General features: G+C 70.5%; 50 protein-coding genes. 25 read left to right on the top strand and 25 right to left on the bottom strand.

Annotated features, from left to right (window positions below):
- The 12 genes from DLJ58_RS20270 to DLJ58_RS20215 all read right to left on the bottom strand — a co-directional run.
- On the bottom strand, window positions 1-1,012 hold a 1,012-nt coding region (locus DLJ58_RS20270; protein ID WP_425271331.1), incomplete at its 3' end, for a replication initiator.
- A complete protein-coding gene (locus tag DLJ58_RS20265; protein ID WP_124858595.1) occupies window positions 1,012-1,275 on the bottom strand; it encodes a hypothetical protein in 264 nt (87 codons plus the stop codon). The genes DLJ58_RS20270 and DLJ58_RS20265, both read right to left, overlap by 1 nt.
- On the bottom strand, window positions 1,272-2,129 hold the full coding sequence (locus DLJ58_RS20260; protein WP_124858594.1) for a DUF2637 domain-containing protein: 858 nt from the start codon (window positions 2,127-2,129) through the stop codon (window positions 1,272-1,274). Before DLJ58_RS20260 ends, DLJ58_RS20265 begins: the two co-directional genes overlap by 4 nt.
- Complete coding sequence (locus tag DLJ58_RS20255) at window positions 2,116-2,406, bottom strand: hypothetical protein (RefSeq protein ID WP_124858593.1); 291 nt, start codon at window positions 2,404-2,406, stop codon at window positions 2,116-2,118. The genes DLJ58_RS20260 and DLJ58_RS20255 overlap by 14 nt, the downstream gene beginning before the upstream one ends.
- Window positions 2,403-2,813 carry an RRQRL motif-containing zinc-binding protein gene (locus DLJ58_RS20250; RefSeq protein WP_124858592.1) on the bottom strand — a complete coding sequence of 137 codons (411 nt, stop codon included), beginning with the start codon at window positions 2,811-2,813 and terminating at the stop codon, window positions 2,403-2,405. Before DLJ58_RS20250 ends, DLJ58_RS20255 begins: the two co-directional genes overlap by 4 nt.
- On the bottom strand, window positions 2,810-3,112 hold the full coding sequence (locus DLJ58_RS20245; RefSeq protein WP_124858591.1) for a hypothetical protein: 303 nt from the start codon (window positions 3,110-3,112) through the stop codon (window positions 2,810-2,812). The genes DLJ58_RS20250 and DLJ58_RS20245 overlap by 4 nt, the downstream gene beginning before the upstream one ends.
- Window positions 3,112-3,549 (bottom strand): DUF6197 family protein, encoded by a 438-nt coding sequence (locus tag DLJ58_RS20240; RefSeq protein ID WP_124858590.1) that lies wholly within the window; start codon window positions 3,547-3,549, stop codon window positions 3,112-3,114. The genes DLJ58_RS20245 and DLJ58_RS20240 overlap by 1 nt, the downstream gene beginning before the upstream one ends.
- Before the next feature lie 86 nt (window positions 3,550-3,635).
- A complete protein-coding gene (locus tag DLJ58_RS20235) occupies window positions 3,636-3,845 on the bottom strand; it encodes a hypothetical protein (protein ID WP_124858589.1) in 210 nt (69 codons plus the stop codon).
- Complete coding sequence (locus DLJ58_RS20230; protein WP_124858588.1) at window positions 3,842-4,717, bottom strand: FtsK/SpoIIIE domain-containing protein; 876 nt, start codon at window positions 4,715-4,717, stop codon at window positions 3,842-3,844. Before DLJ58_RS20230 ends, DLJ58_RS20235 begins: the two co-directional genes overlap by 4 nt.
- 62 nt (window positions 4,718-4,779) lie before the next feature.
- Window positions 4,780-4,968, bottom strand: a complete 189-nt coding sequence (locus DLJ58_RS20225) for a hypothetical protein (protein WP_124858587.1) — start codon at window positions 4,966-4,968, stop codon at window positions 4,780-4,782.
- Between the two features lie 31 nt (window positions 4,969-4,999).
- The gene (locus tag DLJ58_RS20220) at window positions 5,000-5,896 is read right to left on the bottom strand and encodes a hypothetical protein (protein ID WP_124858586.1); all 897 of its coding nucleotides are present in this window, start codon (window positions 5,894-5,896) and stop codon (window positions 5,000-5,002) included.
- Between the two features lie 293 nt (window positions 5,897-6,189).
- The gene (locus DLJ58_RS20215; RefSeq protein WP_088951025.1) at window positions 6,190-6,507 is read right to left on the bottom strand and encodes a hypothetical protein; all 318 of its coding nucleotides are present in this window, start codon (window positions 6,505-6,507) and stop codon (window positions 6,190-6,192) included.
- A gap of 198 nt (window positions 6,508-6,705) precedes the next feature.
- On the opposite strand from DLJ58_RS20215, the gene DLJ58_RS20210 reads away from it, so the two are divergent.
- Together DLJ58_RS20210 and DLJ58_RS20205 are read left to right on the top strand one after the other, a co-directional pair.
- Window positions 6,706-7,560: a GntR family transcriptional regulator gene (locus DLJ58_RS20210; RefSeq protein ID WP_124858585.1), complete on the top strand. Its 855-nt coding sequence runs from the start codon at window positions 6,706-6,708 to the stop codon at window positions 7,558-7,560.
- On the top strand, window positions 7,557-8,105 hold the full coding sequence (locus DLJ58_RS20205; protein ID WP_124858584.1) for a phosphotransferase-like protein: 549 nt from the start codon (window positions 7,557-7,559) through the stop codon (window positions 8,103-8,105). Before DLJ58_RS20210 ends, DLJ58_RS20205 begins: the two co-directional genes overlap by 4 nt.
- Window positions 8,106-8,672: 567 nt before the next feature.
- Here DLJ58_RS20205 and DLJ58_RS20200 read toward each other — a convergent pair.
- Window positions 8,673-9,962 (bottom strand): hypothetical protein, encoded by a 1,290-nt coding sequence (locus DLJ58_RS20200; RefSeq protein ID WP_124858583.1) that lies wholly within the window; start codon window positions 9,960-9,962, stop codon window positions 8,673-8,675.
- Window positions 9,963-11,059: 1,097 nt separating this feature from the next.
- On the opposite strand from DLJ58_RS20200, the gene DLJ58_RS20190 reads away from it, so the two are divergent.
- Window positions 11,060-11,992 carry a GNAT family N-acetyltransferase gene (locus DLJ58_RS20190; RefSeq protein ID WP_244219047.1) on the top strand — a complete coding sequence of 311 codons (933 nt, stop codon included), beginning with the start codon at window positions 11,060-11,062 and terminating at the stop codon, window positions 11,990-11,992.
- A gap of 112 nt (window positions 11,993-12,104) precedes the next feature.
- On the opposite strand, the gene DLJ58_RS20185 is transcribed toward DLJ58_RS20190, so the two are convergent.
- Window positions 12,105-12,374 (bottom strand): hypothetical protein, encoded by a 270-nt coding sequence (locus DLJ58_RS20185; protein WP_244219046.1) that lies wholly within the window; start codon window positions 12,372-12,374, stop codon window positions 12,105-12,107.
- A 460-nt stretch (window positions 12,375-12,834) separates the two neighbouring features.
- On the opposite strand from DLJ58_RS20185, the gene DLJ58_RS20180 reads away from it, so the two are divergent.
- Complete coding sequence (locus DLJ58_RS20180; protein WP_124858580.1) at window positions 12,835-13,161, top strand: zinc finger domain-containing protein; 327 nt, start codon at window positions 12,835-12,837, stop codon at window positions 13,159-13,161.
- A 78-nt stretch (window positions 13,162-13,239) separates the two neighbouring features.
- Here DLJ58_RS20180 and DLJ58_RS20175 read toward each other — a convergent pair whose 3' ends face one another.
- Window positions 13,240-17,706 (bottom strand): HAD-IC family P-type ATPase, encoded by a 4,467-nt coding sequence (locus DLJ58_RS20175; protein ID WP_124858579.1) that lies wholly within the window; start codon window positions 17,704-17,706, stop codon window positions 13,240-13,242.
- 218 nt (window positions 17,707-17,924) lie between these two features.
- Here DLJ58_RS20175 and DLJ58_RS20170 point away from each other — a divergent pair, with 218 nt between their 5' ends.
- The 5 genes from DLJ58_RS20170 (at window position 17,925) to DLJ58_RS20150 (ending at window position 21,266) form a co-directional block, all read left to right on the top strand.
- The gene (locus DLJ58_RS20170) at window positions 17,925-18,185 is read left to right on the top strand and encodes a hypothetical protein (RefSeq protein ID WP_124858578.1); all 261 of its coding nucleotides are present in this window, start codon (window positions 17,925-17,927) and stop codon (window positions 18,183-18,185) included.
- A gap of 59 nt (window positions 18,186-18,244) precedes the next feature.
- Window positions 18,245-19,633: an MFS transporter gene (locus DLJ58_RS20165; RefSeq protein WP_124858577.1), complete on the top strand. Its 1,389-nt coding sequence runs from the start codon at window positions 18,245-18,247 to the stop codon at window positions 19,631-19,633.
- 51 nt (window positions 19,634-19,684) lie between these two features.
- Window positions 19,685-20,338 carry a GAP family protein gene (locus DLJ58_RS20160; protein WP_124858576.1) on the top strand — a complete coding sequence of 218 codons (654 nt, stop codon included), beginning with the start codon at window positions 19,685-19,687 and terminating at the stop codon, window positions 20,336-20,338.
- Window positions 20,339-20,427: 89 nt separating this feature from the next.
- Window positions 20,428-20,622: a hypothetical protein gene (locus DLJ58_RS20155; RefSeq protein WP_091396465.1), complete on the top strand. Its 195-nt coding sequence runs from the start codon at window positions 20,428-20,430 to the stop codon at window positions 20,620-20,622.
- Between the two features lie 95 nt (window positions 20,623-20,717).
- A complete protein-coding gene (locus tag DLJ58_RS20150) occupies window positions 20,718-21,266 on the top strand; it encodes a YbaK/EbsC family protein (protein ID WP_091396461.1) in 549 nt (182 codons plus the stop codon).
- Between the two features lie 74 nt (window positions 21,267-21,340).
- Here the strand turns inward: DLJ58_RS20150 and DLJ58_RS20145 are convergent, their stop codons facing one another.
- The 4 genes from DLJ58_RS20145 to DLJ58_RS20130 are packed head-to-tail and all read right to left on the bottom strand — an operon-like array spanning window position 21,341 to window position 24,719.
- Window positions 21,341-21,982, bottom strand: coding sequence for a DsbA family oxidoreductase (locus DLJ58_RS20145; protein ID WP_124858575.1), 642 nt, complete (start codon window positions 21,980-21,982; stop codon window positions 21,341-21,343).
- A 20-nt stretch (window positions 21,983-22,002) separates the two neighbouring features.
- Window positions 22,003-22,431 (bottom strand): SufE family protein, encoded by a 429-nt coding sequence (locus DLJ58_RS20140; RefSeq protein WP_124858574.1) that lies wholly within the window; start codon window positions 22,429-22,431, stop codon window positions 22,003-22,005.
- 35 nt (window positions 22,432-22,466) lie between these two features.
- Window positions 22,467-22,892, bottom strand: coding sequence for a CBS domain-containing protein (locus DLJ58_RS20135; protein WP_124858573.1), 426 nt, complete (start codon window positions 22,890-22,892; stop codon window positions 22,467-22,469).
- Between the two features lie 57 nt (window positions 22,893-22,949).
- Window positions 22,950-24,719 (bottom strand): proline--tRNA ligase, encoded by a 1,770-nt coding sequence (locus DLJ58_RS20130; protein ID WP_124858572.1) that lies wholly within the window; start codon window positions 24,717-24,719, stop codon window positions 22,950-22,952.
- 163 nt (window positions 24,720-24,882) lie between these two features.
- On the opposite strand from DLJ58_RS20130, the gene DLJ58_RS20125 reads away from it, so the two are divergent.
- The 5 genes from DLJ58_RS20125 to DLJ58_RS20105 all read left to right on the top strand — a co-directional run bounded on the left by DLJ58_RS20125 (window position 24,883) and on the right by DLJ58_RS20105 (window position 28,830).
- On the top strand, window positions 24,883-25,410 hold the full coding sequence (locus DLJ58_RS20125; protein ID WP_124858571.1) for a SigE family RNA polymerase sigma factor: 528 nt from the start codon (window positions 24,883-24,885) through the stop codon (window positions 25,408-25,410).
- Window positions 25,407-26,534 (top strand): TolB-like translocation protein, encoded by a 1,128-nt coding sequence (locus DLJ58_RS20120; protein ID WP_124858570.1) that lies wholly within the window; start codon window positions 25,407-25,409, stop codon window positions 26,532-26,534. Before DLJ58_RS20125 ends, DLJ58_RS20120 begins: the two co-directional genes overlap by 4 nt.
- Window positions 26,535-26,691: 157 nt before the next feature.
- Window positions 26,692-27,459 carry an SGNH/GDSL hydrolase family protein gene (locus DLJ58_RS20115; protein ID WP_124858569.1) on the top strand — a complete coding sequence of 256 codons (768 nt, stop codon included), beginning with the start codon at window positions 26,692-26,694 and terminating at the stop codon, window positions 27,457-27,459.
- Between the two features lie 2 nt (window positions 27,460-27,461).
- Complete coding sequence (locus DLJ58_RS20110) at window positions 27,462-27,908, top strand: imidazolonepropionase-like domain-containing protein (protein ID WP_124858568.1); 447 nt, start codon at window positions 27,462-27,464, stop codon at window positions 27,906-27,908.
- Window positions 27,909-27,927: 19 nt separating this feature from the next.
- Complete coding sequence (locus tag DLJ58_RS20105; RefSeq protein ID WP_124858567.1) at window positions 27,928-28,830, top strand: sulfurtransferase; 903 nt, start codon at window positions 27,928-27,930, stop codon at window positions 28,828-28,830.
- Between the two features lie 113 nt (window positions 28,831-28,943).
- Here the strand turns inward: DLJ58_RS20105 and DLJ58_RS20100 are convergent, their stop codons facing one another.
- The 3 genes from DLJ58_RS20100 to DLJ58_RS20090 all read right to left on the bottom strand — a co-directional run bounded on the left by DLJ58_RS20100 (window position 28,944) and on the right by DLJ58_RS20090 (window position 31,334).
- A complete protein-coding gene (locus tag DLJ58_RS20100; RefSeq protein WP_124858566.1) occupies window positions 28,944-30,137 on the bottom strand; it encodes a hypothetical protein in 1,194 nt (397 codons plus the stop codon).
- On the bottom strand, window positions 30,134-30,682 hold the full coding sequence (locus DLJ58_RS20095; RefSeq protein ID WP_124858565.1) for a SigE family RNA polymerase sigma factor: 549 nt from the start codon (window positions 30,680-30,682) through the stop codon (window positions 30,134-30,136). Before DLJ58_RS20095 ends, DLJ58_RS20100 begins: the two co-directional genes overlap by 4 nt.
- A gap of 70 nt (window positions 30,683-30,752) precedes the next feature.
- Window positions 30,753-31,334, bottom strand: a complete 582-nt coding sequence (locus DLJ58_RS20090) for a TetR/AcrR family transcriptional regulator (RefSeq protein WP_124858564.1) — start codon at window positions 31,332-31,334, stop codon at window positions 30,753-30,755.
- Window positions 31,335-31,440: 106 nt separating this feature from the next.
- On the opposite strand from DLJ58_RS20090, the gene DLJ58_RS20085 reads away from it, so the two are divergent.
- Complete coding sequence (locus DLJ58_RS20085; protein WP_124858563.1) at window positions 31,441-32,598, top strand: FAD-dependent oxidoreductase; 1,158 nt, start codon at window positions 31,441-31,443, stop codon at window positions 32,596-32,598.
- On the opposite strand, the gene DLJ58_RS20080 is transcribed toward DLJ58_RS20085, so the two are convergent.
- Window positions 32,595-33,818: an MFS transporter gene (locus DLJ58_RS20080; protein WP_124858562.1), complete on the bottom strand. Its 1,224-nt coding sequence runs from the start codon at window positions 33,816-33,818 to the stop codon at window positions 32,595-32,597. The genes DLJ58_RS20085 and DLJ58_RS20080 overlap by 4 nt on opposite strands.
- A 120-nt stretch (window positions 33,819-33,938) precedes the next feature.
- Here DLJ58_RS20080 and DLJ58_RS20075 point away from each other — a divergent pair, with 120 nt between their 5' ends.
- The 5 genes from DLJ58_RS20075 to DLJ58_RS20055 all read left to right on the top strand — a co-directional run bounded on the left by DLJ58_RS20075 (window position 33,939) and on the right by DLJ58_RS20055 (window position 41,827).
- On the top strand, window positions 33,939-35,726 hold the full coding sequence (locus DLJ58_RS20075; protein ID WP_124858561.1) for an HSP90 family protein: 1,788 nt from the start codon (window positions 33,939-33,941) through the stop codon (window positions 35,724-35,726).
- A 2-nt stretch (window positions 35,727-35,728) separates the two neighbouring features.
- Window positions 35,729-38,611 carry a hypothetical protein gene (locus DLJ58_RS20070; RefSeq protein WP_124858560.1) on the top strand — a complete coding sequence of 961 codons (2,883 nt, stop codon included), beginning with the start codon at window positions 35,729-35,731 and terminating at the stop codon, window positions 38,609-38,611.
- A gap of 100 nt (window positions 38,612-38,711) precedes the next feature.
- Window positions 38,712-39,311, top strand: coding sequence for a TetR/AcrR family transcriptional regulator (locus DLJ58_RS20065; RefSeq protein WP_030331931.1), 600 nt, complete (start codon window positions 38,712-38,714; stop codon window positions 39,309-39,311).
- 71 nt (window positions 39,312-39,382) lie between these two features.
- The gene (locus DLJ58_RS20060) at window positions 39,383-40,720 is read left to right on the top strand and encodes an acetyl-CoA carboxylase biotin carboxylase subunit (protein WP_124858559.1); all 1,338 of its coding nucleotides are present in this window, start codon (window positions 39,383-39,385) and stop codon (window positions 40,718-40,720) included.
- Between the two features lie 186 nt (window positions 40,721-40,906).
- Window positions 40,907-41,827: a hydroxymethylglutaryl-CoA lyase gene (locus DLJ58_RS20055; RefSeq protein ID WP_124858558.1), complete on the top strand. Its 921-nt coding sequence runs from the start codon at window positions 40,907-40,909 to the stop codon at window positions 41,825-41,827.
- Window positions 41,828-41,882: 55 nt separating this feature from the next.
- On the opposite strand, the gene DLJ58_RS20050 is transcribed toward DLJ58_RS20055, so the two are convergent.
- Window positions 41,883-42,443, bottom strand: coding sequence for a snapalysin family zinc-dependent metalloprotease (locus DLJ58_RS20050; protein ID WP_124858557.1), 561 nt, complete (start codon window positions 42,441-42,443; stop codon window positions 41,883-41,885).
- Between the two features lie 168 nt (window positions 42,444-42,611).
- Between DLJ58_RS20050 and DLJ58_RS20045 the strand changes: the two genes are divergently transcribed.
- The 3 genes from DLJ58_RS20045 (at window position 42,612) to DLJ58_RS20035 (ending at window position 48,159) form a co-directional block, all read left to right on the top strand.
- Entirely contained in the window at window positions 42,612-44,144 is a 1,533-nt protein-coding gene (locus DLJ58_RS20045; protein WP_124858556.1) for an acyl-CoA carboxylase subunit beta, read from the top strand.
- 78 nt (window positions 44,145-44,222) lie between these two features.
- A complete protein-coding gene (locus tag DLJ58_RS20040) occupies window positions 44,223-45,371 on the top strand; it encodes an acyl-CoA dehydrogenase family protein (RefSeq protein ID WP_124858555.1) in 1,149 nt (382 codons plus the stop codon).
- A gap of 133 nt (window positions 45,372-45,504) precedes the next feature.
- Complete coding sequence (locus tag DLJ58_RS20035; protein ID WP_124858554.1) at window positions 45,505-48,159, top strand: ATP-binding protein; 2,655 nt, start codon at window positions 45,505-45,507, stop codon at window positions 48,157-48,159.
- A 224-nt stretch (window positions 48,160-48,383) separates the two neighbouring features.
- Here DLJ58_RS20035 and DLJ58_RS20030 read toward each other — a convergent pair whose 3' ends face one another.
- The gene (locus DLJ58_RS20030) at window positions 48,384-48,902 is read right to left on the bottom strand and encodes a MarR family winged helix-turn-helix transcriptional regulator (protein ID WP_124858553.1); all 519 of its coding nucleotides are present in this window, start codon (window positions 48,900-48,902) and stop codon (window positions 48,384-48,386) included.
- A gap of 99 nt (window positions 48,903-49,001) precedes the next feature.
- On the opposite strand from DLJ58_RS20030, the gene DLJ58_RS20025 reads away from it, so the two are divergent.
- Both DLJ58_RS20025 and DLJ58_RS20020 read left to right on the top strand, forming a co-directional pair.
- Window positions 49,002-49,583 (top strand): YceI family protein, encoded by a 582-nt coding sequence (locus tag DLJ58_RS20025; RefSeq protein ID WP_124858552.1) that lies wholly within the window; start codon window positions 49,002-49,004, stop codon window positions 49,581-49,583.
- A gap of 309 nt (window positions 49,584-49,892) precedes the next feature.
- Window positions 49,893-51,371 carry a glutamate-cysteine ligase family protein gene (locus DLJ58_RS20020; protein ID WP_124858551.1) on the top strand — a complete coding sequence of 493 codons (1,479 nt, stop codon included), beginning with the start codon at window positions 49,893-49,895 and terminating at the stop codon, window positions 51,369-51,371.
- Window positions 51,372-51,445: the final 74 nt, after the last annotated feature.

The raw sequence follows: 51,445 nt of genomic DNA, 5'->3' as shown, positions 1-51,445 counted from the left end.
GTCGGTAACCTTCCAGGACTACGCCGAACGCTGGCGGATGGCGTCGTCGAGGTCGGCGGCGGTGAACCCGGAAGCGGGTCGAGTCGAACTTGCGTTGCCACCTGTTCCCGGCGGTGGGGTCGGTGGGGTCGACGCCGTCGAGGCGCACCAGGGCGTGGAAGTGGACTGCTCCGCGTGCTTGGAACTCGGCGGCTTTGCCGTGGGACAGCCGAACCGGGGCGAGCGTGCGGACCTTGCCGGAGGGCGTGACCATCCGGGCCGGCGGAATGCCGCGTCGGCGGGCGAGTTGGGCGAGCCACCGTTCCGCGGCTTGCTTGGTGCGGTGCCACAGCTTGCCGGAGAACACGTTCCAGACGACCTGGTGATCGTGGTCGTAGCAGTCCAGGCACAGCGGCTGCCCGAGCACCTGGTCCCCGGGTTCGTGGCGTGCCCAGCAGACGGCGGGGCGGCTGTGGACGCAGAGCCCGGCGGTGGGGTCGGTGCTGCGGCGGGCGTGGCAGGGGTCAGGGCGGCAGTCGCAGCGTTTGCGGTTGGCGCAGGTGTGCCGCTTGACCGCGCGGACGTGCACGGGGCCGAAGGACGGGGCGGTGAAGGTGGCAAACACGGCCGGGTGTCGGGAGACGGTGTCGGGGACGCCTTTGCCGCCGACGAGGCCGGCGCGCAGCAGTTGGTAGGCATCGCGTTGGTAGACGCCAGCGCAGGTGGGGCAGACGGTGGCGCGTCGGTTGCCGCACGCCTTGTAGATCGCGGCGTCGGGCATGGCGTCGGTGTGTCGGGCGTCGAGGAGTCGGCCGGTGGCGGGTTCGACGGTGAGGAGCTGCCCGGCGAGGCGGATGGGGCGGGTGCAGCCGGCGGCGGCGCGGACGTGTTCGAGCCAGCCGAAGTAGTCGGGTTGCTGGGCGCGGGTGAACGCGGAGCCGGCGGCGGTGTAGCCGACGAACGGAATGGTGTCGGCGTTCGAGCCCACACCCCGGGCCGAAGCGCGGGGTGTGAGGTCCAGCGTCGAATCCATCAGCCGACGACCTCGTGGTGTCGGTTGGTGATGGTGTGTTGGGTGACGATGATGCGGCAGGCGCCGCACTGGCGGTCGGCCGGTTCGTGCCGGTGGCACGCGATCGTGACGGTCGTGTCGCCGCAGCGGATCGTGACCGGGTTCCGGCAGGGTCCGCCGGGAATGACGTGGATGACGGTGCGTCGGGTGTCGTAAGGGTGCGCCTCAGCGAACGCGGGGCAGGTGTGGGTGACCTGCTCGATGTCGACGACGTGGATGGTCATCGGGCACCACCCGTGACGGGGGTGCCGTTGACGGCCGGGGTGTGGCCGGTGATGGTGTGCAGCAGTTCCCGGGCGATGTCCGGGGTGACCGACAGCAGGCCGGCGAGTTCGTCGATGGTGATGGGTCGGCCGGTGCTCTGTTCGTGGCGTCCGATGACGAAGCGGGCGGTGGGCATCAGGTGCGCCGGGACCTCGGGCCGGGCGACCGGGATCGGGGTGAAGGCGGGTGCCGTGATGGCGGCCGGCGAGGGTGCCGGCGGGGTGTCGACGACCGGAGCAGTCTCCGGCGAGGTGTCGACGGTCGACGTCGGGGCCGGGGTGGTGTCGACGGTCGGGGTGGTGGTCGGCTCGGTGGCCGGTGTCGTTTCGGTGAGGTCGTTGACGGCGGCGAGGAGGGCGGCGGCTTCGGCTTGGATGGCGGCGAAGTCGGGTCGGATGCGTCCGGCGACGAGTTCGACGCCGATGACGAGGACGACGACCAGGGCGAAGACCAGGCGTAGGCCGAGGCTGCCTGGGGAGGCGAAGTTGATGGTGGCCGACAGCATGGCGGCGGCGGCGAAGACGACCATGGCTCCGCGTTTGGCGTCCTTGGCGATGCCAGAGGTGCGGACGACGGTCAGCATCGACACCATCGCGGCGTCGAAGATCAGCGGGACCAGGTAGGCGAAGTAGCCGGCGTTCTGGGTCCACAGGTAGTGGGCCTGGTGCAGGTAGCTGGTCAGCAGCGCACCGAGCAGGACGAAGCGGTTGTACCGCTTGATGGAGCCGATCGCCTTGAGCATGGTCGGCACCGCGTTGCGGGCGTACTCGGCGGCGAACTGCTCGGTGACGGCAGTGGGGTCAGTGGTGGCCATGGGGAGTCACCTCCGGAACGGTGCCGAGTTCTTCAAGGTCGGTGACGCCTGAGCAACCGACGCAGAACAGCGGCCGTATGCCGAGGGCGGCCAGTCTGTTGAGGAAGCAGGGGATGCAGGTGAAGTCGGCCGGGAACAGGCCGTCGCCCTCGCAGATGCCGCAGACGGGCAGGCAAACGGGGCAGGGCCTGAAGACCGGTCCAAGGATGTCGAGGACGCCGGTAGGGGTGTTCTGCTCGATGCACCACAGGCAGGAGTCAGACAGGTTGAAGCTCACGACGGGTTCCCTTCGTGGCAGTCGAGGCATTCGCCGTAGCGGCGGGGGATGTAGTAGGGCTTGACCTGGGTGCAGATCCGGCAGGTGCGGCGGGCACGAAGCGCTTTGGTAATGGCCTCCCGTTGAGCGGGCGTGGCGGTGCGCTTGGGCGCGGCCATGTCGAGGCGGTAGAGGTAGGCGACTCGCCGGTTGTTGCGGTGCCGCCAATAGATCTGCGCGATGGGGTTTTGGCCGTTGGGGCGAAGGCCGGCGGCGCGGAGCTGCCGCAGGGTGGCCAGCCCGGAAGGTGCGGCGTGGTAGGGGAAGGTGGGGAACCCGTAGCGGGTGCCGAGCGGGTCGTAGAACTCGACCCGGATGCCGGTGCGCTCGGCCAGGTTGTCGAGGTCGGCGCTGCGTAGGTCGGTCATGGCTTGTCACCGCCCCAGCGCTGCTGGGCGGCCTGCTTGGAGATCCCGAGCCGGGAACCGATCTCGGACCAGGAGTAGCCGAACGTGCGGAGGCCGATCACGGCCTCACCGATGGCGTCGTCGATGACCGATGAGAGGGCGACCAGGTCGCGGAGTGCTTCGACATCGCCGGTGGCGACGCGGCGACCGTGGGCGCGGATGATCCGGCGGCCGAACGCGGCGAACTCGTCGTTCTCGACGACCGTGCGGCGCTTCTGCCGAGGCACACGTGGCGTCAAGGGCTTCTTGACAGTGCTCATCAGTTCTCGCCTCCCGTGATGTGCAGGGAGTCCCACTCGTCGGCAGCCGCTTCCAGGGCGGTAATGACCTGCTCGGCGGTGCGGGCCGGGTCGTCGTTCCACGAGTACGGGGAGGTGTGCTCATCGAGCAGGTAGCCGCCCTCGTCGATGAGGAAGACCGGGGCGGTCGTGTCGAGGTAATCGACGAACGCGCCGAGGGTGCCGAGGTAGTCGGCCAGGGTGTCGGGGTCGAGCTGGGAGAAGTGCTCGACGGTGTGTCCGGCGCAGGCGATGCCGATGGCCCCGGCGGCGCAGGCCGGCGGGGTGAGGGTGTCGGGGTTCTTGGCGTAGTAGGTGCCCTGGTGCCAGCCGTGCCGGCGCAGGTAGAGGGCAGCCATCCGCAGCAGATCGGCCGGTGTGACCTCTGCTGTGGTGGGTGGGTTCTGGGTAGCCTTCATGGCAGCCACGTCCTTTCAGAAGGGCTTGGTGGGAGGTCGGCGGAACCGGTCTGCTTTCCAGGGCTTGAGCCGGTTCCGTCGGCCGGTTAGCGGGCGCGCAGCCGCAGGTAGCGGCGGTGCCGGTTGTCGTCACCCGGTGCGCGGGTGGGTGCGGAGAGGTAGACCAGTCGCCCGCTGCGGGCGACGGCCTGGACCAGGGCGGCGATGTCCTCGGGACTGCCGGTGATCCACAGTTCGGTGAACTGGGCGGCCCGCTGGTTGTTGGCCTTGGCGTAGGTGCGCTCGCGGGTGGTCATGCCGCCATCTCCCATTCGGTCGGGTTGACCGCCGGGACGCTGGCGCTGGTGCCGGCGGGCCGACGAGTCCACGCGGCGTAGTCGGCGATGTTGTAGATGTCGGTGTCGGTGAGGTAGGCGGCCTTGATGCGGCGGGGAACGCCGCCTTCGGCTAGGAGGTAGGCCGCGCCTTGGTTGGTGGGTGAGATGTCGGAGGCGGTGTAGCCCTGCTCGGCCCAGCCCTGACCGAGGATGATGTTCGAGCTGTTCAGCGAGGTGCACCGGAACGCGGCCCGGTAGCCGAACAGGTCCCGCAACGAGGCGGGGATGATGTCCCACGACGGCCGCTGGGTCGCGGCGACGACGGGCATACCGCAGGCCCGACCGAGGGAGACGAGCCCTCGCAGAAGGGTGGAGAACTCTTCCTGTTGCTGCTTGGTGCCGAGGACGGTGGAGAACATGGCGAGTTCGTCGATGATGGTGACGATGACGGACATGCCGTCGCCGTCGGCGAGCTTGCGGCGCCGGTTCGCTAGGAGCCAGGCGTAGCGGTTGGTGGCGACGACCAGGAGGCGACGCAGCACGTCGATGCCCTGGTCGATGTCGGGGCCGATGAACGCATCGGCCAGGTCGCGCCAGGGGCCGAGTTCGACGAGTTTGGCGTCGAAGAGCACGAGGCGGGTGTTGTCGCACAGGGCGGCGTGGCCGCAGATGTTGTTGATGAGGCCGGACTTACCGCCGCCGGGTTCGCCTGCGGTGAGCAGGTTGCGGTAGATGACGTCCAGGTAGACGGGTTGGCCGAACTCGTCGATCCCGATGAAGATCGGGTTGAACATCGACAGGCCAGGACCCACCGGCACCGCCTCAGCAGTGGTGGGAATCGTGGTGGTCATGGAGAACGCTCCTTAGGTGGGCGCGGAACCTCACGGGAGATCCCGCGCCCGTCGAAGTGAGATCAGTCGAAGGGGATACAGGTGTGCTCGCTCTGCGAGCCGTGGCAACCGCAGGCCAGGTAGCCAGCGGAATCGAGCAACGGAAGCTCGGGGCCGGTGTCGCACTGGCCGTTGACCAGGCCGGACGAGTTGTGCTCGCGAACGTCGACGCCGCAGTTACGCGGGCACGACATGTAGTCGGATCGGTCCATCGGAGTCCTCCTCAGAAGCACCGGACAGGGGTCAGATCCAGTCGGAGGTGTCGTCGTCTTCCACGGACGACGCAGACGAAGCCGCGGGCTTACTGCCGTTGGCCGTAGTAGCCGGGGCCGGCTTCTTGCCGGCGGGCTTGCCCTGAGCCGGCAGGGTGATCGTCGGAGCGGTGACGTCCGGCAGGTCCAGGGCGGTGGGGACCGTCAGCGGCGATGCCGAGACGGGGGCGGCCGGGTCGATCACGTCGACCAGTGGGGAGCCGACGTGGGCGGTCAGCACCTCGCGGCGTTTGATGTCGAACCGCAGGTAGGCGGCGTTGTTCTCCGAAGCGCGCTCGATGAGCACCGTCGAGGCATGGCAGGTCACCGCGATCTTGTCGAGACGGCCCTCCAAGTCCTTCTCGGACAGGCCGGGACGCAGGTAGACCCAGACCCGCTCACCAACCGGGGTGGGACGTGCCCACAGGATCAGCGGCAGGCTGCCGGACTGGTTGGCGATGATGAACTGCGCGAAGCACACACGCAGCCGATGCCTCACCACGAGGCACCAGGTCCACGCGATGACCTGGCGGCGAACCGGGCGGATGGCGGCGGGGACGCCGACGACCAGGGCGACCACGATCAGGGTCACCAGGGTCGGGGTGTGGTTGGCGAGCTGCACCCACGCGGTGAGCAGCAGCACGCCGAGGATGGTTTCCGGGGTCCACCACCACAGCAGCCGGATCACCGGCCAGATCCGAACGAGCAGCCAGACGAGGCCACCGGTCGGTATACCGATCAGCGCGCCGACGAACACGGCGAGGATCGGGTGGATGGAGGAAGCGGCCACCACGGCCGACAGAAGGCCGACGATGACCGCCGTGAGGATGAACGCCATGCGGGCGTTACGCGCGGAGGAACGGTGGACCTTGGCCTCGATGACCGTCACCGTTCCGGTTGACCTGCCGGCGAACCGGCGGGGGCTAGACTTGGACACGACGAGTCCTCCCAAGTGCAAGTTGGGTTGGATGAGTTGGAAGGCACGGGGTCGGGTGATGTAGGAGTCAGACCGACCCCGCGCCAGCTCTACGGGGATGCCACCACCACAGGTGATGACCAGGCCGGGAATGTAGGAGTCAGAAGCACTCCCGGACCGATGTTGTGGATGGGTTCAGCGGACCATCAGGCCGCTTCGCGAGCCACGGACACCAGCGGCTCACACAGCACAGCAGTGCGAGGGACCTACTTGGCCGGAGAGCCAGTCTTCGGCTTCAGCGAGACCGCCCGGAACGCGACGCCGTTACGCCCGTTGGTCGCCCACGGAATGGCCTCCAACTGCTCGACAGCCAGGAAGTCGCCCACCTTCACGCTCGGCTTCTCTCCCGCCGTGGTGATGGTGATGACCTCCCCGCCGTTCTCGTCGAGCACGAAGACCTGGGTGGACCACATGAGCCGGCCCGTGTTCTTCTCGGACTTCTGATTGCCGTTCTGGTCGTTCTTCGGCTCCGGGTCCTTCGACGCCGTCACCTGCTTGCTCGTGGTGTCCACGTACAGCTTCACAACAGACCTCCTGTGTCTGAGCGCGTCCCCAGTGGACGACTGCTCGATGCATCGAAGCTAACAGTTGAATGGTGACCCGCGCAACTGTTAGGTGTGCGCCATCTGAACAGCGCCCATAACGCGGCGTCAACAGGCAGAGCGTCTGTTAGGTAACTGGTAGGCTTGTGCTAGGCCCACGACCTAGCAGTGAGGACCCGGATGTCTTCCCCTCGCCCCCGGCTTTCCCGCAGTGAGAGCCTTCATCAACAGATCGCGCGCCAGCTACGCAACGAGATCACTGCTGGTGTCTGGCAAGACGGCGACACACTGCCTTCGAGCCGCGACATGGCAACGCAGTGGAACGTCAGCGTGTTCACGATCAACGAGGCCATGCGGGTGCTCTCGGATCAGGGCCTGGTGGTCAGCAAGTCGCGTTCAAAGCGGGTGGTACGGCTGCCCGACCAGGAGCGACGGAGTCCCGTCCGGCTCAGGCGGCCGAACGTGATCGTCGTTGGCGGGTATGCCGGCAGTGGAAAAACTGAACTCGGCCGCATCCTCGCCCGTGCTACTGGCTGGGCAATCCTCGACAAGGACAGCTTGACGCGGCCGGTAGTGGAGGCAGCTCTAGAAGTCATGGGGCTTTCGCCGCACGACCGCGAGTCTGAGGCATATCTCAACGTGATTCGGCCACGTGAGTACGAGGCCCTGATGGACGCCGCTGAGGAGAACGTCGAGTGCGGCAATAGCGCGATCGTCACTGCCCCGTTCGTCAGAGAGCTTCGGGATGACCTGTGGGTATCTCGGATGCATTCTCGGTTCGCCTCAATGGAGGCCAGGGTCCATCTGGTCTGGGTGTACTGCGACGCGCAGACGATGCAGACGTACATCAGACGTCGCGGCGCAGCCCGTGATGCCGCAAAGCTGGCGAGCTGGCCCGAGTATCTGGCAGGGGTTGACACAGCGTTTCGACCCAGCGCTGAGCACTACCTCATCGATAACTGCGTATCGGCAGATCCGCTATTGGAGCAGGCGAACGAGGTGCTTAAGTCCATCCTCGGGACGGAACCCGCATGAACCAGGGGATCATCCTGTACGGCCCGCCAGCGTCGGGCAAGGACACGGTCACAGCAGCTCTTCGCCTGCTCGATTCTCGGTACAGGCTGTTTCAGCGGCTGAAAGTAGGACCGGGGCGGACAGAGGGCTATCGCATGACAACCGATACGGACCTAGCTGCTCTTCGCACAAGAGGGCAGTTGCTGTGGGAGAACCGCCGGTACGGCGCTGTCTACGCCGTCGACCGACCGGGCGTCATCGACGAGTTAGCGCGACACGTTCCCGTGGTGCACCTCGGCCAGGTCGAAGCGGTCGATGCCATTCGGTCCTTTGAGCCCTCGACGCACTGGACGGTTGTATCGCTCTGGTGCCCCCGGAGGGTAGCGGAGGAGCGTGCCCGAGCCCGGGGCACGGGAGACCTAGAGGACCGTATGAGGGCATGGGATCAGACCCAGTCGCTCGACGATGCCGACCTCTGCATCGACACTGCGGCCCACACCCCGGATCAAGCGGCACTGCGGATTCACCAGGCCGTATCGCGCCAGTCGACGCAAATCGCGGGTTAGTCAGAGCCGGGCCGGTGGCGGCCGGACTGCCGGCGATGTTGTGCAAAGTTTCTGTACGTCTTCAAGGCGGCCCGAGACGGGCCGCACGCGCCGCCGCCTGGGCGCGCGTCTGACCCCTCCCTTAGCCGGTCGGGGCCAGCCACGCCATCGCCCGTCGGCTGGCGCGGAGAGCGGGAAGCCCAGGGGCCGCCGCTGACGGTAGTGCCAGGGGTGGTTGAGGTTCGTGGGCTGGCAGCCGGCCGAGCCGCGCCCGATTGGCGCGGTGCAGGGAAGGGCACGCCGGGTCCGCGCGGCGGGACGCGGCGGCGGGGCTGGTCGCGGTTACCGAGCCTCCGGCGGGGGCGCAACGACTCCGAGATGGCCGGGGGTCCGTCGGCGGGTCGCGGTCCGTGGGTGGTTGCGCAGGGCCATCCCGCCAGCCGACGACCCGGGCGAGCCGAGCAGACCACCACCCGACCCGCCAGCCTCCGACCGCGCGTCAAGGCCGTCTTGACATGGCGGGCCGGGCGGCGGCCCGCTCCCCAGGAGGGCGGGTCGGCGGCAGACGGGAAGGCTTCGTCGCGTTCTTCAGTGAGCTCGCTTAGCCTTCCACAGGAAGTACATGTCAGATGACTTTATTTGCTGCCGATCCTCGGTCGCCTTGAAGAACTGCGGCAGTGGCGTTGCAGCCGCAAGCGTGCCCACGCCGATGAGCCAGGGGAGGCTAGCAACTAAACCAATGGCAGCGGCAATGCTACCGACGCCAACGGCTGCACCAAGCTTAAAGCGGAATGCCGTATCACTAGCGGCAATTTTTCTCTCAATATCAGCCACCGCTGGCCGTATTTTGCTTTGCCATACCATTTCAGCTACTCTGTCAGGCGAGTCGGACTCCGACTTCTCTATCGTCTCGGCTATAGCTTCCCTTAATGCGCCCCGAAACTTCTCAAAATGATGATATTCGTTATTCCGTAACTCGATGAGCGACTTTGTGGAGAGGCCCACCAGGGCAGGGATTTTGATTCGCGCACCAACGTCATCGATTGACATCTTCTCAGGGTTGGCCGCTTGCATCCGGTCGAAGAAACTTGTGGAACCAAATGAAGCTAGCGGCGCCTCCAAGCCCCTGGCAGTTGCCGCGTCTATAACGGCAGCAGAGAGCCAATTGCGTATGAGGGAGGCGGCTGCTTCGGTCTTCTTCGGTCGAGTCTTTTGTCGGATTTGAGAGCCCGCAAGACCGTCGAATAAGGGGTGACGGATGGAGGCATACCAGGTGCGTGGCCCATCCTGGACAAGATGAACGTTGCCTTCTCGGCTAACAAGCCTGGCCAGATCTTCCACCATCTCGTCGTCAACCAGATGGGCCAACCCGATGTCGTTGGCCTTCTCTTTGAGATGCTGCCGACAGTAGCAAGCCTTTGGCGAGAAAACGACATAGTCGGCAAGACCAATATTGCGAATATGATTAAGCAGTAAAACGTCTTGCCCTAGAAACCACTCCGTCAACTCGAAATCACGCTTTTTAGAGGCATTGTTAATGCGAGAATTGTACAATCTCGCCGAAGGCCCCTCCATTGTGACATAGTCAAAATAGTGTAGGACGTTGCCGAAATTGAGGTCAATGTTCCGCTGTTGGCACTCGTAGTCCGCGCACATGCCGGGCGCCTCAGGCTCCAAGCCTGGGCCGGCGACGACGGTCAAGCTCAGGGGGATGTCTGAGGCCTCGGTGTTCTGACCCCTCGCGGCCAACTCCTGGAGGCGAGAGGCAGCACCACCGTTCTTCATCCGGTCAGCAACATCAGCCACACTCTTGGCTTCATATTCGTCGATCCACTGGTACAGCCAGTGGTTCCCAGCGCTCGATGATCCATTGGCCATCCTGGCAGACCTCCCACGGGTTCTCATCGGTCAACCTACCGACCGAGGGCAAGCCGCGTAACATGCAGCCGCCTCAGCGTCCGACACCCGAGCTGAGTGACGACGGGTGCGAACAACGCTGGACACCAGTGGATTTCAGTGGACTGCCCGGACAGCTCAGCATTCTGCTGGCGCAGCTCGTCGCAGACTGGTGGCTCCTTCGGGACGAAGAGGTTACCGTGGCACGGGTCGGTATCGGATCTCGTAGATCACGGAGTCAGGCTCGTTACGTGGAGTGCCTGGTTGCCTGACGTAGGCCAGCACCTCTACGCGCTCTTTGAGAAAGTTGAGCTGACTCTCGTAGACGGCCGCGAGGAGCACGCACATCCCTTGCTCATCCTGGGGCGGCTCGCAGGGTGGGTAGGTCAGATAGGCCTCTTGGACGAGAATCATGGCTCGCCCCGTCAGTGGAAACTCGCCCAGCTCGGCAGTCGATCGAGTTAGCCAACACTGCCCCACTGCACCGCCTCCCTGACGCGTATCGGCTCGGGTGTCAGACCGCTCAGAGCGTATGGTCGGCGTGAAAGCGAGCGCAAGCTGCACGGAGATCGCCCCTGGCACGGCATCAAGCTAGATCCGGAACATGCGCGGAATGATCAAGGATGCTCACCGCCGAGATGTTCGGTGAACCCCTGCTATGACACCGGATGCGCCGGTGGACGCTAAACCCTTCCTAAGCTGTGTGCGCTTAGCCGATACGCGGTTGGACCCTCTGCCGGATGCAGGGCACCGGCTAAAGATCATCGGGCACAGATTCGGCACAGCCGACGGTGAGAACGCGTGTGAAACGTCGAGAGTTGCCGAGGGATGCAGGCCAGGCCAGCGCGTCGGTACGTCCGTCTTGGCCGGCTTCTCTGTTACGTCTCGGGTTAGGGGTTCGAGTCCCCTGGGCTCCACCAGCACTTCACTCGGTTGATCTCGGTCCGAGTACAGCCAAGCCGGTCACGCCGTCCCCTCTTGGCCGATAATCCGGTCAATGGCCGAGGCAGTCTGACGAGCCTGCGCCGGCAGAACGTGGCCGTAGGTGTCGGCCGGCTGAGCTTCGCTAGCCTCTGCACGTGATCGTCTACCGCGCTGCCGCCCGCGCAGACCTCGACCGCGTGACCCCGTGGATCGTGACCGAGCCCGTTGAGTGGATCCCCGCCGCCCGTTACCTGGCCGAACTGTCCGAGGACATGTACCGGCCGGAATGGACATGGATCGCCGAGCACGACGGCCAGGTCGTGGGACGGGCATTGTGGTGGGGGCCGAAGGGCAGCCTGTATCCGGCCGCGCTTGACTGCCTCGACGTGGATCCTGCTGTGGGTGACCGCGCCGCTGTCGCCGCCGCGCTGATCAGGGCGGCGCTGGCCGGGTTCCCGGAGCCGGTGCAGTACCAGATCAAGGTCACCGGTGGCTGGCGTGACGATCCGGCTACCTCGGCCGCGGTGGAGTGGCGGCGGGCGGCGGCGCTCGCGGCGGGCCTCACCCGGGAGGTGGAGCGGCTGCAGTTCGAGTGGGCACCCGCCGATGGGGTGCCCCCCGCGGCCGGCAGGCTGCGGTTCACCGAGGCCTCCGACGAGGAGTTCCTCGCGGTGTTTAGGAGAATCGCCGAGGGCAGCCTGGATGCTCAGACCCGTGCGAACCTGGCCGCCAAGGGTGTGGACGCGACCGCGCGCGAGGAGATGGATTTCTATCTCAGGGCGCCGGGCAAGCGGGAGTGGTGGCGGATCGCCTACACGCGCGAGGGCGAGGTGGCGGGCATGGCGATTCCCTCCGCGACTCAGTACAACGTGAACGTCGGCTATCTCGGGGTGGTGCCGGAGTTCCGCGGGCGCGGCTACGTGGACGAGGTGCTCGCCGAGATCACGCGCCTTCACGCGACCAACGGGGAGTCGCGCATTACCGCCACCACCGACATGGGCAACGCGCCTATGGCGGCCGCTTTCGGTCGTGCCGGATACCGCAACACGGGGATCCGGATCAACCTTTCCAACGACGTCCAGCCCTAGAGGAGGAAAGGTCGGTGCCCACATTGCAGCACTAGCAGACGCCGACCGACAGCAGTCTTGATCTTTGCAAGGCAGGGGTGAGGGGTTCGAGCCCACTGGGCTCCACCAGCACTTACGGCTGCCGCGGCGGGGCAGCGGCAGCGGCGATCGCTTCAGCGACGCACTCGTAGTCCTTGACCAGCCGGCCGACCAGGCCCGGTTCGGGTTCGACTGCTTCGATCAACCCGCGCACCAGGTCGCGAATCCTGGCCTCGTGCGAAGGCTGGCGGATGCGAGGGTGCCGCCGATGAAAGCTGTGCCAGCGGCGTAGGCCGATGTTGACGAGGCGTTCTCGGTCATCGGGTGAGGCGATCGGGCATCCCTGCTCCCACAGCTCGGTCAACGCCGCCAGGGCGACCGCACGAGTTGGTTCGGGCATCCTCGCCTCCACATTGCTTCGATGCAGATCAGTGACGCTAGCCGGCGAGCCCTCTCCGCTCCGGCGACGGTGACGACACAGCGGGCGGCGTGGCAGGCGCCGACCGGGGTAGGAGAAACCGCAACAACCCCCGGGAAGTCATCTGACCGCGGAGCTGTCGGAGCCCCTGGCCGCCGGAGCCGCCGGAGCCGCCGGAGCCCCGACCGCCGGAGCCGGCAGTGCGGTCAGGCGAGTGGCGTGAGCGGGATGGACTCGCTCCGGTACCCCGGTGAGCCGTCGGCATGCGGCTCACCTCCCGGCGCTGCTGAAGGGCCCTCCAGAGCATGCGGGTGGGTCAGGGGTCGGCTGATTTACGGACCACCAACGGGATCCCAGTGACGGTTTGATGAGGGTTTGGGCCACTCAAGGACGGGCATCTTCGAATGTGCAGATCAATATCGACGAGCCGGATGCAACCGAACAGTTCTGGGCCGGGATGCGGGAGGCGGCCGCCGCAGCGGCACGGCACCGCGACAACAGCCTGTACGAGGCCATCGTCAAGATTGGCAAGTCGGCTCTTGCCCAGGGCATCGAGCTGGTGCCGTCTGGCGGCCTCTTCCTCTGGTGTCCGATCTGTAGTGCCCAGAGCGGCCAACAATGCATCAACACGCCTCGCCACCCGTTGGACGAGAGCAGGCTCCACCCGGAGCGAACGGAATTGGCGGAGAAGGCGATGAGGGGCGAGGTTCCGCTCCCCAAGCCCTTCGGCTGAAGAACGGGGGGCGGCAGGTTTTTCGCCGGCCGCCCCCCGTCACCGACCGCAACGCCGCCCGAGCGCAACGCCCGATGCTCAGCCCCTGGAGCCGCTCGCGCCGTCGCCGTCCGCAGTGGTGGTGTGAGGCCGGGCCGGCGGCACATGCTCCATCAGCTTCGTGAGCGCGCCGTTGGCGAAGGTCGCGCCGAGCGCCGACCCGGCCCCGATGGTCCAGCCCACCGGCCCGAGCGGGGTGCAGCCGAAGAACTGACTCACCCCCGGGGTCTGCACCACCACTACCAGGACGCCCAGTGACGCCGCCGTGGAGGCCAGTACGGCCGGGCTGGTGCCGCCGGCCAGGATGGTCTGCCCGAGTTGGGTGCCGACCAGGGAGACCAGGGCGACTGTGCCGGCCCGCTGACGGCGTCCGGTGTAGCGGGCCAACGTCCAGCCCGCGGTCGCGCCCAGCGTGGTGGCTGCCGCCCGCAGCCCGATCTCCCTGGTGAGGCTCTCGCCGAGCGCCGTGTCCGGGCCCTCCCGCAGCAGCGCGTCGGTGCGGTCCGACGCGGGTGGCCGAACCGCGATGGCCAGCGCCGGCGCCAGGTCGGTGAGCAGGTTGACCAGCAGGAGTTGTCGTCCGGTGAGCGCGGAGCGGCCGGTCGCCGCGGCGGTGAGCACACTGAACGCGATCTCGCCGAGGTTGCCGCCGACCAGGATGCTGAGCGCGTGCCGCACCGACGACCACATGGCCCGCCCCTCGATCAGGGTGGCGATGATGGTCTCCAGCCGGTCGTCGGTGACCACCAGGTCGGCTGCGGCGCGGGCGGCCGGGGTGCCCCGTTGGCCGAGGGCGATGCCGACGTCGGCCAGCCGGATCGCCGGGGCGTCGTTGGCGCCGTCGCCGGTCATCGCCACGGTCCGCCCGCACTTCTGCAACCCCTGGATGATCCGCACCTTGTGCGCCGGGGTGCAGCGGGCCACCACGTCGGTGTTGGCCAACCGCTCGGCGAGCGCGTCGTCGTCCAGTTGGTCGAGTTCAGCGGCGGTGACCACCCGCTGTTCGTCGTGCTCGCTGATGGTGGCGGCGATCGCCTCGGCGGTGGCCGGGTGATCACCAGTGATCATGATGGTGTGCACGCCGGCCTGCCGGATCCGGCGTACCGCTGGCGCTGCGCTCTCCCGGACACCGTCCGCGAGGGCCAGGAAACCCACGAAGGTCAGCCCTCGAACGTCGGAGTCGGTCACCTTCGGGTCGTTCACCGGGCACTCCGCGACGGCGAGGATCCGGTTTCCCGCGCCGGCCCGGTCGGCGAGCATCCGCTCCAGCTCCGCGCGGCCGGCGTCGTCCAGCGGCTCCTGACGACCGTCCATGCGCCGGGACGAGCAGCGTGGCAGCACCGTCTCCGGAGCACCCTTGACGCTCAACAACAGGTGACCGTCGGTCTGTCCGATGCTCGCGTGGTAGCCGCGGGACGGCTCGAACGGCAGCCCTCCGGCGGCCCGCCACCCGGCGGCACCGGTCTGCTCCACCACCCCGGCCTCCCCGGCGCCCCGCCGGACCGCCCGGTCGGTCTGCAACGCCAACTCCTCCGGATTCTTCGCGGCGGGGGTGGCCCGCAGCGCCGCGGCCAGCGTCATCCGCAGCCGGTCGTCCAACCGGTCCAGCGGGGCGTACCGGTCGCCGGCGCTGTCGCCGACCCCGGCGAGCAGCAACTGGCCCTCGGTGAGGGTGCCGGTCTTGTCGAAGCAGAGCACGTCCACCCGGCCCAGCGCCTCGATGGTGCGCGGGTTGCGGACCAACGCGCCGTGCTCGGCCAGCCGCCGGGCCGCGGCCAGCTGCGCCGCGCTGACCAGGAACGGCAGCCCTTCCGGCACCGACGCCACGGCGAGGTTCGCGGCGGTCGCCGCCGTTTCGGCCAGGGGTACGCCTCGAAGCAGGCCCGCGCCGGCCACCGCCACCGCGGAACCGGCCGCCAATGGGATGGCGGCGCTGGTCAACGAGCCGAGCCGAGCTTCCACTCCACTGGCGGGCGGGTCCTGCTTGACCAGGGCGAGACTGCGGCCGGATTCGGTGTCCGAGCCGGTCGCCACCACCACGGCAGTGCCGTGCCCGGCGGCGACGGTGGTGCCCTCGTAGAGCATCGAGTGTCGGTCGGCGATGGCGGCGGCCACCACCGGTCGGTTGGACTTGGCGACCGGCAGCGACTCGCCGGTCAGCGACGACTCGTCCGCCTCGAGACCCACCGACTCGAGCACCCGGCAGTCGGCGGGCACCGAGTCGCCCGGCTCAAGGGTGATGACGTCTCCGAGGACCAGGTCCTCGGCGGCGAGAACCTGCTCGGCCCCGTCGCGGCGGACCCGTGCGGTCACCGCCGAACGGGACAGGAGTTCGGCGAGCGACCGTTCGGTGTTGCGTTCGTGCACCGCCCCGATCAGGGCGGAACCACCGACGACGCTGCCCACCAGCGCGGCGTCGACGAGCGATCCGAACGACGCGGAGAGCACCGCCCCGGCCACCAGCACCGGGGTGAGCGGGTTGGACAACTCGTCCACGAAGGCACGCAGCAGCCCTCCGCTCCCCGGTCCGGCATTGCCGTTTCCGCCGGGACCGTGGTGTCGGCGTTGCGCTTCGGCGCCGGCCAGGCCGTCCGGGGTGGAGCGCAGGTGGTCGAGCACTGTGCCAACCGGCATGAGGTGCCAGGCGGTTGCCACCGGCGCAGGGGTGTCCGAATGGTCGTGCAACCGGCGGGCCTGCCAGACCCCGTTGGCGAAGGCCAGCCCGGCCGCGCCGTTGACCGCGACGAGCGACCGGCCGGGCAGCTCGGTCGGCGGGGCCGTGAACGCGCCCAGCGCCCCGAGACCGGTGCCGGCCATGGCCAGCCGGATGTTCTGCTGGGCCGTACGCCGAGCCACCCCGGTCGCCTCGATCACCAGCGCCACCACCCGCAGGTCGGCACCGACCAGCAGATGCGCCCCCCACGGCGGCAGCTCCTCCGGCGCGGCGAAACCAAGACCGCAGTCGGACGCGCCGAGCGCCTTCCGGTCCGCGGAAACCAGCATCACCACCGCGCCGTCGCGCTGCAACGCGCGTACCGACTCGGCCAACTGGTCCCCGCCGGGCAGCATCGCGTCGGCGAAGCCGTACCGCTGCTCGTCGCCGCCGGCCACGACCAGCCGCAGGCCGGCATGTCGGGCGGCGGCGGGCAGGCCGTCGACGCCGGGCGCGGGTTCCGGCTCGACCCGCAACAGAGCGGCGAGCCGGTCGCCGTGGGCGAGGCCGAGGAGTTGGCCGCCGGCCGAACGCAGCCGTTCCGCGTCCGAAATGGTGTCCGGGTCGTGGGCGGGAATCTGGTCCAGCGGCCCGAGCCGCCATCCGTCCGCCGTACGGGAAGCAGCCGGGTCGTCCGGGTCGAACAACGCGAAGGCCCGCTCGGCCACCTGGTCGACGTTCGCGTCGGCCGCTGGCGCCAGATCGGCCAGTACGCCCCGGTCCGAGCCGAGCACCGAGGCGTCCAGGACGAGCGTGTCGATACGGTCCAACTCCCGCAGCACACTGCGGTCCATCGCGATCACCCCGCGCCGGGCCAGCATCCGGCCGAGCTGGGCGCCGTACCCCTCGCGTCCGCTGCCGGGCGCCTTCGGCAGCGCGGACAGGCCCAGCGCGGCGGCCCGCTTGCGTCCGGCGAAGGGCAATGCCGCCGCGCTCGCCGCCGTACCGGCGGCGAGGGCCCGGTTGATGTACCGCTCGACCGGGCCGTGCGGCTTGGGCCGCGGACGGTCGGCTATCGGCCACCGGGCGACGGCACGCTCGGGGTCGCCGGTCAACCGCGGTTCGGCGCTCTCCCAGGCGGAGAACTGGGCCCGGTCCTCGCCCCACTCCACGAGCCGTTGGGCGCTGTCGACGACGATGCCGGTCCAGCGGCCGGCCAGGCCCTGTACGACGGCCTCGGCCAGGGGAAAGAGAATCTCCGCGCGCGGGTCGGAGCGCAACGCCTTGCCGAGGAACGCGTGCAGCTTCGGCTGCAGGTCGACCGCCGACAGCAGGCCGGCCACCTCACCGGGCAACGGCGCGAACGGCAGGATCCGGGTGGCCGCCCAGAGGGTCAGACCCAGCGCGTCCGAGGCGAGCGCGCCGAGGGTGCGCGGATTGTGCGGGCCTTCCTCCGGCGGATGTGGGGGTGGGATCTCCGGATCGGGCTCGTGGTCGCAGGTCCGCTCGACCCGGCTGATCGTGGCGATGAGGTCGTCGAGATCCGGTTCGGGGGCCTGCACGGCCACCACCACCCGCCCGGAGGGAGCGTTCACCCTGGCCCAGGCCACCCCGGGCATCCGCTCCAGCGCGCCCTCCACCTGCCGGGCGAGCTGGTCGCCGCCCTCCTGGCACACGCCGTGCACCTCGATGTGGTGCCGACCGGGCCGCGACCAGACCCCACGCCGGGCGAGCCCGACCGACCGGGCCAGCCGGGTCGCGACCGAGCTGACCGACCGGGACGCCTCGCCGACCAGGTGCGGTACGCCGAAGGACGGCAGGATGCGGCCGGCAGCGCGACCCGCCGCCGTCATCGAGGCGTACGGCTGGACGGGCGCCGGCCCGGCTCCCTGTTGCCCCTCGTCCTGACCTTGTCCATGTCGTCCTCCCACCGCACTCACGTCCGGCGGCCTGGCTTCCCGACCTGCCATCCGATATGCCCCCTGACCGGCGGAATTTTCCGCGGTCGCTGGCGCATGGACGGGGTGTGCCGTGGAATCCGACGACCATCACCGGACATGGGGAGGCCGGCATGAGCACGCTGACGCGACATCTCAACGGCTCACGGGAGAACGTCCAGATGTACAACCGGCGGGTGCAACTGCCGATGCTGGGTGAGGTGGCGGTGCCGCCACCGGACAAGGTCGTCTACTACGCCGGGCTCGGGGTCCTCGCCGCGCTACAGGTCATCGAGTGGCCGATCGCCGTGGTGATCACCGCCGGTCATCTGCTGGCAGACCAGCATTTTTCCGGGCTGGCGCGCGGGGTCGGGAGGGCGCTGCAAGACGCCTGACGAGAGCCGGGTCACCCGCCGGTTGACATGAATCAGGGTTGAAGTCGCATGCTCGGTCGATGCCGAGCACAGTCGTCACCGCCACACCCGCCGCACCGGGACTCTTCGCGCCCCGGCTGCGCGCGATGACGGTGGGCAGCGTCGCGCTGATCTCACTCCTCGCGTTCGAGGCCTTGGCGGTCGGTACGGCGATGCCGACCGTCGCGCGCAGCCTCGACGGGCTGGCGCTCTACGGGATCGCGTTCGGTGGCCCGTTCGCCACCGGTGTGCTGGCCATGGTGGTCTCCGGCATCTGGTGCGACGCCCGGGGTCCCAAGGGGCCGATGTGGCACGGCGTCGCCTGGTTCGTGGTCGGGTTGCTGATCGCCGGGACCGCCCCCGTGATGAGCGCGCTGGTCGTCGGGCGGGTCGTGCAGGGTTTCGGCTCCGGGCTGCTCTCGGTGGCGCTCTACGTGATCGTCGGGCAGGCGTACCCGCAGGAGCTGCACCGGCGGATCTTCGCGGCGTTCGCGGCGGCGTGGGTCGTACCGTCGCTGGTCGGGCCGGCGGTTGCCGGCCTGATCGTGCAGTACCTGGGCTGGCGGTGGGTTTTCCTGGCGGTGCCGGCGGTGGCCGTGCCGGCGGTGCTGCTGATCCATCCCGGTCTGCGGTCGCTGGGCCGAAGTGCGGCAACGAGCCCGCCGGCGGGTGCGGCCGCGCGGATCGGTTGGGCGTGCGGGGCCGCGGTGAGTGCCGCACTGCTGCACATCGGGGGACAGCAGCGCGGCGCCACCGCCCTGGTGCTGGTTGCGTTCGCCGTGGTCGGCCTGCTGGTCTGCGCCCCGCGCCTGCTGCCGGCCGGGTTCCTCCGGGCCGCGCGGGGGTTGGCCACCGTGGTGGGGCTGCGTGGCCTGGCGTCGGCGGCCTTCGTCGGCGCCGAGGTGGTCATCCCGCTGATGCTCTCCCGGGAACGGGGCCTCTCGCCGACCGCGGCCGGGCTGGTCCTCACCGTCGGCGCGCTGGCCTGGTCGGCGGGCTCCTGGTTGCAGGGCCGGATCCCGGTGCCGGCCTCGCGGGCCAGCCTGCCGCGTGCCGGGCTCAGCTGCATCACGGTCGGCACCGCCACGGTGGCGCTGGCCGTGCGGCCCGAACTGCCGGTGGCCGTCGCTGTGGTCGGTTGGGCGATCGCCGGTCTGGGCATGGGGCTGCTCTATCCGTCGTTGTCGGTGCTCACCCTTGAGTTGTCCGCGCCGGGTGAGCAGGGCCGCAACAGCTCGTCACTGCAACTGAGCGACTCCCTCTTCGCGGCGACGGTGCTCGCGCTGACCGGGGCCGTGCTGGCTGCGGGAAGTGCGCCGGGCCCGGCCAGCTACACGACGACGCTCGCGGTGACCGCGGGACTGGCGCTGCTCGGGGCGCTGCTCGCCGGCCGGGTCGTGGTGGGCGGGGGTGTGCGACCGGCCGGGTGATCGGCGGATTCGGCCGCGTTCCACCTCCTCGTGCCGGGAGGATGGCGTTCGATGAACTTCCTGACCGTGCTGCCGCTCGCCGTGGTCATGGTCGCCGGGACGCAGTTGGTGGTGGCGGTCTTCCTGGCCTCGTCGGATCGGCCCCGGGCGGCGTCGCTGGGCTTCCTCGCCGGCGCGGGGCTGGTGGTCGCCGCCGGGGTGACGGTTGCCTGGTTGTTGGCCAAGCTGGTCGGTGGAGCGGTCGCCGACGCCAGCGCCGTGGCAGGGAAGGTCGACCGCGGCCCTGCCATCGACCTGGTGGTGCTGGCCCTGCTCGTGATCCTGGCCGTGCTGATCTGGGTCCGCCGGGACCGCTCCGGACCGCCGCGCTGGCTGGGGAGCGTCGAGCACGCCGGTCCGCCGCAGGCGCTGCGGCTGGGTGGGCTGCTCTTCGTGGCGACGCCCACCGACGACCTGACCATGGCCACCGTCGGGGCGAGCGTGGCCCGACACGATCTGCCGTGGTGGCACCTGGCGCCGTTCGTGTTGGTCACCGTGCTCCTGCTCGCGCTGCCCCTGCTGGCGTTGCTGCTGCTGGGGAGCAGAGCCTCGCGGGTGCTGACCCGGATGCGGAAGTGGGCCGAGGGGCATGCCTGGATCGTCAACGAGATCGTGATCGCGTTCTTCGCGCTGCTCACCGTGTTGGACCTGATCCGGTCGAGGTGAGCCGCCGCCCGACCACCTGGCCGACACGTACGGGGGAACCGGCCGGAAATGAGAGCAACAACGGTTCACGTTCGTCTTACCGTGACGCCATGTTCGCTGTCGTCACCACTGTGATCCTCTACGTCTTCGGCTTCGTCTTCCTCTACGGCGTGATCCGGCTGGGTGTCCGGCACGCGTTCGAGGATCTGGAGCTGCAACGGGCCAAGGCCCAGCGCGAGGAGGAGTTGGCGGCCTCCCGCGACCGCTCCTTCATGCGCGACAACGCCTTCCTCGCCGGCAGTTGAGCGCCGGATCGATCCGGCCCGGCCCGGTGGCGTCGCCGGGGGGTCGGGGAGCCGCTGGGCGGTTCAGCGTCGCGGATGCGAGGATCGCACCCGTGATGGGAACGCTGAAGACCGAACCGGCCCGCGCCCGCCTGGATCTGCTCGCCCCGCCGGTCGCGGAGGCCATCGCGCAGTGGCCGGCCGACGCGCCGGTGGACGTCAACGACGTGCTGGTCGCGCCGATCGACGCCGACCTCGCCGACACCGCGGCGTTCTGCGCGGCGTACGAGGTGGGGCTGGACGTGTCGGCCAACTGTGTCGTGGTGGCGGGCAAGCGCGAGGGCGTGGTGCGCTACGCGGCCTGCATCATCCTGGCCACCACGCGGGCCGACGTGAACGGGGTGGCCCGCCGGGCGCTGGACGTCCGCAAGGCGAGCTTCGCCCCGATGGACGACGCTGTCGAGCTGACCGGCATGGAGTACGGCGGCATCACCCCGATCGGGCTGCCGGCGCAGTGGCCGATCCTGGTGGACGCGCGGGTCATCGCCACACCGCACGTGATCGTCGGGTCCGGCGTACGGCACAGCAAGATAGCGCTGCCGGGGCCGGCGTTGGGCGCGCTGCCCGGAGCCCAGGTGGTGGAAGGGCTGGCCAGGCCAGTCTGACCAGGCATCGGCATCGATGTTGTTGCACGTGAAACATCGTGATCATCGATGCCGGACGCTCGGCGGTCGGTGACTCAGTGTGAGTGCGCTGCGGACTCGCGCTGCTCGACCTCGGCCAGCGCGGCGAGCAGCGTCTGCACCTCCTGCGCACCGGAGACCGCGTACTTTGCGGCCAGCACGAAGGTCGGCACGCTGGTGATGCCCAGATCCCGGGCGGCGGCCAGGTCGGCGGCGACGTCGGCGACGCGCTCGTCGGAGTCGAGGAACCGGCGCGCGTCGGCCGCGTCCAGCCCGATCTCACCGGCCAGGGTGGCAAGCGCATCCCGCGAGCCGACGTCGACCCCGTGGTTGAAGTGCGCCTGGTAGAGCGCCTCCACCATCTCGGCCGCCCTGCCCTGGTCAGTCGCCCAGGAGACCAGCCGGTGCGCCTCGAAGGTGTTGGCGATCACCGCGCGGTCGTAGTCGAGCCGCAGCCCGTCGGCCGCCGCGACCTGGGTCACGTGGTCGACCATCTGCCGGGCGCGCTCCGGGCCGCCGAACTTGCCGGCCAGCGCCTCCACCAGAGGCTGGGGCTGCGGCACCGGCGACGGGTCGAGCTGGAACGGCCGGTAGCGGACCGTCACCTCACCCTCGTAGCTGGCGAGGGCCTGATCCAGGCGGCGCTTGCCGATGTAGCACCACGGGCAGATGACGTCCGCGTAGATCTCGATCTCCATGATCGGTGCCAACCTCGCGGTCAGCCGAGTTGTTCCCGGATCTGCCGCTTGAGACGGCCAAGGATCGCCGTGCCGCCGCGAATCCGCAGCGGGCTGATCGCCTGGGCCAGCCCCATTCGCTGGTAGAGGTCGTCCGGCACGGCCAGCACCTGCTCGGCGCTCGCCCCCGCCAGCCCTTCGGCGAGGATCCCGGCGAACGCCCGGGTGGTGGGTGCCTCCGGGGGGCAGTCGAAGAGCGTCTCCACGGTGCCTTCCGGAGTCACCCGGGCGCGCAGGAAGAACGCCGTCTGACACTCGGGCACCTGTTCCATGCCCTCGCGCTCCGCGGCGCCCTCCGGCAGCGCCGGGATGACGTCCGCGTACTCCAGGAGCATCTCCAGCACCAGGTCGCGCGGCGCGGCGGCGAACTCGTCGACGATCTCGGCCAGTCGGGCCGGCATGTCAGCCATGCGTCGAGGCTACCGCCGTCGTGCCGGGGCCCCGGTCACACGGTGGGCGACTGCTCGCTGATCTCGCTGAGCGCGCTGCTGGGGTCGAGCTGCATGGCCAGGTCGCCGAGCGAGACGATCCCCACCAGCTTGCGGTCACTGTCACAGACCAGCACGCGTCGGATGCCCCGCTCCCGCATGAGCGCCGCCGCCTCACCCGCCGTGCAGTGTTGCTCGATCATGACGACCTCGCGGGTGATGATCGAGCCGATGGTGGTGGCCGCAGGGGAGCTGTTCTCCGCCACGGCCCGCACCACGATGTCCCGGTCGGTGAGCATGCCGGCGAGGCTCGCGCCGTCGGTGACCACCACATCACCGATGTCGGCCTCCTTCATCACCCTGGCCGCCTCGTCCAGGGTGGTCTCGGCCGGCAGGTACACGACCTGCTTGGTCATCACGTCACTGACCCGGTAACCGGTCATGAGAGCCTCCGAAGACGTTTCCACCCGATCCGACTGCACTACCCCGTGACGCGACAGCTACACCAGGCTCGCACGTTCCTGGCGTACCTCGTGGACGAGTCGATCCACCAGACCGTCCAGCGGCAACTCGGTGCGCCCGTCACCGGCCCGCTCACGCAGCTCGACGTACCCGTCGGCGAGCCGGCGACCGACCACGACGGCCCGGGGGATGCCGATCAGCTCGGCGTCGGTGAACTTGACCCCGGCCGAGACGTGCGTGCGGTCGTCGACCAGCACCCGCAGGCCGGCGGCGGCGAGACGCCCGCCGAGCTCCAGCGCCGCGTCGAGCTGCGGGCCCTTGCCCGCAACCACCAGGTGTACGTCACACGGCGCGACCGCCGCCGGCCAGACCAGTCCCCGGTCGTCGTGGTGCTGCTCGGCGACGGCCGCAACCGCCCGGGAGACCCCGATGCCGTAGCAGCCCATGGTCGGCCGGACCGGCTTGCCGGCCGGCCCGAGCACGTCGACCGCGAAGGCGTCGGTGAAGCGGCGGCCGAGCTGGAAGATGTGCCCGATCTCGATGCCCCGCCGGATGGTCAGCTCGCCCGCCTCGCACTCCGGACAGGGGTCGCCGGCGCGGACGTCGGCCGCCTCGATGGTGCCGTCGGGGGTGAAGTCCCGTCCGCACACCACGTCGGTCGCGTGTCGGCCCGGCTCGTTCGCCCCGGTCAGCCAGGCAGACCCGGTCACCACCCGAGGGTCGACCAGGTAGCGGATGCCCAGCTTGTCGAGCAGTTGCGGGCCGATGTAGCCGCGAACCAGCTCCGGATGATCGGCCCACTCCTCGAAGACGGTCACCTGTGCCGGGTGCAGTGCGGCACCGGCCCGCTTCAGGTCGACCTCCCGGTCACCGGGCAGCCCGACGACCAGGAGCTCGGCCCGGTCGGCACCCGGCTGACGAACGGACAACACGACGTTCTTCAGGGTGTCGGCGGCGGTCCAGCCGTCCCGACCGCCCAACCGGCGCGCGTTGGCCAACTCCACCAGGCTCGCGATCGTCGGAGTCTCCGGGGTGTCGTGCACCTCGACGGCCGGCTGCGCGCTCGGGTCGCCGGCGCTCGGAACCCGGGTGGCCACCGCCTCGGTGTTCGCCGCGAAGTCGCAGGAGGTGCAGCCGACGAAGGTGTCCTCGCCGACCGGCGTCGCCGCCAGGAACTCCTCCGACGCGGAGCCGCCCATCGCGCCGGACATCGCCCGCACCACCGTGTAGTCCAGCCCCAACCGGTCGAAGATCCGCTGGTACGCGGCGCGATGCCGCCCGTACGCCTCCCGCAGCCCCGCCTCGTCCAGGTCGAAGGAGTACGCGTCCTTCATCAGGAACTCCCGGCCACGCAGCAAGCCGGCACGCGGCCGAGCCTCGTCGCGGAACTTCGTCTGCACCTGGAACAGCGTCACCGGGAAGTCCCGGTACGAGGTGAACAGGTCCTTGACCAGCAGCGCCGCCATCTCCTCGTGGGTGGGTGCCAACAGGTGCTCGGCACCACGCCGGTCGGCGAGGGTGAAGATGTCGTCGCCGTACTCCGTCCACCGGCCGCTGGTGCGGTACGGCTCGGCGGGCAGCAGCGCCGGAAAGTGCACCTCCTGGTCGCCGATCGCCAGCAGCTCGCCCCGCACCACCTCGGTGATCCGATCCAGCACCAGCTTGCCCAGCGGCAGCCAGGTGTAGCCGCCCGGTGCGGCCCGACGGATGTAGCCGGCGCGCAGCAGCAGCCGGTGGCTCGGCACCTCCGCGTCGGCCGGATCCTCGCGCAGGGTCCGCAGCAACAGGGTCGACATGCGTAGCAGCATTCGCGCAGCCTAGAGCGGACGTGCCCGGCCCGGCGATCCAATTCGGTCCGAAGCGGGGCGTCACTGTCGGATGTTGGCGCCCTGGGCGGCAACCACCGGAGACCAGCGTGACGTCTGGAAGGGCATCAAGTTCGCCGCACCATGACCCGAAGGATCGGCTCGTGTGGATTCTCTGACGGAGTTCGACTCGTTCGTCCGTACTCGCACGCCGGCGCTGCTGCGCTCGGCCTACCTCCTCACCGGCGACCAGCATCTGGCCGAGGACCTGGTCCAGTCGGCCCTGGCACGCACGCACCGCTCCTGGAACCGCCTGCACCGCACCGGCAACGCCGAGGCATACACCCGCAAGACCATGTACCACCTGCAAGTGTCCTGGTGGCGCCGCCGTCGGGTTCCCGAGTCGATGCCGGGCGACCTGCCCGAGCCACGCGGAGGCGGCTCGGTGTCCGACCACGCCCAGCAGACCAGTCTGCGGCTCACCCTCAAATCAGCGCTGCTGAAGCTCTCCCCGAAGCAACGTGCCGTGCTGGTGCTGCGGTTCTTCGAGGACCGCACCGAGGCAGAGACGGCGGACCTGCTCGGCGTCACCGTCGGCACGGTGAAGAGCCAGACGGCCAGGTCGCTGGCCAAGTTGCGTGCCGTCGCGCCCGAGCTTGCCGAGCTGTACGTCCTGGAAGGAAGCACCCGATGAACGACCAGCGTCTCCGGCTCGACCTGGCCGACCTGGCTGGGGAGGTCGACCCGGTCGACCTTCGCGACCGTACCCTGCGAGCGTCCCGCCGGCTCGGCATCCAGCGCGCGGTTGCGTCCTCGGCCGCGGCCCTGGTGCTGATCGGCGCTGCCACCGGTGCTGCCTTCGTGATCCGCCCGGATGCCACCGGACCCGCTCCGCTGCCGGCGAACACCCCTTCGATCACAGTGGCGCCCACGCCGACCGGATCTCCGTCGGGCCCGGCGCCGACCGTGTCTCCCGGCACCTCGGGGAGCCCGGGCGATCCGACGGTGAAGGTTCTGACCGGCACGCTCTACTACCTTGGTCGTACGTCGAAGGACGCGGTCGTCCACGCCGTCCAGGGTGGAGCGGACCGGACGGTGGCCCGGATCCCGCTCGGCGGTGAGCCGTGCGTCGGCAATTCCATCACCGTCTCGCCCGACGGGCAGCGGCTGGCCTGGGTGGAGGACGCCGACACGGCGGGTTTCGGGGCGCTGATGACCGCCGCGATCGACGGGACGCGCAAGCGGAAGCTCGCCACCAAGGTCGGTTGTCTGGGCAGCAGGGCATTGGTGTGGATGGGGAGCGACCGCCTGATGGTCCGGCAGGACGACGGGGCGTCGGTCCTGATGAACGCAGTCACCGGTAGGCCTGTCGACGGTGATCGGGGTGAGGAGACGGACCCGTGCTGGTCCGCCGACGGTCGTTTCCTGGCTGCCATGGACGAGTCGGGGCCGTTCGTCTCCGGTCCGGGAAGCCGTCGCCCCTACCACTACGACCCGCCGAGCGAGGATGCCGACAAGTACGACGGTTGGAGCGTCCGCAGCGTGTCCATGGACGGTCGCTACGTGGCGGTGGGTTGGAAGGGGACCGACCCGTCTCGTCGCGACGACAGCCACGCAGTCGTCGAGGTCGCCACCAGCAGGGTCAAGACGCTGCCGGTCAACGGCGAGGTCAAGAACATCTTCTTCACCTCCGACGAGTTGGTTCTGATCCGTCGAGCGGGTCGGATCGTCGTGCTCGACGCCAGGTTTGAGGTGCTGGACGAAGTCGCCGAGGCCCGCGGCACCCGAGGGCTGGCGCTGCTCGCGTACGCGCCCTGACGGCTGAGCTGCCGGCGACGGCCGGGCGGAGCCTGAATCAGGTTCCGCCCGGCCGGCGCTCAATGACCTGCGACACGTCGGCGGATCGGGGCCCCGTGTGTCGCCTCTCCGGTGACAGACTGGTCGCCGCAGGCAACGAAGGCGTGAGGGGGCGCGGGTGCGCTGGCGCAGTTATGTCGCGGTCGGGGACAGCTTCACCGAGGGTATGGACGACGCGTACCCGGACGGCACCTACCGGGGCTGGGCGGACCTGGTCGCGACCCGGCTCGCCGCCGACGCCGGGCCCGACTTCCGGTACGCCAACCTGGCCATCCGGGGACGGCTCTTCCCCAGCGTGGTCGCCGAGCAGGTGCCCTCCGCCGTGGCGATGAAGCCGGATCTGATCAGTTTCGCGGCCGGCGGCAACGACGTGCTGCGGCGCACCTTCGATCCGGACACGCTGGTCGCCCGCTTCGACGAGGTGGTCCGGCAGCTGCGCTCGGGCGGCGCGGACGTGCTCCTCTTCCGGTTCGCGGACGTGATGGCCCGACTGCCCGGCCAACGCCTCGTCGCCCCCCGGGTGCAGCTGCTCAACCAGGCGGTCGGCGAGACCGCCGAGCGGCACGGCGCCATCATGGTCGACCTGTACGCCGACGACACGTTCCTCAACCCCATGCTCTGGAGCACCGACCGGCTGCACCTGTCTCCGGCCGGGCATCGACGGGTCGCCGGGCAGGTGTTGAACGCCCTCGGGGTTGGTTGCGACGAGGAGTGGCTGATGGTTCCGCCGCACCCGGCACCGTCGCCGTGGCTGGCTGCCCGCGCTTCCGATCTGCGGTGGGCCGGTCAGTACCTCGCCCCCTGGGTGAAGCGGCGGTTGACCGGTCGGTCGTCCGGCGACACGGTGACGGCGAAGCGCCCGCAACTCGGCCCGCTCGTCGACTGAGCATGCTCACCCTGCACACGGCGGCCCTGCTGCGGCGCGACCAGGACGGCGAGTCGTTGCCCGACCACGCCGTGCTGGTCAGTGGCGACCGGATCGAGGCCGTCGGCCCACTGGCCGAGCTGAGTTCGGCGTACGCCAACGCCCGGGTTCGCCGCTGGCCTGGAACGCTGGGGCCGGGTCTGCTGCACGACTGTCCGCTGCCGCCCGCGCCAACCCCGCGTGAGCGGGTGCACGCGCTGCTGCGTACCGGGGTGACGGCGGTGCTGGCGGAACACCTGACCGACCCCGCCCTGCGGGCCGCCGCCGAGCGCGGCGACCTGCTGGTGCTGGCCACCGCCGTGGCGCCGACGCTGCGGTCGGCCGGGCGGGCCGACCTCGCGGTGCACGGCGTCGACGGGGCCTGTCTGGTGACCGTCGTCGCTGGTCGGATCGCCCACCGCCGCGCCTGAACGGCGTACCTTGGGGATCATGTCTGTGCCGAACGATCCCGATCCCCGCCTCCAGTCGTACGCGGACCCGCAGCGGCTGGTCACCACCGAGTGGCTGGCCGAGCATCTGGGCGATGAGGGCCTCGTCGTCGTCGAGTCCGACGAGGACGTGCTGCTCTACGAATCCGGTCACATTCCCGGTGCGGTCAAGGTCGACTGGCACCTGGACCTGAACGATCAGGTGACCCGGGACTACCTGGACGCCAAGAGCTTCGCCGAGATGTGTGCCGCGAAGGGCATCGGTCGGGGCGACACGGTCGTCTTCTACGGCGACAACTTCAACTGGTGGGCCGCGTACGCCCTCTGGGTCTTCACGCTCTTCGGCCACGCCGATGTGCGACTGCTCGACGGCGGTCGACAGAAGTGGATCGCCGAGGGACGCGAGGTGACCCGGGACAAGCCGGCTCGTCCGCGCGCCGACTACCCGGTGCCGCTGCGGGACGACGCGCCGCTGCGGGCCTTCCGTGAGCAGGTCATGGCGCACGTCGCCTCCGGCCGGCCACTGGTCGACGTCCGGTCGCCGGGTGAGTACACCGGCGAGATGCTGCACATGCCGGACTACCCGCAGGAGGGCGCGCTGCGCGGTGGGCACATCCCGGGCGCGGTCAGCAAGCCGTGGAAGTCCGCCGCCAACGAGGACGGCACGTTCAAGTCCGCCGACGAGCTGAAGGCGATCTACGCCGACCAGCTCGGGCTGAGCCCGGACGACGACGTGATCGCGTACTGCCGCATCGGCGAGCGGTCCAGCCACACCTGGTTCGTGCTGCGGCACCTGCTGGGCTACCCGCAGGTGCGCAACTACGACGGCTCGTGGACCGAGTGGGGCAACCTGGTCCGGGCACCCGTCGTCAAGGGTGACCAGCCCGGCGGCCTGGCCGTCTGACAGATCGTCGTGTGATCGACTCGGGTTCCCTGATGTCGTGCTGCCCCCTTCGCTGGGACACCACGGCATCTATGAAAACCCGAGTCGATCACGTCCAGACGACGCGGCCCTTGTCAGCCAGCGAGTGCGATCACGCCACGCAGGTCGCGGACGATGCCGGTGATCTCGCCGGTCTCCGGATGCCAACGGGCCAGGGCAGCCGGTTCCAGTCGGAGCAGCACCGCGCCCTCGTTGTCCCAGCCCAGCACGACACAGCAGCCCTTGCCGCGGTCCCGGCCCAGGTCGAGCAGGTGGAGCACGGCGCCGGTCCGCGCGTCGAGCACTGCCGCCCCCTCGGCGCCGTCGGTCTCACTGCTGGTGATCCAGGCTGCCCGAGCCAGCCGCTCGCCGTGCAGCCAGCCCCGGCCGTAGAACTCGTTGACCTGGTAGGGAGACGGCAACGCCGAGCGGTCGATCAGCTGTTCGGAGCGGATCTCACCCTCCCGGGCGGTCCGGCTGCGTAGCTTCAGGCCGGTCCCCTCGCCGTACATGTCGATCAACGGGGCCTCGCGGCCGGCGGCCGGGTCGGGCGCGATCAACTCCCAGGTCGACACGTCGATCGTGCTGGCCGCCCCGGTGACCCGGTCCACCGCATACGTCCGGTCGTCGCCCCCGACCAACACCCGGTCGTGCGCCCACACCACCAGCTCCAGGTAGCCGTCGAGCGGTATCCGGCGGACGGCCGCCGTGGTGAGGTCCACCATGATCAGCTCCTTGGTCTGCGCGAACGCGGCCGACCGGCCGTCCGGCGACAGCACTCCCGGCTTGAGGGCCGCTGCCTCGTTGCCGCTCGCGTCCCGGGTGGGTGCCAGCGTCACCACGTCGAGGCTGCGCACCACGCCGTCGTTGCCGAGCACCCGGACCGGGCCGTCCTCGCGACCCTCCTCGTCCAGCGGCTGGAACAGCGCCAGTGCCCGCTGGACCGGTCGCTCGGAGAGCGGCACCGTCGCCGGGTCGCCGAGCTTGGCCAACGGATCGGGCGGGTAGGTCAGCTCGGCGGGCGGTTTCTGCACCGGAGCACCGTGGGTGGGATCGGTGGTCGGGTTGACCGTCGGGCCGACCGGAGGGGCCGGCGTCGGGTCGGCGGGCGGTCGCAGTGCCGCCACCATGCCGCCACCGACCAGCAACACGGCCAAGGCGACCACTCCGACGGCCCGCCGGGTACGCCGGGTACGCCGAGCCCGCTCCCATCCGGCGGCGGCCGGCTGGCTGGGGAGCACGTCCTCGACGCTGACGGTCAGCAGTTGGCGCAGTTCCTGCTCGTTCACGGGTTCACCTCCAAGCCGCGGGCCAGATCGGCCGAGCCTTGGCTCGGTCGGGCGTCGCGGGCGAGGTCCGGGGCGACCTCGCGGAGTCGGCGCAGCGCCGCGTGGCACTGGCTCTTCACGGTGCCGACGGTCACCCCGAGCGCCTCGGCGGTGGCGACCTCGGTCAGGTCCTCGTAGTAGCGCAACACCAGCACGGCCCGCTGCCGTGGTGGCAGCAGGCCCAGCGCGTCGTGCATCGTCAGCCGTAACGCGCCGTCACGGTCGTGGGCCACCTGGTCCGGCGGTGCGGCACTGAGCCATTCCCGCCGCCGGCGACGCCACCACGACACCGAGTCCCGGTAGAGGATGGCGCGCACGTACGCGGAGGGGTCGCCGTCGCGGACCGAGGACCAGCGCAGCGCCAGCTTCAGCAGCGCGTCCTGGAGGAGGTCTTCGGCCTGATGCCGGTTGCCGCAGATCAGGTAGGCCGCGCGGAGCAGCCGGTGCTGGTGGTTCTCCACGAAGGCGAGGTAGCCGTCGCGTCCGTCGTCCCTCGTCGGCGCCATCCGCCCCCCTCCCGGCCGTCGCGGTGTACGCGTCATCTGGCAGACGCACGGGAGGTGGGAAAAGGTTGGGTCAGCTCGGTGGCGTTCCGGTCAGATAGCGCTGGAGGGTCGGCGCGATCCAGGCGACCAGCTCTTCCGGCGCAGTGTCCACCATGGGCGGCAGGCGGACGATGTACCGGGTGAAGGCGAGGCCGAGGACCTGACTGGCCACCAGGCCGGCCCGGCGGGCAGTCAGCGCCGGGTCGGTGCCGAACGTGGCCACGGCGGCGGTGAGCTGGTCGGCGAAGATGCCGCGCATGCGTTCGGCAGCGCCGGGGTTGGTGCTGGCGGCCCGCAGCAGCGCCACCAGGGTCTCGTCGCCCTCCCAGCGGGCGAGGAAGTGCCGGACCAGCACCTCACCGAGTTGAGCGGGCGGCACCGAGGTCAGGTCGGGCAGGCGTAGGTCGAACTCGGCCGCCGCCGCGAAAAGCCCCTCCTTGCTGCCGTAGTAGCGCATCACCATCGACGGGTCGATCTGGGCGTCGGCGGCGATGGCCCGGATAGTGGCGCGCTCGTAGCCGTCGGCCGCGAACCGTTCCCGGGCCGCTCGCAGGATCGCCGCCCGGGTGGCGTCGGAGCGGCGGGGCTGGGTCGACTGCGCGGACGGCGTCATGCCAACGACCGTAGGCCAACGGATGTTGACATGCAATCGAGCGGGCCCTAGCGTTGCCAACAAGTGTTTGCCAACAACCGTTGGCAACGATTGCCTGGAGGTGGCCATGCTGCCCACGAGCACCGACGTCCTGGTGGTGGGCGCCGGCCCCACCGGTCTCGCCACCGCGTTGACGCTGGCCCGGCGCGGGGTCGAGGTGACTGTGCTGGACCGGTTGGCCGCGCCGCCCACGACCTCCCGCGCCGCCGTCGTGCACGCGTACACCCTGGAGGTGCTGGACCGGATCGACGTCGCGGCGCCGCTGATCGCCCAGGCGGTGCGGACGCCGCGTTTCACTGTGCGCGACCGGGACCGGGTGCTGCTGTCGGTGCCGTTCCACGAGTTGCCGTCCCGCTTCCCCTACGCGCTGCTGGTCTCGCAGGCGGTCACCGAGGCCGTGCTCACCGAGAAGTTGGCCGAACTCGGTGTCCAGGTACGGCGGTCGTGCCAGCTCACCGGGCTGAGCCGCGCCGGTGACGGCATGCTCGCGCAGGTCGACGACGAGGCGCTGCGGGCCCGGTTCGTGGTTGGTGCGGACGGCCTGCACAGCACGGTCCGGCGGCTCGCCGGCATCGGCTTCACCGGCGGCAGCGACGAGGAGTCCTTCGTGCTCGCCGACGTGCGGGTGCGCAGCGTGCTGCCCCGCGACGAGGCGGCGATCTTCCTCGCCCGATCCGGGCCGCTGGTCTGGGCTCCACTGCCCGGCGGGGTGGTCCGGTTGGTCGCCGCCGTGGCGAGCGCCCCGGCCGAACCGGATGCGGCCTACCTCCAGGCGCTGCTCGACGAGCGCGGCCCGGCGCGACGACCCGACCAGGTGACCGAGGTGCTCTGGGGCTCCCGGTTCCGGGTGCACCACCGGATCGCCGACACCTTCCGAGCCGGGCCGGTGCTGCTGGCCGGCGACGCCGGGCACGTGCACAGCCCGGCCGGCGGGCAGGGCATGAACCTCGGCATCTGCGACGCTGTCGCGCTCGGCACCGCCGTGGCGGACGTGCTCGACGGCGGCCCGGAGACGCTGCTCGACGACTACACCGCCCGGCAGCGGCCGATGGCCGAGGACGTGCTGAGCTTCGCCGCCGGGCTGACCAGGTTGGCCGGCGTCTCCCCGGCTCGTCGGCCCGCCCGGGACATGTTGCTCCGGCTGCTCGGTGCCGTTCCACCGGCCCGTCGGCGCATCGCGCTGCGCCTGTCCGGGCTGTCGCACCGGGAGCCGACTCCGGGCTAGCCCGCGCGGCTCAACACAGCGGTCGCGGCCGGTCGCAGTGTCCGCCACGCGGCGAGGGTGACCAGCGCGAACGTCCCCGCCGCCGCGCCCGCCACCGGCACCGTGCCGTACGCCGCAGCGGCCAACCCGGCGAGCGCCGCCCCGAGCGGTGCGGTGAGCAGACCGACCATCCGCTGGGCCGCGCCGACCCGGCCCAGCAGTTCGCTCGGCACCTGCCGCTGCCCGTACGACGCCCACAGGCTGTTCCACACCACAGTGCCGGAGGCGAAGACGGCCAGCGCGATCCCGCCCGACACCGGATGCCGAGCCAGCGCGAAGCCGGTCAGCGCCACGGTCTCCACGGCCAGCACCACACGCAGCGCCGGCACCGTGCCGAGCCGGGCCGCGAGCCGCCCGGCCCCGAGCGCCCCCGTCACACCCCCGACGATGGCGGTGGCGGTGAACAGCCCGTACCCGGCCGGCGGCACCCGCAGCACGTCCAGCGCGTAGAGCACCAGCACCGCCATGATTCCGCTGATCGCCAAGTTGCTCGCGGCGGTGAGCACTGTGACCCGCCACAGGGTCCGGTGCGCCCGCAGCCAACGCAGCCCTTCGGCGATCTCGCTCCACACCGAGCCGCGCCGCCGCGCAGTCCCCGGGGTGATGGCGGCAGGCGGGCTGAGGGCCAGCACGAGCAGGGCAGCCGCCGCGAAGGTGACGGCGTCGACGGCGAACGGGAGGGCCGGGGCGACGGCGAACAGGAGACCGGCGGCGGGCGCTCCGATGAAGCCACCAGCCACGGCGGACCCCGCCTGGAGCCGGCCGTTCGCCCGGGGCAGCGCGTCCGGCGGCACCACCGCGGGGAGCAGCGCGAACGAGGCGGAGTCGAAGAGAGTGCCCAACGTGGCGAGCAGAAACGCCGCCACCAGCAGCACCAGGACACTGACCCGGTTGAGCGCGACCACCACGGCCAGCGTTGCCACCACGGCCGCGCGTACACCGTCGACCACTGCCATCGTCCGACGGCGGTCCCACCGGTCCGCGTACACGCCGCCGAGCAGGCCGAAGAGCAGCGGCGGCAACTGCCCGGCGACGGTGACCGCCGCGATGATTCGCGGATCGCGGGTCACGGTCGCGGCCAGCAGGGCCAGTGCCGGGGTACGCAGCGCGTCCCCGAACCGGGACGAGACGGCTGCGGACCACAGGAGCTGGAAGTCCCGGCCCAGAGCGGAGGAAGTCATGCCGGCGACCGTGCCGGTTCGACCGGGTCGAGGGTCAAGCCGTCGGGCAGAAGGGGACCGCGCCTGTCGGTGATCATGGGTACGGTGAGCGCCGGCATCGGGACCGGGGAGACATCAGGCGTGGATCACACTTTCCAGGTCGACCTACGTGGCGTGGTTGACCTGCTCAGTCATCACCTCTACGGCAGCCCGCGGGTCTACGTCCGCGAGCTGCTCCAGAACGCGGTGGACGCGATCACCGCCCGACGCGGGACCGAGCCGGACGCGCCGGCGCTGGTACGCATCGAACCCCCGGACAGCACCGGCGACGGCACGCTACGGGTGCACGACACCGGCATCGGCCTGACCGAGGCGCAGGTGCACGAGCTGCTGGCCACCATCGGCCGCAGCTCGAAGCGCGACGAGCTTGGTTTCTCCCGGCACGAGTTCCTCGGCCAGTTCGGCATCGGTCTGCTCTCCTGCTTCCTGGTGGCCGACGAGATCCAGGTGCTCACCCGGCACGGCGACAACCCCACGGTTCGCTGGACCGGGTACGCCGACGGCCGGTACGCGGTGACGGTGGCGCCGCCGGAGGCCGCCCGCGCCGAGCCGGGCACCACAGTCACGCTAATGCCCCGCCGCGACGCGGACCAGTGGTTCACCACCGCGACCGTCACCGACCTGGCCCGGCTCTTCGGCGCACTGCTGCCGGTCACCGTCCGCGTCGGCGACGTCGTCACCACCACCGGGGAGCCGCCCTGGCCGACCACGCCGGGTGCGCCACTGGACCGAGCGGCGCTGATCCGGTACGCCCGGGAGACGCTCGGCGTGGACCCGTTCGACGTCGTGGCGCTGGCCGTGCCGGAGGCCGGGCTGACCGGTGTCGCCGTCATCCTGCCGACGCCGGTGAACCCGGCGGCCCGGGCCGGGCATCGCGTCTACCTCAAGCGGATGCTGCTCACCGAGAACGCCGACGGGCTGCTGCCCGAGTGGGCGTTCTTCGCGCACTGTGTGGTGGACGCGACCGAGCTGCGCCCGACCGCCAGCCGGGAGGCCCTCTACGAGGACACCCTGCTGACGGCGACCCGGGAGGCGCTCGGCGACCAGGTGCGCGGCTGGCTGGTCCGGTTGGCCCGGCACGACCCGCATCGGCTGGCCGAGTTCCTCCAGGTGCACCACCTCGGCGTGAAGGCCCTGGCGTTGCACGACGACGAGATGCTCCGGCTGGTCGACCGGTGGTGGCCAATGGACACCAACGTCGGCACGCTCACCCTCGCCGAGTTTCGCGAACGCTACGGCGTGCTCCGCTACGCGGCGAGCCTGGACGAGTTCCGTCAGCTCGCCGCGGTCGCCGCCGCGCAGGACCTGGCGGTGGTCAACGCCGGCTACACGTACGACACCGAGCTGATCGAGCGGCTGCCGGTGGTGGACCGCTCGGTGCTGATCGAGCGGCTGGAGCCGAGCGACCTCACCACCCGGTTCGACGCGCTCGACCCGCAGGTGGAGTTGGCGCTGCGACCGTTCCTCGCGGCGGCGCAGCGGGCCGTCGAGCGTTCCGGCTGCGAGGTGGTCATCCGGGCGTACGACCCGGTCTCGCTGCCTGCGCTCTACCTGGTCAGCCGGTCGGCGGCGTTCAACGACCAGCTCGCCGCCAGCCGGGACCGGGCCGACGAGCTGTGGGGTGGAGTGCTCGACGCGCTCGCCGCCACCGCCCCGCCGGACCGTCCGCAGTTGGTGCTCAACCACCGCAACCCGCTCGTACGACGGGTGACCATGCTGAGCGACCCGGAGCTGGTCGGTCTGGCCATCGAGGCGCTGTACGGGCAGGCGCTGCTGCTCGGCCACCATCCGATCCGCGCGGCCGACGCCGCGCTGCTGAACGATTCCTTCCTCGGCCTGCTCGGCCGGGCTGTCCCGGGACGGGAGTGAGCATGAGCGACGAGGATCTGTGGCGGGTGCTGCGCGGCATCTCCGAAATGCCGTACGGGGCGGGGCAGATCGCCGCGCTGGAGCAGTTGCTGCGCCGGGTGGACGCCGCCGACGACCGGCACCTCGCGTTCGTCACCCGGATGCAGGCCACCACCGGCTACATCTACGGCGGTGAGCCGGCCAAGTCCTTCGTGACCTTCTCCTGGTGTCTGTCCGAGTTCGACCGGGACCCGCAGCCCTACCATCAGCGCCACCTGCACCAACTGCTGTGGCACTTCAAGTACATGGCGTCCGGCCTGCTGAAGTTCCCCGAGGTGCCACTGGACCGCACGTACGCGGTGCTGGACGACATGGAGCGGCGTTACCGGGCCGGCGGGCACAGCCTTCAGGCCGTGCACAAGCACCGGTTCCGGGTTGCCGAGCACGTGGGCGACGTCGAGGCCGCCGCGCACTGGTACCGGCTCTGGCAGACCACTCCTCGCGACGAACTCTCCGACTGCGCCGGCTGTGATCCGACGAGCCAGGTGAGCTACCTCGCCGACACCGGCCGGGACGCCGAGGCGGTGGCGCTGGCTGAGCCGGTGCTCGCCGGTCGGCTCACCTGCACCGAGCAGCCGCAGGCGATCCTCACCGCGCTGCTCCTGCCGTACCTGCGCACCGGGCGGGCCGAGGAGGCGCGGGACGCGCACCGGGAGGCGTACCGCCGGCTGCGTGGCAACCTCGCGGACTTGTGGGACATCGCGGACCACGTCGAGTTCTGCACGCTGACCGGCAACGAGGCGCGGGCGGTCGAGCTGGTCGAGCGGCACCTGGACTGGCTGGACCGGCCGCCGTCGCCGGCCGCCGCCATGCACTTCGCGGCGGCGGCCTCCGCAGCGCTGCGTCAGGCCGGCCCGTCGACCGTGTACCGCCGGGCCGCCGAGGGCCGGCCGGCCGCCGAGGTGTCGGCGGCGTCGTTGGCGGACGAACTGGCCGAGACCGCGGCCGGTCTGGCCGCCCGCTTCGACGCCCGTAACGGCACGAGTCAGCAGTCCGAGTGGATCGCTCGTCGGCTGGCAGTGCAGGCCAGCGGGGAGCATGTGCCGCTGTCGGCGAGCGTCCGTCGCCGCCCGGCCCGCCCGACCCGTCCGGTCGCGGACGAGCCGGGCACACCAGCGTCGTCCACCGAGCGAGCCGAGCGAGTGCGCAGCGGTAAGGGTGAACGACCTGCCGTGACCGTGCCCGCCGACGCCGGCCCGGACGATCTGCTGAACCTCGCGGAGCAGAGCTGGGGCCGGCACGACCGGGCCACCTTCCGGGCGGCGCTGGTCGCCTTCGACGACCGGTTCGGCTCCGCCGAGCTGCCCGCCCGCACGTCAGCGCACCGGCTGGCCCTGCGCGCGTCGGAGCGTGGCGACGAGGACGACATCGATGGTGCGATCAAGCTGAATCGGGCGGCGTTGGAGCTGTACCGGGAGGCGGGCGAGGAGGTGGCCGCCCAGGCGGTCGCCGGGCGGCTCGGCGTGCTGTTGACCCGCTCCGACGAGGAAACCGAGGAAGGCCTGCTGCTGGTCCGGGAGGCGGCCGAGGTCCTGGACCGGCTCGGCGACGCCGCGCAGCGGGCGGCCGGACACGACCGCGTGGCGTTGGTGCTGCTGCACCGCGAGCGCTGGGCGGACGCGCTCGCCGCGCTCGACCGGGTACCTGCCGACGCGGGCGGCGATCGGCACCTGGCGGCCCGGATCGCACTGCACCGGGGGCACCTGCTGGAGCAGTTGGACCGCGTCGACGAGGCCCGCGCCGCCGTCGACGAGGCACGTCGGATCGGCCGGGAGTTGGGTGTCGGCGAGGTGGTCACGGGCGCCGGCCTGGCGTACGCGCGGCTGGTCGACGATCCGGCGGACGCCGTGGCCGCCTGCGACGAGGCGTTGGAGGCGGCACCGGCGGACGCGGAGCTGCCGGTCCGGGTCGCCCGCGCCCGCGCGTTGCTGGCGGCCGGCCGGGCCCCGGACGCGGTGGACGACTTCGTCGAGGCGGTGACGCTGTGCGTGGAGCGGGGCGCCGAGGGGGACGCGTTCCTGCGGTGGGAGCTGGCGAACGCGTACCGGATGGTGGGCCGGCTCGCCGAGGCCGCCGAGGTCGCCGAGGAGGCCGTGCTCGGTCTGGATCGGCTCGGCGCCCAGGCCGAGGCCGACCGCTGCCGGCACCTGCTGGCCGGCGTCTACGCCGGACTTGGTGAGATCGATCCCGCGTTGGCCCTGTTGGAGCAGTTGGCCAGCAACCTGGACGGACCGGACAACCTTCCGCACCGGGCGCAGGTGCTGGAGGAGGCCGGCGGAATCCTCTACGACGCCGACCGGGACGCGGCGGCGGGAGAGCGGTTCGCCGCCGCGGCTGAGGCCTACCGGCTCGGTGACCTGCCGCTGGACGAGCTGCGTGCTCGCCGACGGGAGGCGTACGCCTGGCTCTGGGCCGACGACCGGGACGCGGCGTTGCGCGCCGTCGAGGTGGTGGACGGGTTGGCGGCGAAGCTGGGCGGGCAGGCCGATCCGCCGGTGCTGTACGAGCTGGCCCTGGCGGCCGAGGTCGGAGCGCGGGTGCTCACCGGCGAGAACCGACTGGACGAGGCGCTGGGCCGGCTCACCGGGGTGCCGGACGGGTTGCGGTCGATCGAGGCGTTCGGCGAGGCCGCCCAGGTGGAGGCCCTGATCGGTGAGTTGCTGCTGCGCCTGGACCGCCCGGCCGAGGCGGAGCCGCTGCTGCGCCGCGTGCTCGGTGGGTTGCCGGCCGCCTCGCGGCAGGTCCGCCAGACGGCCTGGCTGCTGGCTCGGGTGCTGGATCTGCTCGATCGGCCCACGGAAGCCGCGGCGTTGCGCGCGGAGCACGACCTGGACGAGGACGACTGACCTCGCAGGCCGCCCCTGGCCAGCTCAGGGGCGGCCTGGCCCGGGGAGGACGAAACTGACCGGCAACCATCGCGGGCTCCTCGCGGTCTAGGCTTGCCCGGTGACGGTGGAGCAGCAGGCACGGGGTGCGGCGGGTGCGGGCCGGCGCAGGTCCCGCAAGGACGAGATCCTGGAGATCGCGGTAGGTCTGTTCGCGGCGCGTGGCTATCACGGCGTGTCGATGGACGACATCGGCGCGGCCGCCGGAGTCACCGGTCCGGCGCTCTACCACCACTTCGCCGGCAAGGAAGCCATGCTGGCCGCCGCGCTGATTCCGGTCAGTGAGGGGTTGCTGGCCGGTGGGCGGGAACGCGCCGCCGGGCGCTCGGACGACCCGCGCGGCGTGCTGGAGTCGCTGATCGACTTCCACGTCGAGTTCGCGCTGGCCAACCCGGCGGTGATCGCGTTGCACCTGCACGAGCTGGACCGCCTGCCCGAGGAGCCGCGGCGCCGGATTCGTCGCCTGCAACGCCTCTACGTCGAGGAGTGGGTGACAGTGCTCACCGCGCTGCACCCGGGAATGCCCGACGGTGAGGCGCGGGTGCTCGCGCACGCCGCGTTCGGCCTGATGAACTCGACGCCGTTCCTCGGTGGTGAGGTGGACCGGCGACGCCGCGCCGAGCTGCTGCGCGGCGCGACCCTGGCCGCGCTGCTCGCCTGAGGCGACTCGTCAGAACCGCACCGGTCATGATTCCCTGACATCGTCCCACCATCCGGACGCCGGGAGGAAACATGATCGAGTCACTGCTGGTCGCCAATCGGGGCGAGATCGCCCGCCGGATCATCCGGACCGCCAAGCGGCTCGGCATCCGCGTGATCGCGGTGCACTCGGAGGCCGACGCCGACCTGCCGTTCGTGGCGGAGGCGGACGAGGCGGTCCTCATCGGCCCACCGAACCCGGCGCTGAGCTACCGCAACACCGAGGCGATCCTCGCCGCCGCGAAGTCGACGGGCGCGCAGGCGATCCACCCCGGGTACGGCTTCCTGTCGGAGAACGCCGATTTCGCCCGTACCGTCGAGGCGAGCGGCCTGGTCTGGGTCGGACCCGACGCGGACGCGATCACCGCGATGGGCGACAAGATCAACGCCCGGAACCTGATGGCGGCGGCCGGTGTTCCGGTCGCGCCGGGTACCACCGACCCGGCCGCCGACCTGGACGCGGCGGTGACGGCCGCGGCCGAGATCGGCTACCCGGTGATGGTCAAGGCCGCCGCCGGCGGTGGCGGCATGGGCATGGGCGTGGCGGTCGACGAGGCCGGGCTGCGCACCGAGTACGACAAGGTGCGCGCGTTCGCCGAGCGGATGTTCGGCGACGGTTCGGTGCTGATCGAGCGGTACTTTCCCCGGGTACGGCACGTCGAGGTGCAGATCCTCGGCCTGGCCGATGGTCGGGTGGTGGCGCTCGGCGAGCGGGAGTGCTCGGTGCAGCGGCGCAACCAGAAGCTGGTCGAGGAGTCCCCGTCGCCGGCGGTCTCGCCGGAGCTGCGATCCCGGCTGCTGGCGGCGGCGGTGCGAGCCGGCGAGGCGGTCGGCTACCGCAACGCGGGCACGGTGGAGTGTCTGCTCGACCCCACCACCGGCGAGTTCTTCTTTCTGGAGATGAACACCCGGTTGCAGGTCGAGCACCCGGTCACCGAGTACGTCTACGGCATCGACCTGGTCGAGGAGCAGCTGCGGGTGGCCTCCGGGTTGGCGCCGACGTTCGACCCGGACGCGTTGACCCCGGGTGGCCACGCCATCGAGATGCGGATCAACGCGGAGGACCCGAAGCGCTTCCTGCCCGGCCCCGGTGTGATCAGGACGTGGGTCGAGCCGACGGGCGAGGGTGTCCGGGTGGACTCCGGCTACACCGAGGGCAACACGGTCACCCCGTTCTACGACAGCCTGCTGGCCAAGCTGATCGTCAGCGGCGCGACCCGCGACGAGGCGCTCGATCGCGCGAAGGCAGCCGTCGCGGCCTTTCAGATCGAGGGTCCGAAGAACAACGTCCCCTTCTTCGCCGAGTTGCTGACCAACGAGGAGTTCCTCTCCGGCGCCTACGACACCGGCATCGTCTCCCGCATGCGTTGACCGGCCAGGCCGTCGACCGTCGACCGTCGTCCGGCGGCGAGGCAAGACTGGTTCGCGCGCCCTTTGCTCTGCTTACCTATATGCGACAGCGAGTGTCCGGATGACGGACAGTAACCGTCGCACATAGGGCAGCAGAGCAAAGCGGCCGACACACTGTCCCGATCCGACGTCACAGCGAGGTGACCGATGAGTCAACTGCCAGATTCCGTCTCGATCCGCGAGGTTGGGCCGCGGGACGGGTTGCAGAACGAGGACCCGATCCCGATCGACGCCAAGGTGCGGCTGCTCGATGCCCTCTCCGGCACCGGCGTACGCCGAATCGAGGCGGTGTCGTTCGTGCACCCCAAGGCGATTCCGCAGATGGCCGACGCCGACGAGGTGTGGCAGCGGGCGGTGAAGGCCGACGGGGTGCGGTACTCCGCGCTGGTGCCGAACACCCGGGGCGCCCAGCGGGCCCTCGCCGCCGGATTCACCGAGATCGAGGTGGTGGTCTCGGCCAGCGACACGCACAACCGGCGCAACGTCAACCGGTCCACCGACGAGTCGCTGGACGACATCGCCGCGCTGATCGACCTGCTGCACGGTGCGTCGGCACGGGTCGAGGTGATTGTGGCGACCAGCTTCGGCTGCCCGTACGAGGGGGACATCGACCCGCAGCGGGTGGCCGGGATCGTGGACCGGGTCGTCCGCGACGGCGCGGACCGGGTCGCGTTCGGCGACACCACCGGCATGGGCACCCCACGTCGGGTCCGCGAGCTGCTGACCGCGGTACGTGACCGCAACGCGCACGTGCCGGTCCTGCTGCACTTCCACAACACCCGGGGTACGGCGCTGGCCAACCTGCTGACCGCGCTGGAGCTGGGGGTGACCGAGTTCGACGCCAGCGTCGGTGGCCTCGGTGGCTGCCCGTACGCGCCGGGAGCGAGCGGCAACCTGGCCACCGAGGAGGCCGTGCACATGCTGCACGACATGGGCATCGACACCGGCATCGACCTGCCGGCGCTCATCGAGGTGGCGGAGTTGGCCGAGGAGTTGCTCGGCAAGAAGCTGCCGTCCGGTGTGCTGCGAGCCGGCCCGCGTACCCGGCTGACGCCGCTGCCGAGCTGAGGACGCGACGAAAGGGGCCGGCACGCGCGCCGGCCCCTTCCACGTGCCCGGTCGATCAGTTCACTGAGGTGAGCACGCTCGGCCAGCTGTCGCGGAAGATGTCCGCGCTGCGGTCGGTGGCGCTGAACGTGCCGGCGAAGAGGTTGCTCACCCGGCTCGCCTCGGCGGAGCTCGGGTAGGCGTTGGTGCAGCTGGTGCCGGCGCTGCCGCCGGACATCAGCAGCGAGCAGTTGCCGTTGTAGTTGTCCGGCAGGCCGAGGATGTGCCCGATCTCGTGGGTCATGATCCGCAGCACGCTGTACTGGGCGGCCTGCTGGGTGTCGATGTAGACCCGGCCGTTGCCGAGGCTGGTCCGTTGGGCGTACGAGCCGCCGCCGGTGATCCGGTAGATGCGCAGGTTGGAGCCGCAGTTGGCGGAGAGGGTCAGGTTGACGGTGGCGTTGTTCCAGATCGAGGCGGCCTGGTTGGCGACGCTGGCGTAGCTTCCCGCCTGGCTGGTGTTGTAGCAGATGGTCATGGCGGCGGACGCGGGCGCCGGGTTGGCGACCGTGATGCCGAGGGTGGCGAGTGTCGTCGCGAGCAACGCGACAGCGAGCCGATTGAGTCGTGAGGTCATCGCTGACTCCGATCTGGGAGGAGGGGTGCCAGGAGCCTAGCGATTTGTATTCACGTTTTTCAATGTCTTGCTCTCGGCTTCGCTGTCTGGTTCGCTCGTAGGTCGCCGACAACCGCGCCGATGCGCTAGCCTAACGATCGTTCAGGTCAGCATGGCGGAGGAGTCGGCGTGACGCTCGACGGTGAGGCACTGGAGCAGCTGCGCAAGCGGGCCCGGTCCGGCGGCGCGGACAAGTACCACGCGGCCAACGCGGCCAAGGGCAAGCTCTTCGCCCGTGAACGGGTCGCGCTCCTGGTCGACGAGGGCTCGTTCGTCGAGGACGGCCTCTACGCCAACGCGCTCGCCGAGGGGTTGCCAGCCGACGGTGTGGTGACCGGCACCGCCACGATCGACGGCCGTCAGGTCTGCCTGATGGCCAACGACTCCACCGTCAAGGCCGGCAGCTGGGGCGCCCGCACCGTCGAGAAGATCATCAGGATCATCGAGCGGGCGTACGGCGCCGGCGTGCCGATGGTCTACCTGGTCGACTCGGCCGGCGCCCGGATCACCGACCAGGTCGATCTCTTCCCCGGTCGGCGTGGCGCCGGCAAGATCTTCTGGAACCAGGTCCGCGCCTCGGGCTCGATCCCACAGGTCTGCGCGCTGTTCGGCCCGAGCGCCGCCGGTGGGGCGTACATCCCCGCTTTCTGCGACGTGGTGGCGCTGGTCGACGGCAACGCCAGCATGTATCTGGGCTCCGACCGGATGGTCGAGATGGTCACCGGCGAGAAGACCACCCTGGAGGCGATGGGCGGGGCGAAGGTGCACACCGCCGAATCCGGCGTGGGGCACTTCCTCTGCAAGACCGAGGCCGACGCGCTCGACGTCGTGAAGACCTACCTGTCGTATCTGCCGGCGAACTGGACGCAGGCGCCGCCGGCCGCACCGGCGGTCGCCGCGTCCGCGAAGGCCGACCTGGCCGCGTTGGTACCGGCCAGTGAGCGGCAGGCGTTCGACATGCGGCGGTACGTCAAGGGCCTGCTCGACGAGGGTTCGTTCTTCGAGATCCAGGCGCTCTGGGCCAAGGAGTTGACCATCGGCTTCGGCCGTCTCGACGGTCAGGTCGTCGGCGTGGTCGGCAACAACTCGATGTTCAAGGGCGGCGTGCTCTTCGTCGACTCGGCCGACAAGGCCACCCGGTTCGTGCAGCTCTGCGACGCGTTCAACGTGCCGCTGCTGTTCCTCAGCGACGTGCCCGGCTTCATGGTCGGCAGCGCGGTGGAGAAGCAGGGCATCATCCGGCACGGCGCCAAGATGATCACCGCGATCTCCGAGGCGACCGTTCCGAAGATCTGCGTGGTGGTCCGCAAGGCGTACGGCGCCGGTCTCTACGCGATGGCCGGCCCCGGGTTCGAGCCGGACGCCACGATCGCGCTGCCGACCGCGAAGATCGCCGTGATGGGCGCCGAGGCTGCCGTGAACGCGGTCTATGCCAACAAGATCGCCGCCATTGCGGACGAGGACGAGCGGGCGGCCTTCGTCGCCGCCAAGCGGGCCGAGTACGAGCAGGACATCGACGTCGTCCGGCTGGCCAGCGAGCTGGTGGTCGACGCCATCGTCGAGCCGCACGACCTGCGCACCGAGCTGGTCCGTCGATTCGCGGCGGCGCGTACCAAGGACCGGCACTTCTCCCGCCGTCGGCACGGCGTCACCCCGGTCTGATCATCGACTCAGGCCCGCACAGCGACCCGCCTCCGGCGTCACGAGCGCCGAGGCGGACCGTCCTTACAGGAGGATGAGATGGACTTCCGGCTCACCGACGAACAAGCGGCGCTGCGCGAGAGCGTGCGGGAGTTCGCCCGCGAGGTGATCGCCCCGGTCATCGCCGAGCACTACGAGCAGCACACCTTCCCGTACGAGGTGATCCGGCAGATGGGCAAGATGGGCCTGTTCGGTCTGCCCTTCGCCGAGGAGCACGGCGGCATGGGCGGCGACTACTTCGCGCTCTGCCTGGCCCTGGAGGAGCTGGCCCGGGTCGACTCCAGCGTGGCCATCACGTTGGAAGCGGCGGTCTCGCTGGGCGCGATGCCGATCTACCGCTTCGGCACCGAGGAGCAGAAGGCGACCTGGCTGCCCCGGCTGCTCAGCGGCGAGGCGCTGGCCGGCTTCGGTCTCACCGAGCCGGGCACCGGCTCCGACGCCGCCGGCACGCAGACCCGGGCGGTGCTGGACGGCGACGAATGGGTGATCAACGGGTCGAAGGCGTTCATCACCAACTCGGGAACCGACATCACGGCCATGGTCACGGTCACCGCGGTGACCGGCACGAACCCGGACGGCTCCAAGGAGTTGTCGACGATCATCGTGCCGACCGGCACGCCCGGGTTCACCGTCGCGCCCGGTTACTCCAAGGTGGGCTGGACCGCCTCGGACACCCACGAGCTGACCTTCGACGACTGCCGGGTGCCGGCCGCCAACCTGCTCGGCGCCCGGGGTCGGGGTTTCGCGCAGTTCCTGCGGATCCTCGACGAGGGCCGGATCGCCATCGCCGCGCTCGCCGTCGGCCTCGCGCAGGGCTGCGTCGACGAGTCGATCAAGTACGCGAAGGAGCGGCACGCCTTCGGTCGGGCGATCGGCACCAACCAGGCCATCCAATTCAAGATCGCCGACATGGAGCTGAAGGCACACACCGCTCGCCTGGCGTACTACGACGCCGCTGCGCGGATGCTGGCCGGCGAGCAGTTCAAGCGGCAGGCCGCCATCGCCAAACTGCACGCCAGCACGATCGCTGTGGACAACGCCCGGGAGGCCACCCAGATCCACGGCGGGTACGGCTTCATGAACGAGTACCCGGTGGCCCGGTTCTGGCGGGACTCCAAGATCCTGGAGATCGGCGAGGGCACCAGTGAGGTGCAGCGCATGATCATCGCTCGGGATCTGGGTCTCTGAGTGGCCCAGCCGAACTGATCGGCCGGTCGTCCCGGACGGACTGTCCGTACGGCTGTCGGGTTTCGGCGAGCGGGCGTCAGTAGCCCGACGTTCGACTGCCGATGGTCGGAGTCCATCCGTACTCTTCGTGCCCATGACTCCGGATCATGACTGGTCGCGGAGCCCGGCTGGACGTACCACTCTGCCGGAGCTGCTCCGCGGGCATCGACGCACCGCCGGCCTCACCCAGGCCGAGCTGGCGTCCCGGGCCGGGGTGGGTGTGCGGACGGTGCGTGATCTGGAGCGTGGCCGGTCGATCCGGCCACAACGCACCACTGTCGAGCTGCTCGCCGGGGCGCTGGCGCTGACCGGCACCAGTCGGGCGGCGTTCCTGGCAGCGGCACGCGGCGCCGGTGCCGAACCGGCCTCGCCGGACGCCACCTCGACGACGTTCGCGGTCGGCGGCAACGCCACGTCGGTGGCCGCACCCGCCGACCCGCCGGTCGCGCTCCCGCCGCCGGTCGCGTTGATCGGCCGGGAGCGTGACCTCACCGAGCTGGCCGGAATGCTGACCGCGGAGCGAGGACCCCGGTTGGTGAGCCTCGTCGGGTTGGCCGGCGTCGGCAAGACCGCCCTGGCGACGTCGGTGGCGCACCTGGTGGCCGCCGCTCACCCGGCCGGTGTCGCCGGGGTGCTGGTGGGCGAGGGCGCGGACGGTCCGGACGTACTCGCCGCCTCGATGTCCATGCTCGGCGTGGCGCGCCTGTCCGAACTCGTGGCGCTGCTCGCCGGGCGGCCGACGCTGCTGGTGATGGACGCGGTGGAACGCGCCCCGGGCCCGGTGGCCGCGACCCTGCACCGGTTGCTCGGCGCACTGCCCTCGCTGCGGGTGCTGGTCACCGGGCGGCATCCGGTCGGGTTGCCCGGTGAGCGGGTCTGGCCGGTCGCGCCGCTGGACGTGCCACCACCGGAGGCCGAGCACTCCGGGCTCGAATCGTGGCCGGCTGTCGCGTTGTTCACCGCCCGGCTCGCTCAGGTCCGCCGCGAGCCACCCACTCCCGCTGAGCTGCCTGCGCTCGCCGCGTTGGTGCGCCGGCTGGGCGGGCTGCCGTTGGCCATCGAGCTGATGGCCGCCCGGGGCCGTCTCCTCGACCTCACCGAACTGCTCGACCGCTACGGCGACAGGGTGCTCGACCTGGCCACTCCCCCCGACGCCTCCGCCCACCCGGCCTGGAACGCGCCGGAGGCGCTCAGCAGCCGGACGAGCGGACCCGACGCCCGTGCGGCGGTCTCGGTCGCCGTCACCCTGCGGGATGCGGTGGCGTTCAGCTACCGCCTGTTGGCGTCGGACGAACAGGCCGCGCTGCGGCAGCTGGCCGTCTTCGGTAACCGGTGGTCGGTCGAGTTGGCGGAGGAGATGCTCGCCGACGAGGCCGACCGGGACGGCACGGTGGCGATCGACCCGGTTCCACTGTTGGACCGCTTCGTCGAGTTGGGGCTGCTGAGCGTACGCGGAACCGGGTCGTTCCGGTTCCGGCTGCTCGACGCGGTCCGTGACTACGCAGTCGAGCAGGCGGCCGGTGCGGGTGAGCTGACCTGCATCCGGCGTCGGCACGCGGAAGTCATCGCGCGCCTGGTGGCCCGTACCGCCACCGACCTGATCGGCCCACGGTTACCCGATGCGGTGCACCGGCTGGACGAGATGAGCAGTGACATCAGCTCGTCGTTGGCCCATGCGGCTACCGACGACCCGTTGACCGCGCTGCGGCTGGCGGCCTGCCTGACCCGGTGGTGGCGGTTCCGTGGACGCGACGTCGTCGGGCGGCAGTGGTTGCGGCGGTTGCTGGCGGACCCGCGAACCGCCGACGCCGATCCTCTTCTGCGTGGCTGGGCCGCCCTCGGGGTCGCCCGGCTGGCGGCGGAGCACGGCGCGGGCGCCGAGGAGTTGTCGACGGCCCGTGCGGCGTTGGACACCTTCCGGCAGGCCGGCGACGTCACCGGGGAGTTGGAGGCGCGAAACGTTCTCGGCACCCTGCTGATCTCCGTCGGGCGGCAGGACGAGGCTCGCGAGCAGGCCGAGGCGCTGCTGCGGTTGGCGGCCCGCAACGGGCGGACCCGGGACCTGGCGGTGGCCCAGAACAGCCTCGCCTGGCACGAGATCCGCGTGGGCGATCTGGCCGCGGCCCGCCGCCGGCTCGCCGCGGTGGACCGACTCGCCGCCGAGAGTGGGGAGCAGCGACTGCGGGTGCTGGGCTGGGCCAATCGCGCCGAGGTCGCCCGACTGGAGGGCTGGTACGCGGACGCCATCGACCGTGGCCGGAGGGCGATCGCGGCCCTGTCCGAGCTGGGTGATCCCGGGCGTCGCCGTCGGGTGCTCGGGACCGTCGGGCTGGCGCTCGCCCAGGACGGGCGGGTGGGGGAGGCGAGCGAGGTGCTGACCGAGTTGCGCGCCGGGGGCGTGGAGGCGCTGCCGGCGCGGCCGAGCGTGCCGCGACCGCGCTCGGACGACGCGGCGTTGGCCTGGGGTGGGCCGGAGGCCGGGCTCTGTGCGCTGATCGAGGGGAACCTGGCGCTGCACCGGGGCGACCGGGAGTTGGCTGCCGAGTGGTTCGCGGCCGCCGCCGACCATGCGGGGCAGGATCGCCGCGACGTGGTGGAGGCGCTGGTCGGGCTGGCTGCGAGCACTGCGGACCCGTCGGTGCTCGATCGACTGGACCGGGTCTGTGCGGAGGGCGGCATCCAGCTGTTGCCGCAGGAGTCGGGCCTGCTCTACGCGCTGATCGCCGCCCGAGGCGGACCGGCTCAGTAGCGCTCTCCTCAAGCGGATCGCGACGGGAGAGTGGCGCGGGCGAAGAGCCCCCTTGGTGCTGCCCCTCGCTGATCGCCCGCGCCGTCACCCCCCGGTGATCCCCGGTGCAGGAAGCCTGCCACCGGTGCGATGGCAGAAAGTCGGCTTGGACCGAATCCTCCAGCTTGGCCGGGTCAGTTCTGCCGGTCTTTCTGCCTCTGCCGCCGCCCGACGGCGGGTGCTGATCAGTGCCGTCGGGTGGCGTTGTCGGTGGCGGCGACCTGCTCCGGGCTGACGTCGTCACTGCCAGCGGTGGCGCACGGATGCGCGGCGTCGCGGACCCGCCGCAACCCGTCCAGGAGGGCCGCCAGCGCCTCGGGGCCGAGTTGCCCGGTGAACCACTGCTCGATCATCTGCAGATGCCCGGGCAGCGTCTCGTTCAGGCGTTGCATCCCGGCGGCGGTGACCACCGCGTACGAGCTGCGTCGGTCGTTCGGGCAGGCCCGGCGGGTGAGCAACCCGTCGCGCTCCATCCGGTCCACCACACGGGTCACTCCGCTGGTCGACAGGGAGGTCTGTGCGGCGAGGTCGGTCATGCGTAGTTGGTTGCCCGGCGAGCGGGCCAGTCGGGTGATGACCTCGAACTCGACCGCGGAGAGGCCGTGCTCCTCGAGTTGGGCGTTGAACCGGGCGGACAGCCCGGCGTGTGCCTCGAAGAGCAGGCCGACGGCGGTGATCCGGGGATCGTCGAAGACGTTGGTCACCCGTTCATCATACCAGTGCTTGACACAGGGAATATTGCTGCGGTTATAGTTGCTCAGGCAGTCGTTGGGCTACTAAACAATCCCCTGGAGGACAGCAGCATGACCAGCAGCATCGAGACGGTTACCCGCGACTGGGACGGCCTCACCATCCCGGCGGCCGGCACCTACGCGCTCGACGTGGCGCACAAGCGGGTCGGCTTCGTTGCCCGGCACATGATGGTGAGCAAGGTTCGCGGTGAGTTCAACGACGCGACCGCCACCATCACCGTCGCCGAGGACCCGCTGCAGTCGTCGGTCGTCGCCACCATTCAGGCCGCCAGCGTCGACACCACCCAGGCCGACCGGGACGCGCACCTGCGCAGCCCCGAGTTCCTGGACGCCGAGAAGTTCCCGACGCTCGAGTTCCGCAGCACCGGGGTCAAGTCCCGTCGTGGCAGCGAGTTCGTGCTCACCGGTGAGCTGACCATCAAGGACGTCACCCGCCCGGTCGAGCTGGAGGTGGAGTTCGAGGGTGTCGGCCGCAGCCCGTTCGGCCAGGACATCTTCGGCTTCTCTGCCAGCACCGAGATCGACCGCGAGGAGTTCGGCCTGACCTGGAACGTCGCCCTGGAGACCGGGGGAGTGTTGGTCAGCCGCAAGATCAAGATCGAGATCGAGGGCGAGGCCGTCCGCCAGGCCTGATCCCCGGGGATCGCCGGAGGGCAGGGGAACCCTCCCGGCGATCCGGTATGCAGGGCCCGCGCCGCACTTCGGCGCGGGCCCTGCATCGTTCTCACTGGTGGTAATTGTCACGGGTTGTTCGCACCGCAATCGGGTCCGGCCGGTCGACGACGGGGTACAGATGGCGCCACGAGCGCGTCCGCCCGGTCGACGTCGGATCACCGCCGCCGGCCCTCTGGCCCCGGTCAGGTGGGCGCTCTTACCGTGGATGCTTCACAAAGCGCTTCCGGGACGGCAGGATCCCGACCGCGCCGGCCGTCGGGAGGACACATGGGCAGGGACGTCTCAGAGGGCGCCTTCACCCGGGATGATCGCGTCCGATATCGGCAGAAGGTGCGGCGGTGCCTGGACGTCTTCGCCCTGATGCTGGACGACTTCGGCTTCGACGCCGACCGGCCGATGACCGGCCTGGAGATCGAACTCAACCTGGTCGACTCGGCCGCCGAGCCGGCGATGCGCAACGAGGAGATCCTCGCCGACATCGCGGATCCCCTCTTCCAGACCGAGTTGGGGCAGTTCAACCTGGAACTCAACGCGGAGCCCCGACTGATCGAGGGCACCGGCTTCGCCGACTACGAGCACGACCTGCGCGGCAGCCTCTCCCGGGCCGACGAGCGCGCCGCCAGGTCCGACGCGAAGATCGTCCTGGTCGGCATCCTGCCCACCCTCACCGAGGGGCACCTGGTCGAGGACAACCTCTCCACCAACGAGCGTTACCGGGTGCTCAACGACCAGATCGTCGGCGCCCGGGGCGAGGACATCGAGCTGGACATTCGCGGCGTCGAGCAGTTGCGCACGCACACCGACTCGATCGCCCCCGAGGCCGCCTGCACGAGCCTCCAGTTCCACCTCCAGGTCGCGCCGGACAGCTTCGCCGACTACTGGAACGCGTCCCAGGCCATCGCCGGGGTGCAGGTGGCGGTCGGGGCGAACAGCCCCTTCCTGTACGGCCGCCAACTGTGGGCCGAGACGCGGATCGCCCTGTTCCAGCAGGCCACCGACACCCGCCCGGACGAGCTGAAGGCCCAGGGCGTACGGCCGCGGGTGTGGTTCGGCGAACGGTGGATCACCTCGATCTTCGACCTGTTCGAGGAGAACGTCCGGTACTTCCCGCCGCTGCTGCCGATCTGCGAGGACGAGGACCCGGTGGAGGTCCTGCACGCCGGCGGTGTGCCACAGCTCGGGGAACTGCGGTTGCACAACGGCACCGTCTACCGGTGGAACCGCCCGGTCTACGACATCATGAACGGCCGCCCCCACCTGCGGGTGGAGAACCGGGTGCTGCCGGCTGGTCCGACGGTGGTGGACATGCTGGCCAACGCGGCCTTCTACTTCGGGCTGGTACGCGGTCTGGCCGAGGCCGACCGACCGATCTGGAGTCAACTCACCTTCAGCTCCGCCGAGGAGAACTTCCACGCCGCCGCCCGACGTGGCCTCGACGCCGTGCTGCACTGGCCCGGGCTCGGCGACATGCCGGTCACCAAGCTGGTCCTGGACCAACTGCTGCCCACCGCCGCCACCGGCCTGGACGGGTTCGGTGTCGCCCCGGCGCAGCGGGACCGGCTGCTCGGCATCATCGAGCAGCGCTGCCGTACCGGCCGCAACGGCGCCGCCTGGCAGACCGAGGCGGTCTGGGCGGCGGAGCGACGCCACGGCATGGACCGGACGGCCGCGCTGCACCACATGGTCCAGCGCTACGCCGAACTCCAGCGCACCAACCAACCCGTCCACACCTGGCCAACCACCTGAACCACACGCCCCGAACGCGTGCCGCTTGGCCTCAAGGGGTGCGGTGGGCGGTCAGTCGGTGGTGGGGCGGGTGG

Origin of the sequence: Micromonospora arida (assembly GCF_003857035.1) — a bacterium.
In the GTDB taxonomy this organism is placed as follows: Bacteria; Actinomycetota; Actinomycetes; order Mycobacteriales; family Micromonosporaceae; genus Micromonospora; species Micromonospora arida.
The sequence above is the reverse complement of the archived record's forward strand: the minus strand, read 5'-3'. Positions and strand labels throughout refer to the sequence as shown.

Coding starts and splice junctions, on each gene's coding strand:
- DLJ58_RS20210 (WP_124858585.1), top strand. CDS start 6,706: ATGTCTTCCCCTCGCCCCCGGCTTTCCCGCAGTGAGAGCCTTCATCAA.
- DLJ58_RS20155 (WP_091396465.1), top strand. CDS start 20,428: ATGTTCGCTGTCGTCACCACTGTGATCCTCTACGTCTTCGGCTTCGTC.
- DLJ58_RS20080 (WP_124858562.1), bottom strand. CDS start 33,818: ATGACTTCCTCCGCTCTGGGCCGGGACTTCCAGCTCCTGTGGTCCGCA.
- DLJ58_RS20110 (WP_124858568.1), top strand. CDS start 27,462: ATGCTCACCCTGCACACGGCGGCCCTGCTGCGGCGCGACCAGGACGGC.
- DLJ58_RS20165 (WP_124858577.1), top strand. CDS start 18,245: ATGCCGAGCACAGTCGTCACCGCCACACCCGCCGCACCGGGACTCTTC.
- DLJ58_RS20145 (WP_124858575.1), bottom strand. CDS start 21,982: ATGGAGATCGAGATCTACGCGGACGTCATCTGCCCGTGGTGCTACATC.
- DLJ58_RS20150 (WP_091396461.1), top strand. CDS start 20,718: ATGGGAACGCTGAAGACCGAACCGGCCCGCGCCCGCCTGGATCTGCTC.
- DLJ58_RS20245 (WP_124858591.1), bottom strand. CDS start 3,112: ATGAGCACTGTCAAGAAGCCCTTGACGCCACGTGTGCCTCGGCAGAAG.
- DLJ58_RS20050 (WP_124858557.1), bottom strand. CDS start 42,443: ATGACCTCACGACTCAATCGGCTCGCTGTCGCGTTGCTCGCGACGACA.
- DLJ58_RS20140 (WP_124858574.1), bottom strand. CDS start 22,431: ATGGCTGACATGCCGGCCCGACTGGCCGAGATCGTCGACGAGTTCGCC.
- DLJ58_RS20250 (WP_124858592.1), bottom strand. CDS start 2,813: ATGACCGACCTACGCAGCGCCGACCTCGACAACCTGGCCGAGCGCACC.
- DLJ58_RS20105 (WP_124858567.1), top strand. CDS start 27,928: ATGTCTGTGCCGAACGATCCCGATCCCCGCCTCCAGTCGTACGCGGAC.
- DLJ58_RS20135 (WP_124858573.1), bottom strand. CDS start 22,892: ATGACCGGTTACCGGGTCAGTGACGTGATGACCAAGCAGGTCGTGTAC.
- DLJ58_RS20095 (WP_124858565.1), bottom strand. CDS start 30,682: ATGGCGCCGACGAGGGACGACGGACGCGACGGCTACCTCGCCTTCGTG.
- DLJ58_RS20235 (WP_124858589.1), bottom strand. CDS start 3,845: ATGACCACCCGCGAGCGCACCTACGCCAAGGCCAACAACCAGCGGGCC.
- DLJ58_RS20085 (WP_124858563.1), top strand. CDS start 31,441: ATGCTGCCCACGAGCACCGACGTCCTGGTGGTGGGCGCCGGCCCCACC.
- DLJ58_RS20265 (WP_124858595.1), bottom strand. CDS start 1,275: ATGACCATCCACGTCGTCGACATCGAGCAGGTCACCCACACCTGCCCC.
- DLJ58_RS20175 (WP_124858579.1), bottom strand. CDS start 17,706: ATGACGGCGGCGGGTCGCGCTGCCGGCCGCATCCTGCCGTCCTTCGGC.
- DLJ58_RS20020 (WP_124858551.1), top strand. CDS start 49,893: ATGGGCAGGGACGTCTCAGAGGGCGCCTTCACCCGGGATGATCGCGTC.
- DLJ58_RS20070 (WP_124858560.1), top strand. CDS start 35,729: ATGAGCGACGAGGATCTGTGGCGGGTGCTGCGCGGCATCTCCGAAATG.
- DLJ58_RS20260 (WP_124858594.1), bottom strand. CDS start 2,129: ATGGCCACCACTGACCCCACTGCCGTCACCGAGCAGTTCGCCGCCGAG.
- DLJ58_RS20040 (WP_124858555.1), top strand. CDS start 44,223: ATGGACTTCCGGCTCACCGACGAACAAGCGGCGCTGCGCGAGAGCGTG.
- DLJ58_RS20090 (WP_124858564.1), bottom strand. CDS start 31,334: ATGACGCCGTCCGCGCAGTCGACCCAGCCCCGCCGCTCCGACGCCACC.
- DLJ58_RS20130 (WP_124858572.1), bottom strand. CDS start 24,719: ATGCTGCTACGCATGTCGACCCTGTTGCTGCGGACCCTGCGCGAGGAT.
- DLJ58_RS20205 (WP_124858584.1), top strand. CDS start 7,557: ATGAACCAGGGGATCATCCTGTACGGCCCGCCAGCGTCGGGCAAGGAC.
- DLJ58_RS20230 (WP_124858588.1), bottom strand. CDS start 4,717: ATGACCACCACGATTCCCACCACTGCTGAGGCGGTGCCGGTGGGTCCT.
- DLJ58_RS20225 (WP_124858587.1), bottom strand. CDS start 4,968: ATGGACCGATCCGACTACATGTCGTGCCCGCGTAACTGCGGCGTCGAC.
- DLJ58_RS20240 (WP_124858590.1), bottom strand. CDS start 3,549: ATGAAGGCTACCCAGAACCCACCCACCACAGCAGAGGTCACACCGGCC.
- DLJ58_RS20170 (WP_124858578.1), top strand. CDS start 17,925: ATGAGCACGCTGACGCGACATCTCAACGGCTCACGGGAGAACGTCCAG.
- DLJ58_RS20160 (WP_124858576.1), top strand. CDS start 19,685: ATGAACTTCCTGACCGTGCTGCCGCTCGCCGTGGTCATGGTCGCCGGG.
- DLJ58_RS20120 (WP_124858570.1), top strand. CDS start 25,407: ATGAACGACCAGCGTCTCCGGCTCGACCTGGCCGACCTGGCTGGGGAG.
- DLJ58_RS20025 (WP_124858552.1), top strand. CDS start 49,002: ATGACCAGCAGCATCGAGACGGTTACCCGCGACTGGGACGGCCTCACC.
- DLJ58_RS20200 (WP_124858583.1), bottom strand. CDS start 9,962: ATGGCCAATGGATCATCGAGCGCTGGGAACCACTGGCTGTACCAGTGG.
- DLJ58_RS20035 (WP_124858554.1), top strand. CDS start 45,505: ATGACTCCGGATCATGACTGGTCGCGGAGCCCGGCTGGACGTACCACT.
- DLJ58_RS20060 (WP_124858559.1), top strand. CDS start 39,383: ATGATCGAGTCACTGCTGGTCGCCAATCGGGGCGAGATCGCCCGCCGG.
- DLJ58_RS20055 (WP_124858558.1), top strand. CDS start 40,907: ATGAGTCAACTGCCAGATTCCGTCTCGATCCGCGAGGTTGGGCCGCGG.